The organism is Anaeromyxobacter sp. SG17, from assembly GCF_022690695.1.
GTDB classification, from domain to species: Bacteria; Myxococcota; Myxococcia; order Myxococcales; family Anaeromyxobacteraceae; genus Anaeromyxobacter; species Anaeromyxobacter soli.
In genome coordinates, this window is the sequence record NZ_JALCYX010000020.1 from 1 (window position 1) to 56,676 (window position 56,676).

53 protein-coding genes (1 of these 53 only partly in view) are annotated in these 56,676 nt (G+C 72.5%); 16 read left to right on the forward strand and 37 right to left on the reverse strand.

Features of this window, described 5'->3' with window-relative positions:
• The 16 genes from MNY60_RS09965 to MNY60_RS10040 form a co-directional block, all read right to left on the reverse strand.
• Positions 1–1,756 (reverse strand): lipopolysaccharide assembly protein LapB (locus MNY60_RS09965; protein ID WP_242360546.1); only part of this gene is annotated, 1,756 nt, incomplete at its 3' end.
• 207 nt (positions 1,757–1,963) lie between these two features.
• Positions 1,964–3,343 (reverse strand): acetyl-CoA carboxylase biotin carboxylase subunit, encoded by a 1,380-nt coding sequence (accC, locus tag MNY60_RS09970; protein ID WP_242360547.1) that lies wholly within the window; start codon positions 3,341–3,343, stop codon positions 1,964–1,966.
• Between the two features lie 21 nt (positions 3,344–3,364).
• A complete protein-coding gene (gene accB, locus MNY60_RS09975; RefSeq protein ID WP_242360548.1) occupies positions 3,365–3,919 on the reverse strand; it encodes an acetyl-CoA carboxylase biotin carboxyl carrier protein in 555 nt (184 codons plus the stop codon).
• Between the two features lie 36 nt (positions 3,920–3,955).
• Positions 3,956–4,528 carry an elongation factor P gene (gene efp / locus MNY60_RS09980; RefSeq protein ID WP_242340959.1) on the reverse strand — a complete coding sequence of 191 codons (573 nt, stop codon included), beginning with the start codon at positions 4,526–4,528 and terminating at the stop codon, positions 3,956–3,958.
• Between the two features lie 99 nt (positions 4,529–4,627).
• A complete protein-coding gene (locus MNY60_RS09985; RefSeq protein WP_242340961.1) occupies positions 4,628–4,990 on the reverse strand; it encodes a hypothetical protein in 363 nt (120 codons plus the stop codon).
• A gap of 117 nt (positions 4,991–5,107) precedes the next feature.
• Positions 5,108–5,719, reverse strand: a complete 612-nt coding sequence (locus tag MNY60_RS09990; RefSeq protein ID WP_242360549.1) for a hypothetical protein — start codon at positions 5,717–5,719, stop codon at positions 5,108–5,110.
• A gap of 8 nt (positions 5,720–5,727) precedes the next feature.
• A complete protein-coding gene (gene pilQ / locus MNY60_RS09995) occupies positions 5,728–8,430 on the reverse strand; it encodes a type IV pilus secretin PilQ (RefSeq protein ID WP_242360550.1) in 2,703 nt (900 codons plus the stop codon).
• 5 nt (positions 8,431–8,435) lie between these two features.
• Positions 8,436–8,972, reverse strand: a complete 537-nt coding sequence (locus tag MNY60_RS10000; protein ID WP_242360551.1) for a pilus assembly protein PilP — start codon at positions 8,970–8,972, stop codon at positions 8,436–8,438.
• Complete coding sequence (locus MNY60_RS10005) at positions 8,972–9,595, reverse strand: type 4a pilus biogenesis protein PilO (protein ID WP_242360552.1); 624 nt, start codon at positions 9,593–9,595, stop codon at positions 8,972–8,974. The genes MNY60_RS10000 and MNY60_RS10005 overlap by 1 nt, the downstream gene beginning before the upstream one ends.
• A gap of 7 nt (positions 9,596–9,602) precedes the next feature.
• On the reverse strand, positions 9,603–10,184 hold the full coding sequence (locus tag MNY60_RS10010; protein ID WP_242360553.1) for a PilN domain-containing protein: 582 nt from the start codon (positions 10,182–10,184) through the stop codon (positions 9,603–9,605).
• 2 nt (positions 10,185–10,186) lie between these two features.
• Positions 10,187–11,242 carry a type IV pilus assembly protein PilM gene (pilM, locus tag MNY60_RS10015; RefSeq protein ID WP_242360554.1) on the reverse strand — a complete coding sequence of 352 codons (1,056 nt, stop codon included), beginning with the start codon at positions 11,240–11,242 and terminating at the stop codon, positions 10,187–10,189.
• 55 nt (positions 11,243–11,297) lie between these two features.
• Positions 11,298–11,555, reverse strand: coding sequence for a helix-turn-helix transcriptional regulator (locus MNY60_RS10020; protein ID WP_242340970.1), 258 nt, complete (start codon positions 11,553–11,555; stop codon positions 11,298–11,300).
• Positions 11,556–11,781: 226 nt separating this feature from the next.
• Entirely contained in the window at positions 11,782–13,152 is a 1,371-nt protein-coding gene (locus tag MNY60_RS10025) for a sigma-54 dependent transcriptional regulator (protein WP_242360555.1), read from the reverse strand.
• A 48-nt stretch (positions 13,153–13,200) separates the two neighbouring features.
• A complete protein-coding gene (locus MNY60_RS10030) occupies positions 13,201–14,349 on the reverse strand; it encodes a sensor histidine kinase (RefSeq protein ID WP_242360556.1) in 1,149 nt (382 codons plus the stop codon).
• 2 nt (positions 14,350–14,351) lie between these two features.
• Complete coding sequence (locus MNY60_RS10035) at positions 14,352–15,230, reverse strand: A24 family peptidase (protein WP_242360557.1); 879 nt, start codon at positions 15,228–15,230, stop codon at positions 14,352–14,354.
• Positions 15,227–16,180, reverse strand: a complete 954-nt coding sequence (locus MNY60_RS10040) for an ABC transporter ATP-binding protein (RefSeq protein WP_242360558.1) — start codon at positions 16,178–16,180, stop codon at positions 15,227–15,229. Before MNY60_RS10040 ends, MNY60_RS10035 begins: the two co-directional genes overlap by 4 nt.
• Positions 16,181–16,486: 306 nt before the next feature.
• On the opposite strand from MNY60_RS10040, the gene MNY60_RS10045 reads away from it, so the two are divergent.
• The 3 genes from MNY60_RS10045 to MNY60_RS10055 all read left to right on the forward strand — a co-directional run bounded on the left by MNY60_RS10045 (position 16,487) and on the right by MNY60_RS10055 (position 18,828).
• Positions 16,487–17,071, forward strand: coding sequence for a type IV pilin protein (locus tag MNY60_RS10045; RefSeq protein ID WP_242360559.1), 585 nt, complete (start codon positions 16,487–16,489; stop codon positions 17,069–17,071).
• A gap of 90 nt (positions 17,072–17,161) precedes the next feature.
• Positions 17,162–18,073, forward strand: coding sequence for a lipopolysaccharide assembly protein LapB (locus MNY60_RS10050; protein WP_242360560.1), 912 nt, complete (start codon positions 17,162–17,164; stop codon positions 18,071–18,073).
• The gene (locus tag MNY60_RS10055; RefSeq protein ID WP_242360561.1) at positions 18,070–18,828 is read left to right on the forward strand and encodes an ABC transporter permease; all 759 of its coding nucleotides are present in this window, start codon (positions 18,070–18,072) and stop codon (positions 18,826–18,828) included. The genes MNY60_RS10050 and MNY60_RS10055 overlap by 4 nt, the downstream gene beginning before the upstream one ends.
• 39 nt (positions 18,829–18,867) lie before the next feature.
• On the opposite strand, the gene MNY60_RS10060 is transcribed toward MNY60_RS10055, so the two are convergent.
• The gene (locus MNY60_RS10060) at positions 18,868–20,499 is read right to left on the reverse strand and encodes a tetratricopeptide repeat protein (protein ID WP_242360562.1); all 1,632 of its coding nucleotides are present in this window, start codon (positions 20,497–20,499) and stop codon (positions 18,868–18,870) included.
• 355 nt (positions 20,500–20,854) lie between these two features.
• On the opposite strand from MNY60_RS10060, the gene MNY60_RS10065 reads away from it, so the two are divergent.
• From MNY60_RS10065 to MNY60_RS10085, 5 genes are read left to right on the forward strand one after another with little or no spacing between them, the layout of a single operon-like run.
• Positions 20,855–21,493, forward strand: coding sequence for a type II secretion system protein (locus tag MNY60_RS10065; RefSeq protein WP_242360563.1), 639 nt, complete (start codon positions 20,855–20,857; stop codon positions 21,491–21,493).
• 14 nt (positions 21,494–21,507) lie between these two features.
• Positions 21,508–22,098, forward strand: a complete 591-nt coding sequence (locus MNY60_RS10070) for a prepilin-type N-terminal cleavage/methylation domain-containing protein (RefSeq protein ID WP_242360564.1) — start codon at positions 21,508–21,510, stop codon at positions 22,096–22,098.
• Between the two features lie 5 nt (positions 22,099–22,103).
• Entirely contained in the window at positions 22,104–23,354 is a 1,251-nt protein-coding gene (locus MNY60_RS10075; RefSeq protein ID WP_242360565.1) for a PilW family protein, read from the forward strand.
• A 10-nt stretch (positions 23,355–23,364) separates the two neighbouring features.
• The gene (locus MNY60_RS10080; protein WP_242360566.1) at positions 23,365–23,868 is read left to right on the forward strand and encodes a pilus assembly PilX N-terminal domain-containing protein; all 504 of its coding nucleotides are present in this window, start codon (positions 23,365–23,367) and stop codon (positions 23,866–23,868) included.
• 15 nt (positions 23,869–23,883) lie between these two features.
• On the forward strand, positions 23,884–28,884 hold the full coding sequence (locus MNY60_RS10085; RefSeq protein WP_242360567.1) for a pilus assembly protein PilY: 5,001 nt from the start codon (positions 23,884–23,886) through the stop codon (positions 28,882–28,884).
• A 25-nt stretch (positions 28,885–28,909) separates the two neighbouring features.
• Here the strand turns inward: MNY60_RS10085 and MNY60_RS10090 are convergent, their stop codons facing one another.
• The 18 genes from MNY60_RS10090 to MNY60_RS10175 form a co-directional block, all read right to left on the reverse strand.
• Entirely contained in the window at positions 28,910–30,283 is a 1,374-nt protein-coding gene (locus MNY60_RS10090; RefSeq protein ID WP_242360568.1) for a sigma-54 dependent transcriptional regulator, read from the reverse strand.
• A gap of 8 nt (positions 30,284–30,291) precedes the next feature.
• Positions 30,292–31,941 (reverse strand): nitrogen regulation protein NR(II), encoded by a 1,650-nt coding sequence (locus tag MNY60_RS10095; RefSeq protein ID WP_242360569.1) that lies wholly within the window; start codon positions 31,939–31,941, stop codon positions 30,292–30,294.
• Positions 31,942–31,950: 9 nt separating this feature from the next.
• On the reverse strand, positions 31,951–33,210 hold the full coding sequence (locus MNY60_RS10100; protein WP_242360570.1) for a type II secretion system F family protein: 1,260 nt from the start codon (positions 33,208–33,210) through the stop codon (positions 31,951–31,953).
• Between the two features lie 61 nt (positions 33,211–33,271).
• Positions 33,272–34,369, reverse strand: a complete 1,098-nt coding sequence (locus tag MNY60_RS10105) for a type IV pilus twitching motility protein PilT (protein WP_242360571.1) — start codon at positions 34,367–34,369, stop codon at positions 33,272–33,274.
• 28 nt (positions 34,370–34,397) lie between these two features.
• Positions 34,398–36,104 carry a type IV-A pilus assembly ATPase PilB gene (pilB, locus tag MNY60_RS10110; protein ID WP_242360572.1) on the reverse strand — a complete coding sequence of 569 codons (1,707 nt, stop codon included), beginning with the start codon at positions 36,102–36,104 and terminating at the stop codon, positions 34,398–34,400.
• Between the two features lie 134 nt (positions 36,105–36,238).
• The gene (gene ribF, locus MNY60_RS10115) at positions 36,239–37,207 is read right to left on the reverse strand and encodes a riboflavin biosynthesis protein RibF (protein WP_242339456.1); all 969 of its coding nucleotides are present in this window, start codon (positions 37,205–37,207) and stop codon (positions 36,239–36,241) included.
• 110 nt (positions 37,208–37,317) lie between these two features.
• Positions 37,318–37,731 (reverse strand): cytidine deaminase, encoded by a 414-nt coding sequence (locus MNY60_RS10120; protein WP_242339458.1) that lies wholly within the window; start codon positions 37,729–37,731, stop codon positions 37,318–37,320.
• Positions 37,728–38,096, reverse strand: a complete 369-nt coding sequence (locus MNY60_RS10125; protein ID WP_242339460.1) for a PilZ domain-containing protein — start codon at positions 38,094–38,096, stop codon at positions 37,728–37,730. The genes MNY60_RS10120 and MNY60_RS10125 overlap by 4 nt, the downstream gene beginning before the upstream one ends.
• A 45-nt stretch (positions 38,097–38,141) precedes the next feature.
• Positions 38,142–38,990 (reverse strand): purine-nucleoside phosphorylase, encoded by an 849-nt coding sequence (locus MNY60_RS10130; RefSeq protein WP_242339462.1) that lies wholly within the window; start codon positions 38,988–38,990, stop codon positions 38,142–38,144.
• 72 nt (positions 38,991–39,062) lie between these two features.
• Positions 39,063–40,367 carry a thymidine phosphorylase gene (locus MNY60_RS10135; protein ID WP_242339473.1) on the reverse strand — a complete coding sequence of 435 codons (1,305 nt, stop codon included), beginning with the start codon at positions 40,365–40,367 and terminating at the stop codon, positions 39,063–39,065.
• A 103-nt stretch (positions 40,368–40,470) separates the two neighbouring features.
• On the reverse strand, positions 40,471–41,217 hold the full coding sequence (locus MNY60_RS10140) for a YebC/PmpR family DNA-binding transcriptional regulator (RefSeq protein ID WP_242355094.1): 747 nt from the start codon (positions 41,215–41,217) through the stop codon (positions 40,471–40,473).
• A 117-nt stretch (positions 41,218–41,334) separates the two neighbouring features.
• Positions 41,335–41,718 (reverse strand): PleD family two-component system response regulator, encoded by a 384-nt coding sequence (locus tag MNY60_RS10145; protein WP_242339466.1) that lies wholly within the window; start codon positions 41,716–41,718, stop codon positions 41,335–41,337.
• Between the two features lie 8 nt (positions 41,719–41,726).
• Positions 41,727–43,226 (reverse strand): CheR family methyltransferase, encoded by a 1,500-nt coding sequence (locus MNY60_RS10150; protein WP_242355096.1) that lies wholly within the window; start codon positions 43,224–43,226, stop codon positions 41,727–41,729.
• On the reverse strand, positions 43,223–44,245 hold the full coding sequence (cheB, locus tag MNY60_RS10155) for a chemotaxis-specific protein-glutamate methyltransferase CheB (protein WP_242339469.1): 1,023 nt from the start codon (positions 44,243–44,245) through the stop codon (positions 43,223–43,225). Before cheB ends, MNY60_RS10150 begins: the two co-directional genes overlap by 4 nt.
• Positions 44,242–46,542 carry a hybrid sensor histidine kinase/response regulator gene (locus MNY60_RS10160; protein ID WP_242355098.1) on the reverse strand — a complete coding sequence of 767 codons (2,301 nt, stop codon included), beginning with the start codon at positions 46,540–46,542 and terminating at the stop codon, positions 44,242–44,244. Before MNY60_RS10160 ends, cheB begins: the two co-directional genes overlap by 4 nt.
• A 38-nt stretch (positions 46,543–46,580) precedes the next feature.
• A complete protein-coding gene (locus MNY60_RS10165) occupies positions 46,581–47,852 on the reverse strand; it encodes a methyl-accepting chemotaxis protein (RefSeq protein WP_242341343.1) in 1,272 nt (423 codons plus the stop codon).
• Between the two features lie 19 nt (positions 47,853–47,871).
• Positions 47,872–48,264, reverse strand: coding sequence for a chemotaxis protein CheW (locus MNY60_RS10170; protein WP_242341344.1), 393 nt, complete (start codon positions 48,262–48,264; stop codon positions 47,872–47,874).
• Positions 48,261–48,770 (reverse strand): chemotaxis protein CheW, encoded by a 510-nt coding sequence (locus tag MNY60_RS10175; protein ID WP_242355100.1) that lies wholly within the window; start codon positions 48,768–48,770, stop codon positions 48,261–48,263. Before MNY60_RS10175 ends, MNY60_RS10170 begins: the two co-directional genes overlap by 4 nt.
• A gap of 76 nt (positions 48,771–48,846) precedes the next feature.
• On the opposite strand from MNY60_RS10175, the gene MNY60_RS10180 reads away from it, so the two are divergent.
• Positions 48,847–49,539 carry a response regulator gene (locus MNY60_RS10180; RefSeq protein WP_242355102.1) on the forward strand — a complete coding sequence of 231 codons (693 nt, stop codon included), beginning with the start codon at positions 48,847–48,849 and terminating at the stop codon, positions 49,537–49,539.
• A 19-nt stretch (positions 49,540–49,558) separates the two neighbouring features.
• Here MNY60_RS10180 and MNY60_RS10185 read toward each other — a convergent pair whose 3' ends face one another.
• Positions 49,559–50,494, reverse strand: coding sequence for a lamin tail domain-containing protein (locus MNY60_RS10185; protein WP_242355104.1), 936 nt, complete (start codon positions 50,492–50,494; stop codon positions 49,559–49,561).
• Positions 50,491–51,135, reverse strand: a complete 645-nt coding sequence (locus tag MNY60_RS10190) for a hypothetical protein (RefSeq protein ID WP_242360573.1) — start codon at positions 51,133–51,135, stop codon at positions 50,491–50,493. The genes MNY60_RS10185 and MNY60_RS10190 overlap by 4 nt, the downstream gene beginning before the upstream one ends.
• Before the next feature lie 411 nt (positions 51,136–51,546).
• Between MNY60_RS10190 and MNY60_RS10195 the strand changes: the two genes are divergently transcribed.
• The 7 genes in view from MNY60_RS10195 to MNY60_RS10225 are tightly spaced (at most 40 nt apart) and all read left to right on the forward strand, a layout consistent with a single transcriptional unit that may run on beyond the window.
• On the forward strand, positions 51,547–51,918 hold the full coding sequence (locus MNY60_RS10195) for a PleD family two-component system response regulator (protein ID WP_242341349.1): 372 nt from the start codon (positions 51,547–51,549) through the stop codon (positions 51,916–51,918).
• An 11-nt stretch (positions 51,919–51,929) separates the two neighbouring features.
• On the forward strand, positions 51,930–52,712 hold the full coding sequence (locus tag MNY60_RS10200; protein WP_242355107.1) for a GAF domain-containing protein: 783 nt from the start codon (positions 51,930–51,932) through the stop codon (positions 52,710–52,712).
• 13 nt (positions 52,713–52,725) lie between these two features.
• On the forward strand, positions 52,726–53,232 hold the full coding sequence (locus MNY60_RS10205; protein ID WP_308197058.1) for a chemotaxis protein CheD: 507 nt from the start codon (positions 52,726–52,728) through the stop codon (positions 53,230–53,232).
• Positions 53,233–53,246: 14 nt separating this feature from the next.
• Complete coding sequence (locus MNY60_RS10210; RefSeq protein WP_242360574.1) at positions 53,247–54,935, forward strand: chemotaxis protein CheA; 1,689 nt, start codon at positions 53,247–53,249, stop codon at positions 54,933–54,935.
• A gap of 40 nt (positions 54,936–54,975) precedes the next feature.
• Complete coding sequence (locus MNY60_RS10215; RefSeq protein WP_242353070.1) at positions 54,976–55,530, forward strand: chemotaxis protein CheW; 555 nt, start codon at positions 54,976–54,978, stop codon at positions 55,528–55,530.
• A gap of 6 nt (positions 55,531–55,536) precedes the next feature.
• On the forward strand, positions 55,537–56,448 hold the full coding sequence (locus MNY60_RS10220; protein WP_242353067.1) for a protein-glutamate O-methyltransferase CheR: 912 nt from the start codon (positions 55,537–55,539) through the stop codon (positions 56,446–56,448).
• On the forward strand, positions 56,448–56,676 hold the beginning of the coding sequence (locus MNY60_RS10225; RefSeq protein WP_277956944.1) for a chemotaxis response regulator protein-glutamate methylesterase. 836 nt of this gene lie beyond the right edge of the window; the window shows 229 of its 1,065 coding nt (coding positions 1–229); the start codon lies at positions 56,448–56,450; its stop codon lies off the right edge, out of view. Before MNY60_RS10220 ends, MNY60_RS10225 begins: the two co-directional genes overlap by 1 nt.

Sequence of the window (56,676 nt, forward strand, 5' to 3'; positions counted from 1 at the left end):
CGGACCTCCTCGCCACGGCCGGGCGCGGCGGCTCCGGCGGCGCTGCGCGCACCGGCGGCCGCGGCTCGTCGTCGACGACCTCGTCCGCCTCGGCGGAGGCGAGCGCCGCTGCCTCGGCGAGCGCGTCCCCGGCGGCGTCGAGGTCGCTCTCGGGCACCTCGATCTCGATGCCGACGTGCACCTCACGCGCGGGCGCGGGACCGACCGGCTCGTCCTCGACGATCTCCTCGCTCTCGTGGTCCGCCGCGGCGAGCGCGAGCGCGTCGTCCTCGGGCGAGGGGACGAACTCGTCGGGCTCGATCGGCTCGAGCTCCAGCTCCTCGCCGCCGCCCAGGACCGCGTCCAGCTCCTCGAGCTCCGGGAGCTCGGGCGCGAGCTCGCGCAGGCGCGCCACCGCCTCCTCTGCGCGGTCGTGCCGACCGCGCGCGAGGTGGGCGCGCGCGGCGCGGACGCCCGCGGCGGCCGCCTCGTCGCGCCGGTCCGCCGCGGCGTGGACGTCGCGGGCGCGCTCGTGCGCCTCGGGGCAGTCCGGGTCGAGCGCGAGCACCTTGCGCACGTGATCGAGCGCCTTGTCGTGCAGCCCGTACTTCACGTAAACGTCGGTCTCGGTGAGGAGCTTCGCGACCCCGCTCCCGGCCCCCCCCGGCGGCGGCACGGCCGCGGCGGGCGGAGGAGGCGGCGCGATGACCGACGGCGACGGCGCCGGGCTGCGCACCCCGGGCGGCGGTACGGCGAAGGACGGGGCGGGCGGCGGCGCGCGGCCCGGCACGGGCGGAGGCGTGAACGTCGGGCCGAAGGCGAGCGGCGTCGCCGCCGGGTGACCCTGCGCCGCCGGGCGCGCCGGGGCCGCTCGCGACGGCGCGCCGGCGCCGAGCGCCGCAGCCGCGTCCGGATCGCCCGGGGCGAGCTCCTGGACCTTGCGCCAGGCGGCGCGGGCCTCTCCCGCATGGCCGCGCTCCTCGTGGACGCGCGCGAGCTCCTTGTAGACCGAGATCGTCTTCGAGGTCTGACCGAGATCGCGAAACGCCTGGGCGAGGAGCTGCAGCGTCTCGACGTCCTTCGCGTCCACCTTGAAGCAGAGCTGGAGCTTGGCGAGGGCGCGCTTCGTGTCGCCCTTGCCGAGGTAGACGTGCGCGAGCTCGCGGATGAGCGCGTGATCGTCCGGCGTGAGCACCGCGATCCGCTCGGCGACCTTGAGGTACTCGTCGGCGCGGCCGTTCCGCTTCAGGTAGGCGGCGGCGCGGCGGAAGCACTCCAGGGCCGCCGCCGGCTGGCCCGCGCGCGCCTGCATCTCGCCGAGCTTGATCGACGAGGCGATGTTGTCCGGGTCGAGCTCCACCATGCGGCGGAGGACGTCGGTGAGCCGGGCGAGGTCGCCCGCCTTCTCGTGGGCGGCCGCGACGGTCTGGAGCTGGCCCATCGCGTCGCTCATGAGCCCGAGCTGCTGGTAGAGCGCGGCGAGCCGCTCGTTGGCCCGGACGTCGTCCGGGTCGAGCTTCACGATCTGCTTGTAGACGGCGACCGACTTGAGGAAGAAGCCCTGCTCGGCGTAGGTCTCGGCGACCTTCTGGAACGCGGCGGCGGCGGCCTTGTCGTCGCCCTTCTTCTGGTGGAGCTCGCCGACCTTGAGGAGGATGCGGACGTCCTTCGCGTCCTCCGCGAGGATCTTCTCGTAGCTCTTGATCGCCTTGTCGTACGCCCCCTTCTGAACGAGCTTCGTCGCCTCGGCGATGATCTTGTTCTTGTCGACAGCCATCGGGCCGAGGGATCTCGCTGCGCTGGGGGGGCCCCGGGCATGTGCGCACGGGCGCACCGGCGCCAGCGGAAGGGCCCAGGGGCGGCGTCGAGCGTAATGGAAGGTCCGGGGGCGGTCAAGGAGCCACCCCCGCGAACCTACATAGGAATTCGGGTGTTGGAGCGGCCGCGGAGGCGCCCTGCGCGGGCGCGCTCCGGAGCCGCGGGCCTACCCCGCCGCCGAGGTCTTCGGCGCCTCGACGGGCGCGGGCGGGTTCAGGATCTGATCGACGATGCGGGTGTCGTACTGACCGCCCGCGAAGCCGGCGTGCGCGAGGACGCGCTTGTGAAAGGGGATGTTCGTCTTGATCCCCTCGATCACGTACTCGTGCAGCGCCCGCGCCGCCCGCTGCAGGGCGATCTCGCGCGTCGCGCCGGTGATGACGAGCTTCGCGACGAGGGAGTCGTAGTAGGGCTGCACCTTGTACTGCTCGTACGCCATGGTGTCGACGCGCACGCCGTAGCCGCCGGGCTGGTGGTAGCCCGTGATCTTGCCGGGCGAGGGCGCGAAGGTGACCGGGTCCTCGGCGTTCACGCGGAACTCGATCGCGTGGGCGTGCGGAACGACCGACTCCTGGGTGCGCTCGAGCGGCTCGCCCGCGGCGAGGCGGATCTGCTCGCGCAGGAGGTCGAGCCCGTAGACCTGCTCCGTCACCGGGTGCTCGACCTGGATGCGCGTGTTCATCTCCATGAAGTAGTAGCGGCCCTTCTCGTCCATGAGGAACTCGATGGTCCCCACGTTGTTGTAGCCGATGCGCCGCATGGCCGAGAGCGCCACCTCGCCCATCTCGCGGCGGAGCGCGGGCGTGACGGCGGGCGACGGCGCCTCCTCGATCATCTTCTGGTGCCGCCGCTGGACCGAGCACTCGCGCTCGCCGAGGTGGATCACCTGGCCGTGCTCGTCGGCGACGATCTGGAGCTCGATGTGGCGCGGCTCCTCGACGTAGCGCTCGAGGTACATCGAGCCGTCGCCGAACGCGGCCAGCGCCTCGTTGCTCGCGGTGTCGAAGAGCTGGCGGATCTGGCCGCGGTCGCGGCAGATCTTCATCCCGCGCCCGCCGCCGCCGGCGGCCGCCTTGAGGATGACCGGGTAGCCGACCTCCTCGGCGATCCGCTCGGCCTCCTCGGAGTCCTTGAGCTTCCCGCGCGCGCCGGGCAGGAGCGGGAGCCCGGCCTGCTCGGCCGCCTCGCGCGCCGCCACCTTGTTGCCCATCAGCCGGATCATCTCCGGCCGCGGGCCGATGAACTTGAGGTTCATCCCGGTGACCATCTCCGCGAACTCGGCGTTCTCGGAGAGAAAGCCGTACCCGGGGTGAATGGCGTCGGCGCCCGTGACGTCGGCGGCCGACAGGAGCGCCCGGACGTTGAGGTAGCTGTCCCGGGACTGCGGCGGCCCGATGCAGATGGCCTCGTCGGCGAAGCGGACGTGGAGCGACTCGGCGTCGGCGGTCGAGTGGACCGCGACGGTGGCGACGCCGAGCTCGCGGCAGGCGCGGATCACCCGGAGGGCGATCTCGCCCCGGTTCGCGACGAGGACCTTCTTGAACATTCGGTGTGCTCCCGCGGGGGACTACCCCGGGACGATGCGGAAGAGCTGCTCGCCGAACTCCACCGGCGTGGCGTTCTGGACGAGGATCTCGGCGACGGTGCCGTCGATCTCGGCCTCGATCTCGTTCATGAGCTTCATCGCCTCGACGATGCAGAGCGTCTGGCCCTTCTTGACCTTCTGCCCCACGTCGACGAACGGCGGCGAGTCCGGCGACGGCGCGCGGTAGAACGTGCCGACGAACGGCGAGCTCACGATCGTGCCGGGCTTGTCGCTCTTCGCCTCCGCCTTGGCGGCAGGCGCGGGGGCGGCGGCAGGCGCCGGCACGGGGGCCGCCACGGGCGCAGCGTGGACGGCGGGCGCGGCGTGGAGCGCGACCGGCGCGGGCGCGGCGAGCGCGCCGCGGCGGATGACGACCTTCTCCGGCCCCCGCTGCCAGGCGATGTGCGTGACGTCGCTCTTCTCGACGAGCTGTACGAGCTTCTTCACGTCCTCCATGGAGAAGCCCTGCCCCGCGCCGTTCTCCGGGGTGCGCGCGGGCTCCTGCGAGGGCTGCTGCTTCAGCGGGCGGGTCGCCATCGAGTGGATCTCCTTCGGTTCGGGACGGTGGGGCGGCTAGCCGGCGACGCGGGTCAGGTACTCGCCGGTGCGGGTGTCGATGCGGAGGAGCTCGCCCTCGTTGATGAAGAGCGGCACGTTCACGACGTAGCCGGTCTCGAGGGTCGCGGGCTTCGTGGCGCCGGACACCGTGTCGCCGCGGATGCCCGGATCGCACTTCACCACCTTGAGGTCCATCGCGTTCGGCAGCGTGACGCCGATCGCCTTCCCGTTGAAGAACAGGATGTGCGTGGTGGTGTTGTCCTTGATGAAGTTCTTCGCCTCGCCCATCTGCTCCTCGGTGAGGAACGTCTGGTCGTAGGTCTTGTTGTCCATGAAGTTGAAGTGGTCGCCCTCCCGATAGAGGTACTGCATCTCCTTCTCCTCGATGTCGGGCTTGCCCACCACGTCACCGGACTTGAACGTCTTCTCGATCGTCCGCCCGGTGATGAGGTTCTTGATGCGCGTCCGCACGAACGCCGAGCCCTTCCCCGGCTTCACGTGCTGGAACTCGATGATCTCCCAGGGCTCGCGATCGATCTCGATCTTGAGGCCGCGGCGGAACGCCGAGGTGTCGAGCGTGTCGGCCATTGCTGTGTCGCTCCTTCGAAAGTCCGATGTGAAAGATGATCCGCCCCGCCGCGCTCCGGCAGCGGGGGCTGCCTGTTCCGACGGTCGGCCGCCCGTCCGCTAGAGCTCTTCCTCGAGCTTCGGCGCGGTCACGCGGAGCAGGTAGCGCGCCTTCCCGAGGTTCCCGCCGGGCGTGAGCGCCACGACCATGAAGTACTCCGGGGAGACCTGGCGGGCCACGGCGACGAGCCGGTCCGTCGAGATCGCCACCTCCGCGACGCCGCCCGCCTCGTGTGCCTCGGCCGCCTCCCGCGCGCTGCGGAGGACGCCCGAGTACTCGACGAGCAGCGACCGCACGTCAGCGACGTCGCCCAGGCCGGTGAGGTGCGTGTCGACCTCGATGCCGTCCATACCCATGAGCGAGCACGCGACGGCTCCGTCGACGCTCCGGCAGACCTGCTCGAGATGGGCGCGGAAGCTCATGTGCGAAGGCTCCGCCGGCCAAAAACCTCCGTCATTACGAGCACGGACACGCGGAGCGGGCTCGTACTTAGCCCGCCCGCGCGCTCAACGTCAAGCGTTCGGCCGGAACGCGGCGCGTCAAGGCGTGGTGGTGGTGGTCGGCGCCGAGCACTCGACGCCGAGCGGCACCTGCCCCACGGTGCCGCCGCAGGTGCCGACCACCGTCTCGCCCGTCGGGCACTGCGGCAGGCCGACGGGCCCCACGAGGATCGGGGTCTCGTACGCAGCGGTCTCGAAGGTCGACTGGTCCGCGAACCGCCCCTTGAGCTTCAGCTTCGCGACGAGCTGACCGGCCACGAGCGGCGGCTGGAGCAAGAGGCCCACGACGGTGCTGCCGCCCGCCGGGATCATCGCCTGGGTGTGTCCCGCCGAGGTCCCGCTCGCGGCGCCGTCGTACTCGACCTCGTACTCCGTCACGTAGGCGTCGTTCGTGTTGAGGCGGCCTGCGGACAGGTCCGCGTTGTCCGGCAGCTGGTTGTTGACCTGCATGTACACGGAGAGCGTCGCCGTGAGGCTCGGGTCGATGCGCAGCGGCCCGATGTGCACCATCGTGCAGGTCGACTCGAAGACGCAGTCGGCGCCGGAGGCGTCGGGCGGGGCGCAGATGGCGAACGGCTGGATCGACGCGGCGTTGTCGGCGCAGGCGAGCGCGAGCGACGCGAGGGCGAGGGCCGCGAGTCTCGTCTTCATGGCAGCTCCTAGTTCCCCGCGGCGACCGCGGTCGACCGGTTCAGGATGCGGGGGGTGATGAAGATGAGGAGCTCGGTGTGGTCGTCCTGCTCGCTCGTGTTGCGGAAGAAGTACCCCAGCAGCGGGAGCTTCCCGAGGAAGGGGACCTCGCTCGTGCGGTTCGCGGTCTGGCGGGTGTAGATGCCGCCGATGACGGTGGTCTCGCCGTCCTTCACGAGCACCTCCGTCTCCGCCTCGCGCTTCGAGATCGACGGCTGCCCGTTCGCGCCGGTGAGCTGGGGGTTCGGCTGGTTGTTGGTCGCCTTGATCTTGAGGAGGATCGAGCCGTCCGCGGAGACGTGCGGGGTCACCTTCAGCTCCAGCTTCGCCTCGATGAAGGTGGTGTTCACGCCCGAGGCGGACACCTGCGAGAACGGGATCGAGATGCCCTGCCCGATCGTCGCCTCCTTGTTGTCGATGGTGGCGATCTTCGGCGCGGAGATGGTCTTCACGACGCCGTTGTTCTCGAGCGCGGAGAGCCGCAGGTTCAGGTTGAAGGCGCCGCCCGCGGAGCCGAACACGAAGCCGAGCGCGCCGCCCTGGCCGTCGCCCACCGGCGCGGGGAGCGACACCGCGTAGTTCGGGTTCGCCGCGGTCCCGAAGCTGTTGCCCGGGCCGGCGCCCCCCGCGGCCGCGACGTTGTTCGGGAACGAGAGCCCCGTCGGGTTGCCGGTCACCTGCGTGAAGGAGGCGTTGCCGCCCCACTGCACGCCGAGCGCCTTGTTGAAGTTGGACGACGCCTCGACGATGCGGCTCTCGATGAGCACCTGCGGGATCTCGGTGTCGAGGTTCCGCACGAGCCCCTCGGCGCGCACGAGCGCCTCCGGGACGTCCTTCACGATGAGGACGTTGGTGCGCTCGTCGGTGGAGACCGAGCCGCGCTCGGTGAGCACGTCCTTCACGCGGCCGGAGACGTCGCCGGCGCGCGCGAAGTTGATCGGGATGATCCGGACCTTGAGCGGCATGAGCGGGATGCGGGCCTTCTCGGCCTCGACGCGCGCGAGCTGCTCCTTCGCGATGTCCTCGAACCTCGCGATGCGGATGACGTTGCCGAGCTCCTCCTTGCCGAGCCCCTTCGACTTGAGCACGAGGTCGAGCGCCTGGTCCCAGGGCACGTTGCGGAGGGCGACCGTCACCTTCCCCGTCACGTCGTCGGCGACGACGATGTTCTTCTTGGAGACGTCGGCGATGAGGCGCAGCAGGTTGCGGATGTCGATGTCGTGGAAGTCGAGGGTGATGCGGCGGCCGGTGTAGCCGCGCGACTGCGGCGCTCCGGAGAGCGCGTAAGCGGGGGCCTCGGCCGCGAAGCCCGCCGCCTGCGCCTCGCTGGCGCGCACCTCCGGGACCGGCGCGGGCCCTGCCGCGGACGACTCCTTGTCCGTGGAGGCGAACGTCCAGGCGAGGCCGCCCTTCGTCTCCACGATCTCGTCCTTCGCCGCGCCGCGCAGCGTGGCGACGACCTTCACCTGGCCGGTGGACGGCTGGTTGAAGGAGGAGACCATGAGGACCGGCCCCTGGAACGCGCTCGTGTCGAGCGAGCGCTCGAGCTTCTTGGGGATCTCCGCGTCCTCGAGCGACAGCACGATGGTGCGCGGGTCGGGGCGGGAGAGCGTGTAGCGCGCCTTGCCGCCGATCTCGATGCGGGCGGACTTGCCCTGCTGGCCGAAGCGGACGTCGGAGATGCGGGCGCGGGTGGCCGGGGCCTTCTTCGCAGTGGCGGGCGCGGTCGAGGTCGAGGTCGGGGTCGCGGTCGTCGCGGCCACCTGCGCCTGAGTCGGGGCCGGCGCCGCCTTCGCGGCGTGGGCCTCGGCTCCCGCGACGATCGCGACGCCGCCGGCGACGCGCTTCACCTCGTACGCCGGGAGCCCGCCGGCGGCGTCGAGCACCGCCCGGATCTTGCCGTCGTCCTTCCCGAAGCGGACCTGCGTGAACGCGCCCGAGAGCTTCACGGCGCCCTTCGGCGCGCGCGTCACGCCGTGCAGGTCCAGCACGAGGCGCGCGGGGTCGCGCAGCTCGAGGATCTCGATCCGGCCCAGCTCGCCGTCGGTGGCGAGCACGAGGCCGTCCTTGCCCGGGCGCACGGCGCGGAGCGTGCGGGCCGAGCCCGCGCCGCCCTCGTCCACGCGGCGGGAGACGACGTGGTCGTCGGATGAAGGGGTCGGGCTCTGGGCCGCAGTCCGGGTCGTCGTCTCGGTCGTTGCCGCGGCCGCGGCCGCAGTCGAGGTCGACGACGTCGGGATCGGGGTCGCAGCGGCAGTGGCCGCGGCGGCGGGCTTCGCGCCCTCCGCGAGCACCCGCACCACCACCGCGTCGCCGCGGGGCGTGACCTCGTACGGACGGGCGGCGTCGAGCGCGACGATGACGCGCCCGACCGCGTTCCGGTCATCCTGGTACTGCGCGGTCGTGATCTCCGCGACGCCGCCCTTGTTCACGGCGACGGGCGAGGCGAGCTTCGAGACGTCGGCGCCGGCGAGGTCCACCACCAGCCGCGGTGGATCCTGGAGCTTGAAGACCGTGTAGGACGGCGGGCGCGTCCCCTGGATCGCGACCTCGATCGCGCCGTCGCGCTCCGCGACGTCGAGCGCGTGGATCGCGTTCGGCTCCGCGGCGAGCGCTGGAACCGCGAGGGCGCCCGAGAGAACCACGGCGAGGCGCAGGTGGTGGACGTTCATGGGTGCTACTCCTCGAGGTTCATCGCCGCCTCGCGCGGGAGGCGGATGACGGTCTGGGTCCGGTCACGGGTCCCATCGGCGCGGATCGCCCACTCGGTGACGACCACCTCGCCCGAGCGGACGGCGGCGACGGTGCCCCCGTTCTTGCCGATGCACACGCCGCGGCGGAGCGTGTAGCCGACGCCGTTCGGCGCCTGCACCATGGCCACGGGGTTCTCGAGCCCGGTCACGACGGCGACGAGCTTCAGCTGCTCGATCTCGAACTTGCCGAGGGGGGTGGCGCAGCGGGTGGCGAGCTCACCGCCCTGCTTGGAGAGCTCCGTGAGGTAGCTGCGGAACGGATCGCGCTTGCCGACCGACGAGTACGACCACTCGGGCGCCTTCTCCGGCGCCTTGGGGGTAGCGGCGGCGGGCGCCGCCGGCTGGGGAGCCGCGGCAGCGGTGGCGCCCGGCGCGGGCGGCGGCCGCTGGGCCGGCTTGGGGGAGCTCCCGCAGGCCACCGCCAGGCCGAGCAGCACGAGGAGCGCGAGACGCGGGCTCATCACTTCGCTCCTCCGGCGGCGGCGCCCGGCGCTTGCGTCTCGACGAACATGAACGCCGTCGCGAGGAATTTGGCGCTCAGGACGACCTTGCCGTTCACGTCCTTCGGGGCGTCGAGCGAGATGTCGTTCACGTTCACGATCCGGCGCATCCGCCCGAGCGCGTCGAAGAACGTCGCGATCTCGTGGAAGTTGCCGGTGACCGTCATGGGGATGGGCAGGCGGGCGTAGAAGCGGTCGCGGACGGGCGCCTGGGGCTCGATCGTGCCGATCTCGAGCCCCGACTTCCGCGCGCGGTCCTGGAACAGGAGGAGGAGCTCGTCGACCTTCTTCTCCTCGGGGAGCTCCGCGAGCGCCTCGCGGAGCTGCTGCTCGAGGAGCTCCTTCTCGCGGCGGAACTGGTTCAGGTTGTTCGCGATGGCGGTCTTCTCGGTGAACTCACGGTCGAGCTGCGCCTGCTCGCGCCCGGCGCGCACGATCCGCTCGTTCAGCTCCGAGATGGACGGACCGAAGGTCATGGAGAGCACGAAGTAGTTGAGGACGGTGAGCAGGGAGACGACGAGGCCGACCACCGCCACCTTGGTGCGGACGGGCTCCTTCGCGATTCGCTCGATGAGCTGGTCCATGGCGCCTCTAGCCCCCCTGACGCGCGCCGGTGGCCGGCGCCGGACGGACGGCGTACGCGACGTTGGCGGTCATCGTGAAGTCCACGACGCGGAACCCGTTCTCCACCTTCGACGCCGTCTTCTTGAGCTCGATCTCGCGGAACTGCGTCGAGCCCTTGAGCGCCGCCATGAGCTCCGAGACGTCGTCGATCGTGGCGGCCGTGCCCTCCAGCGTCACCGCCCCGCCCTTCTCCTCCAGCCTCCACAGCCAGAGCCGCTTCGGCGTGAGCGTGGCGAGCTCGTCGAGCATCTTCACCGGGCCGGTGCGCGCGGTCTTCAGCTGCCCGAGGACGTCCAGCTTCTCCCGGAGCTCCGCCTGCTGCGCCTTGATGTCCTTCACCTCGCCGATGATGCGGTCGAGCTGCGCGATCTCGCCGCGCGTGCGGGCGATGGCGGCCTTCTTCGCGGCGAGCTCGCTCGCGCGCGAGGCCGCCCAGAGGTAGTTGAGGACGACGCCCAGCACGAGCACGAGCGCGAACAGGAGGAGCTGCTGCTTGCCCGCCTCCTTCTTCTTCGAGACGCGGGCGGGGAGGAGGTTGATGCGGACCATGGCTACTTGTCCCCCGCGCTGCGCAGGGCGAGCCCGACCCCGACCGCCGCCGACGGCGCCGCGGCGAGGAGCACGCCCGCGTCGAACTTCCGGTTGTCGACGTCCACGTTCTTGAACGGGTTCAGGAGCTCGACGTGCACGCCGGCCCGCGCCTCGAGCACCTTCTGGAGCGCCGGGATCCGGGCGGTGCCGCCCGAGACGAAGACCCGCCCGATGCGCGCGTCACCCGAGGTGGAGGCGAAGAAGTCGAGCGAGCGCTGGATCTCACCGCCCATCTGCTCGGCGACGGCCTGGATCACCCGCTCGACCTCCTGCGGGACCACGGCGTCGGTCTCACCCTGTCCGCCGACCTTGAGGGCCTCGGCCTCGTCGTAGGAGATGTTGAGCTGCTTCTGGATCTCCTCGGTGAAGGCGTTCCCGCCCATGGTGATGTCGCGGGTGAAGGTCGTCGCGCCGGCGGAGAGGATGTTGATGTTGGAGACGGCCGCGCCGACGTTGATGAGGACCACCGTCTGGCCGTCGAGGTCGTAGTTCGCCTCGAACGCGTTCTGCACCGCGAACGCGTCCACGTCGACGACGGTGGCCGTGAGCCCGGCCTCCGCGCAGACCGACGTGTAGTCGTTGATCATGTCCTTCTTCGCGGCGACCAGCAGGACGTCCATCTGCCCGGCGGCGTTCGCCTCGGGCGAGAGGATCTGGGTGTCGATGTTCACGTCCTTCACGTCGAAGGGGATGTACTGCTCCGCCTCCCACTGGATGGACTCGTCGAGCTCCTCCTGCGTCATCCGCGGCATCGAGATCTTCTTGATGATCACGGAGTGGCCGCCGATGCCGATGGCGACCTCCTTCGTCTTCACCTTGTGCTGCGCGACGAGCTCCTGGATCGCCGAGACGATCGCGCCCGAGTTCATGAGCGCGCCGTCCACGATCGCCTCGGGCGGCAGCGGCGCGGTCCCGAACGCCTGCAGCGCGTACCCGCCCTTCTTCTCCTTGAGCTGGACGAGCTTGACGCCGGACGAGCCGATGTCGAGGCCGACGGCGAGCTTTCTCTTCGCCATGGCGGTTCCCTTCAGGCGACGGCCGGGCGGCGCCCGGCGTCCAGTTGACGGTAGGTCACGCGCGCCCTCCGCGGCCGCGTGCGAAGACCTTGAAGCGATCGGAGGGCGTGAGGCCCAGGGCGAAGATGATCTTGCGCTGCGTGTCCATGCGGCAGTCGAGGCCGCTCTCGATGCGGGCGACCGTCAGCGGCGACACCCCGGCCTTGCGCGCGAGCTCCGCCTTCGTGAGGAGCTGCTCCTCGCGCAGCCGCCGGACGTTGTTCACGGCGCGCCGGTGCGCGTCGTTCCGCTGTCTGGACGGTCGGGCAGGCATGCGAGCGCACGCTAAGCCAAGGCCGATGAAGGGATCAAGAAAGCGACCTGTGCGCGAGTCGGCAGGTGTGGGGAAAGGATGCGTCGTCGAGATCGAGTGATATCTAATTGATAGTTTTCACTCTGGGTCGGTGGAGAGAGCTTGACGGGTGGAGGGAATGGAGGGCCGCACCCAGCGCGCGGGGGACCTCGATCTCGACCCCGCCCGCGACCCAGCGCGAGCGAGGCTACCCGAGCCCGTAGTCCTTGATCTTGTAGAGCAGCGCCCGGTACGAGAGCTCGAGCAGCTCGGCCGCGCGGGTCCGGTTCCCGCCGGTCCGCTCGAGCGCGGCGCGGATGCGCTGCCCCCCCCGGGCGGGGTTGGCCCGCTTCCCGTTGTGTGTGTCGTCCGGCCGCGCGGCCGGCCGCGCCGAGCCGGGCGGCCCGCGGACCGCGTCCGGCAGGTCCTCCTCGCCGATGATCGCCCCCTCGGCGAGCACCACCGCGCGCTCGACCACGTGCTCGAGCTCGCGGACGTTGCCGGGCCAGCGGTGGGACCGCAGCGCCGCCTCGGCCTCCGGGGAGAAGGACATCCCCACGAGCTCCGGCCGGAGCGGCGCGTAGCGCGCGAGGAAGTGCGCCGCGAGGGCCGGGACGTCCTCGGGGCGCTCCCGGAGCGGCGGCAGCCGGACGCCGACGACGTTGAGGCGCCAGTAGAGATCCTCGCGGAAGCGGCCCTCCGCGACTGCGCGGGCGAGGTCGCGCGCGGTCGCCGCGACGACCCGGACGTCCACCTTGCGCGCCCGCGTGTCGCCGACCGGGCGGACCTCCTCCTCCTGCAGGAAGCGGAGGAGCTTCACCTGGAGGTGCAGCGGTAGCTCGCCGATCTCGTCGAGGAAGAGCGTGCCGCCGTCAGCCTCGGCCGCGAGCCCCTTCTTGTTGCGGGTCGCGTCGGTGAACGCGCCCCGCACGTGCCCGAAGAGCTCCGACTCGAGGAGCTCGCCGGGGATGGCCCCGCAGTTCACGGCGACGAAGGGCAAGGCCGCGCGCGGCGAGCGCTCGTGCAGCGCCCGCGCCACGAGCTCCTTGCCCGTGCCGGACTCGCCCTCGAGCAGCACCGTCGTCTTCTGCGGCGCCACCTTCGCGACCTGGCGCAGCACGCCCTGCATCGCCTCGGACGCCCCGACGATCGCCTCGGGGCGGTACTCCGCCGCGAGCTCCGTCCGCAGCCGGCGGTTCTCGCGCGCGAGCCGCTCGCGCTCCTCCGCCTTTCCGAGGACGAGCAGCACCTCGTCCGGCTTGAAGGGCTTCGAGAGGAAGTCGTACGCGCCGGCCTTCATCGCCTCGAGCGCCGCGTCGTGCGAGCCGTAGGCGGACATGACGATGACGGTCAGCTCCGGCTCGCGCCGCTGGATCTCCCGGAGCAGCGCGAGCCCGTCCATGCCGGGCATCCGCACGTCGGTGAGGACGAGGTCGTACTCGCGGAGCTCGAGCTCGCGCAGCGCGTCGGCGGCGGTGGCGACGGCGCGCGCCTCCCGGCCGTGATCCGTCAGGATCACGGAGAGGAGGTGGCGCATGGAGGGCTCGTCGTCGACGACGAGGACGCTGCGGAACGTCACGGCGGGCACTCTAGCACGCGCCTCCGCTCCGCTCCGCGCGGCGCCCCGTCACCCGGCGGCGCCGTCCCGCGGCGCGCGCCGCAGGCGGAGGACCACGCGCGCGCCGCCGCCCGGCGCGTTCCCCGCGCGGATCTCGCCCCCGAGCGCCTCGACGATGCCGCGGCAGATGGCGAGCCCGAGCCCGGTCCCCTCCCCCGCCGGCTTCGTCGTGAAGAAGGGCTCGAAGACGCGCGCCAGATCCGCCGCGGCGAACCCGGGGCCGCCGTCCTCGACGGCGAGCTCGACGGTCGGGCCGTCCTCGCGCGCGCTCACCCGCACCGCGCCCGCGCCCCCCGTCACGTCGCCGGCGTTGAGGAGCAGGTTCAGGAGCACCTGCGCGAGCCGCTGCTCGTCCGCGAGCACGGCGGGGAGGTCCTCCGGGATCGCCTCGGTCACGTCCACGGCGCGGAAGCGCGCCTGCGCCCGCGCGAGCCGGAGCGCGGCGTCGAGCGGGCCGCGCACGTTCACGGGCCGCACCTCCGGCGCGCTCGGCCGCGCGAGGTCCAGGAGGTCCCGGACGAGCCGGTCGATCCGCGCCGTCTCGGCGGCGATCCGCTCGGCGAACTCCGCCGCCTGCGCGAGCGCCGCGGGACGGCCGTCCCGGAGCCGCGCGCGCGCGAGCTCCGCGTACCCGGAGATCGCGCCGAGGGGGTTGCCGACCTCGTGGGCGATGCCGGAGGCGAGCTGGCCGGCCGTCGCGAGCCGCTCGGCGCGCACGAGCGACTCCCGCGCGTCGACGAGGGCGGCGTTCGCGCGCTCGAGCTCGGCCACCTTCTCGGCGAGGCGGAGCCGCTCCTCGACGAGCGCTCCGGCGAGCCGCTCGAACGCGACCGCTGCCCCGGCGCCGCCGCGGCCGGCGGGCGCGGCGGGCTCGCCGGTGGGCGCGAGCAGCGGGAGCGCCTCCGCGTGCGCGCCCGCCCCGAGCCGCTCCGCCGCCTCCAGGAGCCGATCCACGGGGCGCGCGACGGCACGGAACAGGAGCGCCGCCCCGAGCGCGATGCCGGCGCAGGCGCCCGCGAGGACGACGAGCGCGAGCGCCCTCGGCGTGAGCGCGCCGCGGGCGGCGAGCGGGAGCCCCGCGGCGAGGACCACCGCGGCCACGGCCGCGCCCGCCGCGGCGAGATCGAGCAGGAGGACGGGGCGGACTCCCGGACGCATGCTCAGCGGAACGCGCCGAGGGCGGGGAACGCGCGCGCGAGGAGCTCCGCCCCGTAGAGCCACTCGATCGCCCCGAGCGCGAGGAAGGGGCCGAAGGGGACCGCGTTCTTCGGAGGGACCCAGTCCTCGTCGGCGGCGCCCTCGTCGCCCGCCGGGCGCGCTTCGTTTGCGCCGCGCTCTCCGGTCTGCGACTTGCCGAGCAGCACGAGCACGATCCCGACCACGCTCCCCTGGACGGAGGCGAGCAGCACGAGGGGCAGGAGCGCACCGAGCCCGAGCCACGCCCCGAGGCCTCCCAGGAGCCAGACGTCTCCGAACCCCAGCGCCTCCTTCCGGAGGATCTTCTCCCCGCCCCAGGACAGGAGCGCGAACGCGCCCCACCCCACGCCCGCGCCCCAGAGCGACGACGCGAGCGAGGGCGCCGCGCTCCAGCCGAGCGCGGAGGCGAGGACTCCGCCGCCGAGGAGCGGCCAGGTGATGACATGGGGGAGGAGCCACGTGTCGAGATCGATGAAGGCGAGCGCAACGAGGGTCAGGACGAGGGCGATCTCCGCGCCCGCCTCGGGGGAGAGGCCGTGACGGTTCCACGCGAGCCAGCCCACGACCGCGCCGAGGAGCTCGACGAGGGGGTAGCGGATGGAGATGGGGAGCCCGCACCTGCGGCAGCGCCCTCGCAGGAGGACCCAGGAGATCACCGGGACGTTGTCGTACCAGGCGATCTCCGAGAGGCAGCGGGGGCACCGGGAGCGCGGACGCACCACCGACAGGCCCGCGGGCACGCGGGCGATGACGACGTTCAGGAAGCTGCCAAGGACCGCGCCCACGAGCGCGGCCCACGCGCCCAGGACGGCGCGGGCGAGCGGTGCGTCGAGCGGGCTCACCCGGCCTTCTGCTGCGCCCCGTCCCCGCGATCGGGGACGCGCGTCTCGTCGAGCCGGCGCACGAAGAAGTCCTCGAGCGTCTCGCGGTGGCGCGTGAGCCCAACGACGCGGCCGCTCGCCATGACGAGCGCGCGCACCGCCGCGTCCGCGGCGCCCTCGTCGTCGAACGCGACGGTGAGCCGGTCGCCCTCCGCCGTGAGGAGCCTCCCGCGGGCGAGCGCCTCGCGCGCCACCCCCGGCGCCACAGCCGTCAGCTCGACCGAGCGGACGCGCGGGGAGAGCAGGTCCCCGATGCGGCCCACGTCCCTAAGCTCGCCCCCGAGGATGACGCCCACGCGGTCGCAGAGCGCCTCGACGTCCGGGAGGATGTGCGTCGAGAAGAAGACCGTCTTCCCGCGGCGCTTCAGCTCCAGGATGATGTCCCGCATCTCCTTGCGGCCGATGGGGTCGAGCCCGCTCATGGGCTCGTCGAGGACGACGAAAGCGGGATCGCCCACCAGCGCCTGAGCGATGCCGAGCCGCTGCTGCATGCCCTTCGAGTACTTGCGGAGCTGCCGGTCGGCCGCGCCGTCGAGGCCGACCATCCCGAGCAGCTCCTCGCACCGCTTCTTCCGGTCCCGTCGGGGCACGCCCGCGAGCGTGGCGAAGAATCGGAGGGCCCCGAGGCCGGTCAGGAACTCGTGGTACGAGGGGTTCTCCGGCAGATAGCCGATGCGCGCTTTCGAAGCCTCCGAGGGGATGGGCGCATCGAAGATGAAGGCGCGCCCGCGCGTGGGGAAGATGAGCCCCATCAGCATCTTGATGGTGGTGGTCTTGCCGGCGCCGTTCGGACCGACGAAGCCGAAGATCTCGCCCTCGTCGACGGAGAAGGTGAGGTCGTCGACCGCCGTGACGCGCTTGCCGGGTCGGAGCTCGAAGATCTTCGTGAGCCCCTCGGTTCGGAGGATCATGTCGAGCGCATGATCCGGGCGAGGCCGCACGGTGTCAAAGGCGCGGCGCCTCCCGAGGCCAGGGCACACTGGCCCGAGCCCCGCACGCTCCGCTGACGAAATCCGTCAGTCCGGAGCACCCGGCCGCCGAGGAACGTCAGGCGGGCGATCCGGCTGCGGTCCGCCATTCCGGCCGGTTAGCGGCTGCGGCCTGCTGGCATGCGTCCTGCTTCGTGGCGGCGGAAGAGAACGGACCAGGGCCAGCACGAGCCCGAAGACGGTGGCGCCAAGGTGGTCGCCCCGCCCACGCCACACCACGGAGGCAACATGAAGAAGACGTCCAAGGGCTTCACGCTCATCGAGCTCATGATCGTCGTCGCGATCATCGGCATCCTCGCCGCCATCGCCATCCCGAACTTCATGCGGTACCAGCTCCGCGCCAAGGTCAGCGAGCTGAACGAGAACGTCACCAGCATCTTCAAGTCCGAGGAGGCGATGCGGCAGAGCGAGCGCTCGAACCCGGCGGGCGCGATCGGGCAGTACTGGCAGTTCGCGGCGGTGCCGACGGGCTCCGTGGGCACGAGCAAGATCGCGTGGTCGGCCGCGAACGTCGTCACCGCCCGCTCGATCGACTGGTCGGTCGAGGGTGCCACGTACGGTCAGTACCAGACGCTCATCACGCAGCCCACCACCGGCACCGTCGTCGCCAACTCGGGCGTCGCGCTGACCGTCCAGGCGCAGTCGGACGTCGACGGCGACGGCGTCCTGCGCTGCGTCGCGCTCTTCAAGCCGCAGCTCGGCTCGACCGGAGCGGTCACCTCGACCCCGCAGAACGCGCCTTGCACGACGGCGCTGGCCTTCGACGCGGCGAAGACGTCCGCCCCGATCATCCAGGACGAGAGCGTCTTCTAGCGAATTAGAGGCTCAGGCAGAGTTGTGGCAATCTGGATGGCGTCCCCGAGCGACTCGGGGGCGCCATCCGCGCTTCTTCCCCGAGCGACCGTGAAACGCCGCACCCTCGCCCTGCTTCTCGCCGCCGCCGCCTTCGCGACCGCGAAGGTGGCGATCGGCCGCCGCCTCGACGCGCAGCGCGTCCTCGCCCCGTACGACATCGCGTACGTTCCTCGGACCAGCGCGGTGCGATGGGCGTCGCTCGGCCATCCCACGCTCGCCGCGAACCTCTACTGGCTGCGCGCCGTGCAATACATGGGGGAGCCGAGGGCGGGCGCGCGTGGATGGGACAAGCTCTTCCCGGTGCTCGATCTCGTCACCGACCTCGACCCGCACCACGGCTACGCGTACCAGGTCGGGGCCAACATCCTCGCGGGCGCGGGGCGCGTGGACGAGTCGAACCGGCTCCTCGAGAAGGGGACCACGAACGTCCCCGAGCGCTATATCCTCCCCTACCACCGCGGGGTGAACGCGTTCCTCTACGAGGGCGACTACGCCGCCGCGGCGTCCTGGTTCGAGCGCGCCGCCAAGGCGTCCGGCGCACCGCTCCACACCCGGGAAGCGGTCATGGCGATGTACGTGAAGGCCGACCAGGCGGACGCCGCGATCCGGTTCCTCACGCACATGATCGAGGCGAGCGAGGACCCGGAGTCGCGCAAGGCGCTCGAGGCCCAGCTCCAGCAGGCTCGCCTCGAGCAGGTCGCGCTCCGGCTCGACGCGGCGGTCCAGGCCTTTCGCGAGCGCTTCGTGCGGCTCCCCTTCGCGATCGAAGAGGTCCGGTTCGCGGGCCTCATCGACGCCGTCCCGCCCGATCCGTACGGCGGGTCGTGGATCCTCGACGAGGAGGGGCGGACGCACTCCTCCGTCCACGACCGCCGCGTCATGAAGCCGCTCACCCCCTCCGAACGGCGCGACTCGCTCCAGCGACTGCGCTCGACGCTGAAAGGCGCGATGCCACGATGAAGACCCTCGCCATCGCCACGGTCACCGTCCGGGAGACCCTGAACCGCAAGATACAGGTGACGCTGCTCATCTTCGCGGTGCTCCTCGTGGTCGCGACCTACGTCGCGACCCTGCTCACCGTCGGCGCGTCCCACCGCATGGTTGCCGATTTGGGGCTGTCGGGGATGGAGCTCGTCTCGGTCCTCCTCGCCACCTTCCTCGGCGCCGACCTCGTCGCGGGCGACGTGCAGCGGCGGGTCATCTACCCGGTGGTGGCGAAGCCGGTCTCCCGGACGCAGTACCTGCTCGGCCGCTACCTCGGGCTCTCCGCGACGCTGGCGCTGAACCTGCTCGCGATGGCCGTGATGCTCTCGGCGCTGTTCGTCTACGACGCGCGCTCCTTCTCGCCACTCAGCCCCACGCTCGCGGGGGCGATCGCGTTGCTCCTGCTCAAGGTCCTGACGGTGGCCGCGATCGCGACCCTGTTCTCGTCGTTCACCAACACCACGCTCGCCTCGATCTTCACGCTCAGCCTTACCATCGCCGGCTACCTCACGAGCGAGGTGCGCTCCATCTGGCAGGGTGATCACGCTTGGATCTCGGCGCTCGTCTGGTACGCCCTGCCCGACCTGGGCACGCTCACGGGGAACGAAGCCGTCGTCTACCGCACGGCGCTCCCGGCCTCAGCCGCGCTCGGCGGGCTGCACGCGCTCGCCTACGCGGCGGCCATGCTGGCACTGGCGGCGGCGGTGCTGGAGCGCCGGGACTTCAGGTAACGACTCGCCGGACGCGGCGACGCCTCTTCTGCGGAGCTCCTAGCGCAGCCAGCGCTCGGCCAGGCGTCGCGCCTCGCCGTAGCTGGTCGGCGCCACCTCGAGGAACCGCTTCAGCACCGGCTTAGCCGCCTCGTCTCGACCGGTCCGAAGAAGGACGACTCCGAGGTTGAAGAGGGCCTCTGCGTCGTTGGGCGCGAGGCGGACGGCTTCCCGCAGCTCCGCCTCCGCGTCGACGGCTCGACCCAGAGCGACGAGCGCGGCTCCGAGCTGGGCGTGAGCATAGGACGATCCGGGATCGAGCTCCGCCGCCCGCCGCAACTCGCGCGCCGCCTCGTCGAGGCGACCCGCCACCGCGAGCGACGTGCCGAGGTTCAGGTGCGGCCTGGCCTTGAGCGGAGACTTCTCGGCCGCGTCCGACCAGATCGAGATCTCGCTCGCCCAGACCCGGTTGCGACGGAAGGTCGCGACCCCGAGCGCCGCGGACAGCACCACGGCCACGATCACGAGCGTCCGGATCGCGTCGCGCGGACGCACCCGCTGCAGGACCAGGGCCATCAAGACGGCCGCGCCGCAGAAGATCCCGACCGACGGGAGGTAGACCCGATGCTCGTAGATGACGTCGACGATGGGGATGAGCGTCGACTCCACCGCGAGCGCCAGGAAGAACCACGCGATCCCGAACCCGACGAGGCGCGCGCCCGGATCGAGCGCCCGCCGCGGGCGGCCGGGCGTCGTCCAGCGGTACAGGAGAACGGCCACGCTCCCGAGCGCGACGAGCGCCAGGATCGATCCGAGCACCCGGGGCTCGAGCATCCCCCGCGCGACCGGGAAGTCGTGATCGAGGTTCTGTCCCGTGGGCCAGACGAGCAGTCGCAAGTACTTCATCAGCACCGGCGCCTGGGTCAGGAGGTAGTCGAGCCTGGAGACCGTGGTCTGGACGCGCGTCGCCTGGGCCACCGCCGCGACGTGCAGGGGGACACCGCTCAGGACCCCGAGGGGAATGACCAGCATCGTCGCCGCGAGCGGCGCCAGGAACAGCCGCCTGCGCCACGCGAGCGGCTCGAAGAAGGACGCCTCGCACAGCATCACCGCGAGCGGGGCGGTGAAGGCGATCTCCTTCGTCTTCATCCCCGCCACCGCGCTGGCGAGCATCGCCGCATAGAGCATGGCGCGCTCCGTCCGGCTCGCCTCCGCTCCTTCTCCACGGAGCCGCCACCGGAGGAACAGCACCACCGTGAGCAGGTAGAAGAGGGTGGCGAGCGAGGTGAAGCGCTGGACGATGTAGGTGACGGCTTGCGTCTGGAGGGGATGCGTCGCGAAGAGCGCCGCCGCGAAGAACGCGACGGCCTGGGAAGAACGGGCCAGCCCGGAGCCTCGCAGGCGCGGCGTCCTGAAGCAGAGGAGCACGAGCGCGTAGACCAGGCCGGCGTTCGCCGCGTGGATGACGAAATTGACGAGGTGGAAGTCGACGACGCTCAGCCGTCCGAGCGCGTAGTTGGCGGCGAAGGTGAGGTTACCTACGAAGCGATTGGGGAGCGCCTGGTAGCCGCTCCAGCTCGCCATCGCGCCCAGATCGCGGATGAGGGGGTTGTCCCGGACGTGCTGGAGGTCGTCGAAGACGAACGCGCCCGTGAACGAGTCGGAGTAGGCCAGGAACGCCAGGAGACCCACAACTGCCAGCGGATAGCGATGCGCCCAGGCGCCATCCTCCGCGCCCGACGACGTGCCGCCGGCATCGCGTCGATCCCGACGCGCGGCGGTGCTCGGCCGCAGGTCTTCCGATTCGCGACGCGCCGCGTCGCCTCGCCCGATGTCGAACACGATTCGTCATGGTCGCAGAGCCCCTGGCCGCGCGCAAACGTTCCCCCGGCTCGCGGCCCCAGGACTCCCACATGCAAACTGTAGCGACGCCTGCAACGAGTAGCGTCCCTTCGCGCCGCGAGGCTCGCCGCGTAGCGCCAAGCCCGCGACGTGCCTAGGCGCTCGTCACGCCCGCGCAGGCCTGCGGCTTGCTTCGTGCGACCACATGCGCCGCAACCAGGGCTTCACGCTCCTCGAGCTGATGACGGTCCTCGCCATCGTCGGCGTCCTGGCGGGCATCGCGGTGGGCGTCTCCCAGATGGCGAAGCGCAACGCGAACCTCTCCAGCGCCACGTTCGAGCTCGCCCTGAAGCTCTCCGGCCTCAAGGCGAAAGCGATCTCAGATCAGGCCGACTACCTCGTCGTGCTCGTCGACGGCGCGAACCCAGGCGCGTGCGGCGTCTTCGCTCCGTCGGACTGCACCCGGTACTTCATCCTCCGGAATCCGACCCCCTCCTGGACGCTCGGCGGCTTCGACCCAGCGAGCGCGGCGACGAACGCGGAGTACGTCGACGACGTCGCGCTGCCGAAGGACGTGGCCCTGGACGGCGGCGCCACCGCGGCGCCACCCGTGCCGTTCGACGCGATCCCCCTGTTCGACTCCACCCTGACCACGACCGTCTCAGGCAAGCGGCGGTTCGCCTTCCGGTTCGCTCGAGACGGGAGCGTGTCTGCCGAGGGGGCCACCGGCAAGCCCGGGTACGCGTTCGCGCTCACCACCGACGTCGAGTCCGCCGCGCGGGATCGCAGGGGCGTGGTCGTGGCGTTCCCGGCCGGCATCGTCCGCACGTTCGCCGCGCAATAGGAGCTGCCATGTGGATGCCCGCACCCGAGCGCCATCGCCTGCGTCCATTCGATCGGCGCGGCTTCACGCTCCTCGAGGTGATGATCGCGCTCGCGATCCTGAGCGTCGGCCTGCTCGGGATGATGCAGCTGCAGATCATGGGGATCACCTCGAACTCGGGCGCGCGGGCGCAGACGATCGCGTCGCAGCTCGCGACAGAGCTCGCCGGCGCGCTGGAGGCCTTGCCGTTCGACGACGCGCAGGGCCGGCTCTCGGGACCCGCCGCGACCGCGACCCCTCCGGCGGGGTTCGGACGGCGGCTCGGCGCCGGCACCACCGGAACGTTGGTCCACACCTGGAGCGACGCGATGGCGGTCCCGGGTGCGCGCCTCGACAGCTCCCTCGAGGCTGACCCGCTGGAGGCCGGCAAGCCGCTCTACCGCCGGGCCTGGACGGTCTGGAACTACTCGGCCGAAGGCACCGCGAGCGGAGCCTCCGCGAGCAAGGTGATCGCCGTGTCGGTCATCTACCACGAGCGCTGGAACGGCTCTCCGCGCGAGGTGGTGGTCCTCTCGCAGCGCTCGAACGCGGGGCTCGCCCTCTCCTACGCGGCGGCGTACCGGTGACCTCCATGCGCTCTCGCCCCTCCCCACGCGGCGTCACGCTGGTCGAGCTCCTCGTCGCAATGACGGTGTCCGCCGTCGTGCTCGTGGGGATCGTGGCGGTCGTGCAGGCGCAGCAGCAGGCGTACACGGACGGGCACCGCGTCCGAGCGGCGCAGTCGTCGGCTCGTAACGCGCTGCTCTTCCTCGAGCAGAAGCTTCCACTCGCCGGCTACGGCATGGCGCCCTCGCTCGCCATCGACCTCGACCGCTACGGCTCCGGCCCGTGCCCGGCCCTGCTGCAGGCCTCCGGCGCCTGCAAGCGGGACCGGACCGACGACTCGGACGAGCTCGTCTTCTATGCGCGAAATCCCTCCTACTGGATCCCGCCCACCGGGGCGGGGACGCCTACGGGACACGCCTGGACGCTCACGACCGCGGGCGTGACGACCGCGGTGGCGAACATCCAGGCTCGCGACGGCGACGTCTTCCGCAAGGGCCGGATCCTGCAGGCAGTCTGCGAAGGGGCGAGCCAGTATGCTTACTTCACGGTGAGCACGACCACGCCTGCGCCCGCCGGCGGCGGCGCCGTCGCGGTCCCGCTCGAGGCGGCGGTCAGCGGCGATCCCTTCAAGCGCCAGGACGCGACCACGGACGTCTGCTTCCAGACCGGCACGGCGCGGGTCTTCGAGATCGACCGCTACCGCCTGCACGTGCGTCCGGTCACGGTCGGTACGCAGACCGATCCGTTCCTGGTCCTCGATCGCGGCGTGGACTCGGCCGGGAGCAACGCCGTGGACCAGGCGGACGAGGAGTTCGTCGCGGAGGGCATCGAGTCGATCCAGATCGCTTACGTGCTCGCGAACGGCTCCGTCGTCGGCGCGACCTCGGGCACGGCGATCACGCTCACCGCAGGCGCGCCCGGGTCGGCGTCCAGCTCGGACGCGCTCACGACCCTGCAGTTCCCCGGGGCGGCGCCGGCGCCCGACGAGAGCCTCTACTCACCGACGAGCTGGTACCGGTACCTCATGAACCCGCCGGATCCCGAGCGCCTGACGGACCATCAGGCCAACATCCGCGCGGTGCGCATCGCGATCGTCGCGCGCTCGCCGGAGCCCGATCCGAACGACAGGGGCACGCCGCCCATCCTGCGGCTCAACCAGTCCGCGGTGCCGAGCTGGGCGGGCGCCGCCGGCGTGCGAGACGGCTACGAGCGCGTCGCCTTCGAGGCCACCATCGCCCTCCCCAACATGCTCTCGCAGGGCATGGTGTTCTTCTAGGAACGCCTCCATGAGACCTCGCGCGGCACCCCGCGGCAGCACCCTCCTCATCGCGCTCATCATGCTCGCGGTGCTCTCCGTCATCGGCGCCGCCGCCGTCCTCCTGTCCTCGCAGGAGCGCCAGAACGCCTCGGCCATGTCCCGCGTGGACCAGCTGACGGCCTGCGCGCAGGCGGCCCGGGCGAAGATCTGGGCCGAGATCGCGCGCTACGGCCCCCGCTACCTCTCGAGCGACGGTTTGCTCACCACGCCCCTCGAGATCTCGGGGATCGGCAAGCTCCAGGCGCCCGCGCACTACGGGTCCACCGAGGCCATGAAGGTGAACGAGGTGGTGCTCGCCGTCGAGAAGGCGGTCAGCGACGGCGCACCCACGCCCGTCGTGGACCTCACGAACCGCACCGCGTCGCCCGACGCGCTCACCTCCGGCCGCGCCTACCGCGTCGTGGCGCGGTGCACCGACGCGCAGAACCGCGAGCTCGAGGTCGAGTTCGCGATGCGGTTCGCCCTGTTCTAGCTCGAGGCTCCGCGCATGCTCTCCTCACGACGAAACGCGCTCCGATTCGCCGCCGCCGCGGCGGCGGCCGCCCTCCTGCTCCCCGCCGCGGACGCTCCGGCCGAGACCTGCTTCACCCCCGCGGCCGCTCGTGGGCTCGTCGCGACGAGCTACACGGACACGCTCCTCAACGGCGCCGACCCGGAGGACGCGACCTTCTTCACGAGCGCGGGCGGGGTCCCGAACATCTTCATCCTGCTCGGCAACCCGACCTCGATGCGCCGCCTGCCGCCGAACGGCCCCTCGTCGTACCCCGGGACGCGTCCGCCTCTCCAGAACCCGCTCGACGCGATCCCGACGATGAGGCCGTTCGACGCGGACTGCGACCTGATGGCGGGCTGCCCGGTGATGGGGTGCGGGGACGATCCCGTGTCCGCGGCTTACCTGGGCGACGGCTCTCTCCTCCAGTGGCTGCGAGAGCGCTCGTTCCAGTCCCCCTGCGGCCAGGTCGCCACCGCGGGTGCCGCCGGCACCTACAGCGCGTCCATCGACTACGCCGCCGAGGGGAAGGCGTGCCCCTACTATTCCCAGGGAGTCAACGCCACCGTCCCCGCCTTCGACACGAGCCATCCGGGCGGCTACGACCCCGACTTCTACTGCGGGAGCAACGGCGACACGGTCGCGTGCGGGGCCCGGACGAACTTCTTCGACAAGGACCTCGTCTACCACGACACCGTCGTCGAGACGCCGGCCGGGCTGCCGGTCAACGCGAGCGACGGCTGGACCGCCCAGAGCGTCAACCCGGCGGCGCGCAAGAGCGGCACCATCCTCGCCGTCGACAACTTCTGCAGCAACACCTACGGCAACGCGGATCAGGGCGCGGTGTCCAAGGCGAGCATCTGCGCGTCGTGCCTGCGAACGCGCGGCTTCTTCCTGGACGGGAGGCAGTTCCGGACCACGGTGGACGGCGTCGCGAACGTCACCTATCCGTCGATCTATTTCCTGGGGAACTGGCTCAACTTCTACCCGCCCAAGTTCGTCGTGGCGCGCAAGATCATCAAGGACGTGGTGAAGGACAAGGCGAACGTGCGCATGGGCCTCGCGCACTTCGGCGACACCGGCGCGGACCACACCTCCGGCGAGTGGATGTCGCTCGCGCCGACCTGCGATCAGCCGGACTCGAACTGGACGGCCTCGCGCAGCACCTACATCAACGAGATCAACTCGTTCCACTTCAACAAGGGCGCCCCGCTCGCGCGCGCGCTGCTCGACATCGGGCAGTACTACCACACGCCCGAGCTGCCCTGGTTCGACCTCGGCACCACCTGGAACGCCAACACCGGCACCACCGGGAGCGGCGCGTCCACGAACCAGCAGTCGATCTGCTACGCGTGCCAGGCGAGCTCCGTCATCGTCATGCTGGACCGCGCGCCCGCCTCGACCGAGGGCAACGCGCTGCCCGCGGGGAGCGTCGACGCGACCGCAGCCGAGACCCAGTACGCCGGCGCGACGACGACGGGCGTCGTCCCGGACACCACCGACGCGACCGGGATCCCCACCTCGCTCTGTACCGACTGCGCCAAGTTCCCCGCCGAGAAGGACTGGCTCAACAACCCGATCCGCGTCGCGTGGTACCTGCACAACTTCGATCTCCGGCGGAACAACGAGAGCACCGAGGACTGCGCCGCCATGGGCGGCAAGCAGGTCCTCGACGTGTACACGCTCGGGCTCGGCGCCATCGACGACGGCGCGACCATGCTCCAGTCCGTCGCGCGGATGGGCGGCGGCGCCTACGAGGTGGCGAACGACGCCCCGACGCTCAAGCAGGCGCTCGAGAACATGTTCCTCACCATCAGCGAGCGCTCCACGTCGTTCAGCGTGGCGACGGTCTCCACCCTGCAGACGACCTCTGGCCAGTCGGTGATCGTGCCGCGCTTCGAGCCCGGCGCGCCCAGCGATCGGCTCTGGCAGGGCCATCTCCTCCGCTACGAGCTCTACAGCGAGTTCATCAACGCCTGCCAGGAGACGGCGGACGGGACCGGCGCGGGCGACCTCGACTGCGACGGCAAGTGCCTGAGCGTCTTCCTCAAGGACAAGGACGGCGACTTCATCCAGGAGGACGGAACGGGCGCCTTCCGCAAGAACGACCCGCCGGACGCGGCGCCCTGCTACCAGGCCTCGGCGTGCATTGCGAAGGGCGGAACCTGCGCCGTCGCGGGCACGGGCGCCGCCGCCGAGTACTGGGACGCGCAGAAGGCGATGCGGGCGCCGAGCTGGCTGACGGACCGCCGCGTCTACACCGTCGTGGACGACGCCGGCCCGAGCGGCGCCACGCCCGACGGCAAGATCGACGCCTACGACACGGTGTTCCGCCTCGAGCCCAACGACATCGTCGCGACGAAGCTCCTTCCCTACCTCGCCCTCGAGAGCGGCGTGTGCACCCAGCTCGCCTTGAAGCTCGGCGCGGCCGGCGACGCCCTCACCGCGAACGCCGTCTCCGCGACGCGCCTCTTCTGCGCGAAGACCCTCATCCGCTACGTGCTGGGTGCGGACGTCTTCAACGAGAACGAGGCGAAGCCCGACCAGGGGCTCTGGCCGAAGGCCGCCGACGACGCGGGGCAGGACACGCTGCCGAATCGCTTCCTCATGCTCGGCGACATCTTCCACTCCGCGCCGGTGGTGGTCGACCCGCCCCTCCCGCCCGACGGCATCCTGTGCCCGAACGGCCTCCACAACCAGTGCCTCACCTCGCTCTGGGGAACGCCCGTCCCGGATCTCTCCAGCACGGAGGACGCGTACGCCGGGTACGCGAAGAGCGACACGTACAAGAACCGCCGGAAGGTCGTGGTGGTGGGCGCGAACGACGGGCTCTTGCACGCGTTCGACGGCGGTGCCTGGGTCGCGGATGCGGACGATCCCACGACGACCGGGATCGACGAGAGGAAGCCTCCCTTCAACGGCTACTACACGCGCGGCACCGGGGCGGAGCTGTGGGCGCTCCTCCCGCCGGACCTGCTGCCGAAGGTCGGGCTCCTGCTCCAGGGGCACCAGCTGTTCGTGGACGGCTCGCCCATGGTGCGCGACGTCTGGGTGGACGGCACGGAGAACGCCCTCGGCTCCGCCTCGGCCCTCAAGGACGGCAAGAAGGGCAAGGCGGAGTTCCACACGGTCGCCGTGGTCGCCGAGCGGCGCGGCGGGACGCACTACTTCGGCCTCGACCTGACGGACGCGACCAAGCTGCCGTCGGAGACCGGCCACCAGGCGCCCAGGTTCCTCTGGATCTACCCCCAGCCCACCGACAAGGAGTCGCTCTCGTTCGGCGCGACCTACGCGGACTTCCTGCCCGTCGGGCCGCCCATCGGCCCCGTACGCATCAAGTCCGACTCGACCTCGAACGGACTGTTCGGGAACCTCCCGCAGTCGACGCTGACCATGTCCGTCCCGGGCGCGATGACGGGCACCACCACCGCCGTGCCGTATCACGAGCGCTGGGTCGCGCTCCTCTCCGGTGGCTTCGATCCGCAGTTCGTCCGCGGCCGCGGCGTGCACATGGTGGACGTCTGGACGGGCGACGAGCTCTTCGACTTCAGCCTTCCCACCCAGCAGGAGAGCCCCGCCCCCGCGACGGACGATCCGCGCTGGAAGCTCCGCGCGCCGGTGCCGGCCACTGCCGCCATGGTCGTGTGGGGCAAGAGCGCCCGCCGGCTGGAGTCCTCGCCCAACGACGGCTACTTCGACACGGCCACCTTCGGAGACGCCGCCGGCCAGCTGTGGGTGCTCCGCTTCAGCGATCCGGGCGAGCTCGACGCGGGCACCAAGAAGGTGACGAACTGGTACGGCGCGCGCGCGTTCGAGCTGGAGGGTTGCGCGGGCCAGCCGTTCTTCTACATCACCGCGAACGCCGCCATCCCCGGGGGCATCCTGCGCACGTTCGCTGGCACGGGCGATCGCTACAACCTGCTCGACCGGTTCGGCGGCACCTGCGGCCCGGACAACGTCCGGGCCTGCGTGCAGCGCGGCTGCACCGTCACGATCGCGGACGCCACGAACTCCATCTGGTCGACCGGGCTCGGCAAGGAGTCCGGAGCCGCGACCCTGAACGCGTGCACGGCCACGGGCGCCCTCTCCTCCACGCGCAGCCAGACCGAGCCGAGCGCCACGGCGTGCACGCTCTCCGCCCAGGCGAAGGTCTCGATCGACTGCACGGGCGCGAACGACACCGAGAAGAACGTCACCGTCGCCTGCTCCGACTCGTCGGCCGGGCTCTCGTGCACCCGCTCCGGCACGAACGGCCTCTTGCTCAACCTGGGCGACTCCACCTCCCCGATCCAGCGGGACAACTGGTTCATCTCCGCGCGCGTCTTCGGGGATGACAACCTGCGCCCGGTGTTCCGCACCGCCGCCGAGGCGAAGACCTACGACACGAACCGGATCAAGCTGACGGGCTCGGGCGACACCGCGACGCCGCTCGTGCTGATCGACGGGAACGACACCGCCGGCCCCTTCGCCTCCGCCACCGACGCGGGCTGGGCGCTCCACTACAACCACGACGGCACGATGACCGCCGACGACCACACCTACCCCGTCTCCCGGTACGACGAGCGCACCTCGTCGACGACTGCCCTGTTCCGCTGGCTCTCCTGGAACACGATCCAGACCGCGTCGCAGGCCGGCGTGACGCGCAAGTCCGGGTCGAGCTGTCAGGTCGCGCAGTGCACCGCGGTGAACCGGCGCGTCGCCTACCACTACATCGTCGATCCGGTGAGGGGGAGCCCGGTCCTCGACGAGGGCGGCACCGCCGTGTTCGCCCGGGCGCAGAACACGCTCGTGCCGACGATGGGCGATCAGGCGACGGTGTTCGTGAACCAGAAGGGACAGGTGCAGGTCGGGCTCACGGCGGTGAACCCCGAGAAGGGGGCGTCCAACGTCTCGACCGCGGTGAGCCGCGATCCGGTCCCGAGCTACGGGGTCATCCAGGTCTCGAAGCAGCTGCACGACTGCCGCCACAACCCGAGCGCGCCGAACACCTGCAAGTGAGCCGCGGCGAGTCGGGGCGGCGCCATCAGTCGCGGCCGATCCCGAACTTCGCGAGCCGGTAGCGCAGCGAGCGGAAGGTGAGGCTGAGGAGGCGCGCCGCCTCGGTCTTCACGCCGCCGGTGCGCGCGAGCGCCTGCTCCAGCAGGTGACGCTCGATCGCGTCGAGGTGCGCCTGGAGGTCCATGCCGGCGTCGGGGAGCTGCGCCTGCGCGTCGGGCAGCGCCGCCGCGCGACCGCGGAGCGCGGGCGGCAGCACGGAGGGGTCGATGGTCTCCGCCTCCCCGGCGAGCGTCACCGCGCGCTCGACCACGTTCGCGAGCTCGCGCACGTTGCCGGGCCAGTCGTGCGCGAGGAGCGCGCCCTCGGCCTCGGGCGAGAGGCGCGGCACCGGGCGTCCCGCCTCGGCGGCGAAGCGCGCGAGGAAGTGCTCGAGGAAGAGCGGCACGTCCTCCTTGCGCTCGCGCAGCGCTGGGACGCGGATCTGGATGACGTTGAGCCGGTAGAAGAGGTCCTCCCGGAACCGCCCGCGCTGCACGTCCTCGGCGAGCTCGCGATTCGTCGCGGCGACGATGCGCGCGCCCACCGCGAGATCGCTCTGCCCGCCCACGCGCCGCACGCGGCGCTCCTGCAGCGCGCGGAGGAGCTTCACCTGGAGCTGGGGCGGCAGCTCGCCGACCTCGTCGAGGAAGAGCGTGCCCGTCCCGGCGACCTCGAACAGGCCCGCCTTGGCCTCCGTCGCGCCGGTGAAGCTCCCCTTCTCGTGGCCGAAGAGCTCGCTCTCGAGGAGCCCCTCGGGGATGGCGCCGCAGTTGATGGCCACGAACGGCCGGTCGGGGCCGGCGCCGCGGTGGATCGCCCGCGCGACCACCTCCTTGCCGGTGCCGCTCTCGCCCATCACGAGGATGGTCGAGCGGGAGCGGGCGACCCGCTCCACGAGCGAGCGGACCTCCTCGATGCCGGCGGAGCGGCCGAGCAGCTCGGGCTCGGCGAAGGTCGCGCCGGCGCGGTGGCGGAGCGCGCGGTTCTCCGCGACGAGCGCGCGCCGCTCGAGCGCCTTCGCGACCACGAGCTTCAGCTCGTCGAGCTTGAACGGCTTCAGGACGTAGTCGTACGCCCCGAGCTTCATCGCCTGGATGGCGTTCTCGGCCGTCGCGAACGCCGTGACGATGACCACCTCGGTCGCGGGCGAGTGCGTCTTCACGGCCGCGAGGACGTCCATCCCGGTGCCGGCGCCGAGCCGGAGATCGGTCACGACGAGGTCGAGGTCGCCCTGGGCGGCGCGCGCCACGGCTCCCGGCGCGTCAGCCGCGAGGTGCACCTCGTGACCCTGCTTGCGGAGCAGGATCTCGAGCATGTCGCGCATGGACGACTCGTCGTCGACGACCAGGATCGAGGCCACGGCGCATCCTAACCCGGGACTCCTACGCCGCCCCCGTCCGCGCCCTCACGCGGGAGCAGGACCACGAAGCGCGTCCCACGCCCAGGAGACGAGTCCACCGTCACGCTGCCGCGGTGCGCGTCGACGACGCGCTGGACGGTGGGGAGCCCGAGGCCGGTGCCGTTCCGCTTGGTGGTGAAGAACGGGAGGAAGATGCGGGGCAGGTCGGCGGCGGGGATCCCCGGCCCATCGTCCTCGACCACGAGGCGCGCGCCCTTCACGTCGGGCCCGCAGGCGACGCGCACGCGCCCGGCCCCGCCCTCGCGCGCGGCGGCCGCCTGGGCGGCGTTCACGAGGAGGTTCCAGAACACCTGGCGCGTCTGGTCCGGGTCGCAGGCGACCGTCACGGGCGAGAGGTCCTGCTCGACGGTCACGCGCGCGGCGGTCGGATCGTTCGCGAACACCCGCAGCGCCTCGTCGAGGACGACGGAGAGGTCGGTCCGGACGCGTCGGAGCGGCGCCGGGCGGGTGTACTCGAGCAGATCGTTCACGAGCCCGTCGAGCCGCGCCGCCTCCCGGAGCACGATGTCCATGAGCCGGCGCTCGTCGGGCGGGAGCGCCGCGTTCGTCTGCAGGAGCTCGAGGGAGCCGCTCATCGCGGCGAGGGGGTTGCGGAGCTCGTGGGCGAGCCCGGCCGCCACCCGGCCCAGGTCCGCGAGCCGGCGGCTGCGCTGGACGGCGTTCTCCATCTCCCGGAGGGCGGTGAGGTCCTGGAAGATCACCGCGCTGCCGATCGCGGCGGCCGCCGGGCCGCGCAGCGGGAACGCCGAGTACCCGAGCCGGAGAGGCCGCCCGGAGGGGCCCGTCCACTCGACCTCGCCGCGCGGCGTCGCCGCGCGGAAGGCGCCGAACCGCTCGGTCGCGGGCCGCCCGCGCACCTCCTCCAGGCGGAGGCCCGTGAGCAGCTCCCCGGCCGGATTCAGGTAGGTGACCTTGCCGGCGAGGTCGAGCGTCATGAGCCCGCTCGTGAGCGACGCCACGATGGACTCGTGGAGCGCGGTGATCTCGGCGAGGGCCCCCTCCTGCGCGACGATGCGCTCGCCCGCCGAGCGGAGCTGCTCGGCGAGGTAGGAGGAGAGGATCGCGACCGCCACGAACGAGGCGGCGTGGACGAGGAGCGTGGTGCGCGAGACGTCCGCGCCGTGCGGGTCGACCCGGAGCGCCACGGCGAGGTAGGCGGGGACCGCCAGCGCGGCCGCGAAGAGCGCGCCGCGCCGGAAGAGCAGGATCGCGCCGTTCACGACGCCGATCGAGAAGATCACGACGAAGACCGACGCGGAGTACCCGGTCACCGCGACGACCGCGGTCGCGACGAGCACGTCTAGGACCACCTGCGCGTAGGCGAGCGAGGTCAGGCCCCGGCCGGCCCGGAGCGCGAGCGCGGTGGCGAGCGCGACGAGGTACGTCGCCGCCACGACCGCGTAGAGCGGCAGGAGGTCCCGCTCGATGACGGGGCCGAGCTCGAGGTTCACGACGATGGTGCCGGCGAGGAGCACCGTCACCGTGACGACGCGGAACAGCGTCAGCCAGCCGAGCTTCCGGCGAAGCCCGTCGCGAGGCGCGGCGGCCGGCGGCTCCGCCGCGGGCTCCGTGGCGAGGGCGGCGGCGGTCGGCTCCACGGCGCCCCGCTACTTGATGTTGCCGGCGATGCTGAAGATGGGGAGGTACATGGCGACGAGGAACCCGCCGACCATCCCGCCCAGGAACACCATCATGACCGGCTCGATCATGGCGGTGAGGCCGGCGACGGCGACGTCGACCTCGTCGTCGTAGAAGTCGGCGATCTTGTTCAGCATGGCGTCCATGGCGCCCGTCGCCTCGCCGACGCCGATCATCTGCACGACCATCGGCGGGAAGACCTTGGTCTCGGCGAGCGGGCCGGCGATGTTCTTGCCCTCCGAGATCTTCGCGCGGACGTACATGATGCCCTTCTCGATGATCTTGTTGCCGGCGGAGCGGGCGACGATCTGGAGGGCGTCGAGGATGGGCACGCCGGACGAGAGCATCGTCCCGAGCGTGCGGGTGAACCGGGCGACCGCCACCTTGCGCACGAGCGACCCGAACAGCGGCATCTTGAGCACGAACGCGTGCCACTTCTCGACGCCGCGCGGGTTGCTCGTGAACACCTTGAAGGCGATCACGATCGCGATGGGGACCGCGAGGTACCAGTACCAGTTGTCGCGCAGGCCATGCGACAGGTCGATGAGGAACTGCGTCGGCGCCGGCATCGCGCCGCCGAAGTCCTTGAACATCTTCTCGAAGGTCGGGGTGACGAAGGCGAGCAGCACGACCGTCACGCCCACGCCGACGGTGAGGACGATGGACGGGTAGACCATCGCGCCCTTCACGCGCCGCTTCAGCTTCTCGTTCTTCTCGATGTACGCGCCGAGCCGCTGGAGGATGGTGTCGAGGATGCCGCCGATCTCGCCGGCGCGCACGAGCTGGACGAAGAGCTCGTCGAAGGCCTTGGGGTGCTCGGCGAGCGCGTCGGCGAAGGTGGAGCCGGACTCCACGCGGACCTTGACCGCCGTGAGGACCTTCCTGAACGCCGGGTTGTCCGCCTGGGTGGCGAGGATGTCGAGGGCCTGCACGAGCGGGAGGCCCGCGTCGATCATCACCGAGAACTGCCGGGTGAAGACGAGGATGTCCTTCGTCCCGACGCTCGGGCCGAAGCCCGGGATGAAGAGGTCCTTCGGCTTCCTGCGGACCCGCGTCGGCTCGAGGCCCATCTGGCGGAGGCGCGCCTCGACCGCCGACGCGTCGCCTGCCTCCATCTCGCCGGACCTCACCTCGCCCTGCTTGGTCTTCGCCGACCACTTCCAGACCGGCACCTGCTTGGGCGCAGGCGCGGCCTTCGTCTTCGCGTTCGCGGCTGCGGCCTGTGCCATGAGCTCCTCGCGGGGTGCGGGCCGATCCTAGCCGAGGGTCGCCCGCGGGTCGAAATCGTGGTCAGCGCGCCGGCGCCGGGGGCGGGCGCATCCCGGCGCCGCTCGCGAGGAGGTTCTTCAGCTCCTCGGGATCCGAGGACCGGCCCATCGCCTCCTCGAGCGTGATGAGCCGCCTCGCGTACGCCAGCGCGAGGCTCTGGTTGAAGGTCTGCATGCCGAACTTGGTCTGGCCGACCTGCATCTGCGAGTACACCTGGTGGATCTTGTCCTCGCGGATGAGGTTCCGGATGGCGGGGTTCGGGACCATCACCTCGATGATGAGCGCGCGCCCCGGGCCGCCCGCGCGGGGCAGGAGGTTCTGCGTGAGCACGCCCTCGAGCACGAACGAGAGCTGCGCGCGGACCTGCGGCTGCTGGTAGGGCGGGAAGACGTCCAGGATGCGGTTGATCGTCTGGACCGCGCTGTTCGTGTGCAGGGTCGCGAACGCGAGGTGGCCGGTCTCGGAGATGACGAGCGCCGCCTCGATGGTCTCGAGGTCGCGCATCTCGCCGACGAGCACCACGTCCGGATCCTGGCGCAGGATGTACTTGAGGGCCTTCTTGAACGACTGGGTGTCCGCCCCGACCTCGCGCTGGTTCACCACGCAGTTCTTGTGCGGGTGGAGGTACTCGATCGGATCCTCGATGGTGATGATGTGCTCGTGCCGGTCGGTGTTGATCTTGTCGATGATCGACGCGAGCGTCGTCGACTTGCCGGAGCCGGTCGGGCCGGTCACGAGCACGAGCCCGCGCGGCTTCTTCGCGAGCTCGGCGACGATGGGCGGCAGGCCGAGGTCCTGGAAGGTGAGGATCTTGAACGGGATCGTGCGGAACGCGCCCGCGACCGCGCCGCGCTGCATGAAGACGTTCGCGCGGAAGCGCGACAGCCCCTTGACGCCGAACGACAGGTCGAGCTCGCTCTCCTCCTCGAACTTGTGCTTCTGGGCGTCGGTGAGGATCGAGTAGCAGAGCTGCTTCGTCTCGACGGGCGTGAGCGGCGGCGTCTTGAGCGGCACGAGCTTGCCGTCGATCCGGAGCTGCGGCGGCGAGGCGGTCGTGATGTGGAGGTCGGAGGCCCCCTTCTCGACCATCGCCTTGAGGAGCTGGTGCAGGTTGGCCAAGTCTTCGTTCGCCTTCGTGCCTTCGGGGCTAGAACTTGTCCGGCGCGGTGTTGCCCACCGCCTCGGCGAGGGTGGTGACGCCGAGCTTCACCTTGTTGAGCGCGCTCATTCGCAGCGTCCGGAAGCCGAGCCGGATCGCCTCCTGCTTCAGCTCCGCGGTCGAGCAGCCCTGGATGACGAGCTCCTTGAGGCCGTCCCAGAGCGGCATCACCTCGTACACCGCGACGCGGCCCTTGTAGCCGCGGTCGTTGCAGGTCCTGCACCCGACGGGCTCGAACGGCTGGAAGGTGCCGATCTCCTCGTGCGCGAACCCGGCGTCGAGGAGCGCCTGGTCGTCCACCTGCGCGGGCCGCTTGCACTCGGCGCAGAGCCGGCGGCAGAGCCGCTGCGCCACGATCGCGTTCAGCGAGGCCGTCACGAGGAAGGGCTCGATGCCCATGTTGAGGAGGCGCGAGACCGTGCCCGGCGCGTCGTTCGTGTGGAGCGTCGAGAGCACGAGGTGGCCCGTGAGCGCGGCCTTCACCCCGATCTCCGCGGTCTCGAAGTCCCGGATCTCGCCGACCATGATGATGTCGGGGTCCTGGCGGAGGAAGCTGCGCAGCGCGGCCGCGAAGTTGAGGCCGATGTCCTCGTGCATCTGGACCTGGTTGATCCCGAAGAAGTTGAACTCGACCGGGTCCTCGGCGGTCGAGATGTTCCAGGCGACCTCGTTCAGCTTGGAGAGCGCGGAGTAGAGCGTCGTCGTCTTGCCCGAGCCGGTCGGGCCGGTGACGAGGACCATCCCGTACGGGCGGTCGATCGCCTCCATGAAGTCCTTGAGCTGCTGCTCCTCGAAGCCCAGCTTCGTCATGTCGAGCTGGAGGTTCGACTTGTCGAGGAGGCGCATCACCACCTTCTCGCCGAACAGCGTCGGGCAGACGGAGACGCGGAAGTCCATCTCCTTGCCCTTGCCGAGCTTCAGCTTGATGCGGCCGTCCTGCGGGAGCCGCCGCTCGCTGATGTCGAGCTCGGACATGATCTTGAGGCGGGAGATGATGGCGCTCTTCAGCTTCATCGGCGGCTTCATCACCTCGTACAGCGAGCCGTCGATGCGGAAGCGGACGCGGAAGTCCTTCTCGTAGGGCTCGATGTGGATGTCGGAGGCGCCCTTCTTGATGGCGTCGAGCAGGATGAGGTTCACCAGCTTGACGACCGGCGCCTCCTCCGCGCTCTTCTCGAGGTCGACGGCGTTGATGTCGTCGCCCTCGGCCTCGACCACCGAGATGTCGCCGTCGTCGAACCCCGCCATCACCTCCTCGAGGTTCGGCCCCTTCTCCATGTAGTGCTTGTCGATGGCCTCCTTGATCGCCTGCTCGGAGGCGACCACGACCTCGACGTTGTAGCCGGTGAGGAACTTGATGTCGTCGATGGCGAAGATGTTCGACGGATCGCTCATCGCGACGATGAGCGAGGCGCCGGCGCGGTTCACCGGCACGACCTGGTGCTTCTCGGCGGTCGACCTGGGGATGAGCTTCAGGACCTCCTCGTCGATGTCGAAGTCCTTGAGCGAGATCGCCGGGACCCCGTACTGCTTCGAGAGGAAGCTCGTGAGGTCGTGCTCGGCGATGGCGCCGCTGCGCACGAGGAGCGATCCGATGCGGCCGCCCGTCTTGCGTTGCTCGTCCTGGGCCTTCTGCAGCTGCTGCAGGGAGATGAGGTTCTCCCGGACCAGGAGTTCGCCGAGCCGTCCAGACATGCGTGAAGATCCCTCGGGGTGGAGCGCGCGAGAAGGCCGTGAAGCTCCGCGAACTTAGCAGGCAGCTCGGCGAGGGGTCAAGGAAGCGGCTACCGTAAGTACGCGATTCGAGAGGGTAAATCACGGAGCCCGGCCTACATGGGCGCCTTGTCCAGGACCTCTCTCGCGCGCTCCGCGTCCTCGGCGATCTGGGCCCGGAGCGCCTCCACGGACGGGAAACGCCGCTCGTCCCGCAGCCGCGCGACGAAGGCGAGGCGGATCCGCTCCCCGTAGAGGTCCCGGCCGACGAAGTCGAACAGGTGGGCCTCCGCGGTCACCGCCGCGCTCGCCTCGACGGTAGGCTTCACGCCCACGTTGCACACGCCCGCGTGGACCACCGCGCCCTCGAGCCCGCGCGGCCCCGGCTGCCCGCCCACCCAGGCGCGGACGGCGTACACGCCGTTCGCGGGGAGGAGCCCGGCCGTCTCGACGTTGGCGGTCGCGAAGCCGAAGCCGCGCCCCCGGCCCGCCCCGCGCACCACGACGCCGTCCACGTCGTGCGGACGGGTGAGGAGCAGGGCGGCCGCCTCGACGTTCCCCTCGAGGAGGAACTCGCGGACCTTGGTCGACGAGACGACGAGGCCGTCCACCGTGACCGGCTCGACGACGTGCAGCCGGATGCCGTGCGGGGCGAGCAGCGCGCGCAGGGTCTCCACCCGCGCGCGCTCGTGTCCCGCCGTGAAGTCGTAGCCGACGACCACGTCCGCGCAGCCGAGCGCGCCCGCCAGGTCCCGGGAGACGAACGCCTCCGCCGACGTCGCGGCGTAGGCGAGATCGAACGGCTGGAGGATCGTGGCGTCCGCGCCGGCGGCGGCGAGCAGCTCGAGCTTGCGCGGCAGCTGCACGAGGAGCGGCGGCGCGAGCTTCGGCCGGAGCACGCGGACGGGGTGGGGCTCGAAGGTGAGGACCGCCGCGGCGGCGCCGCGGCCGCGGGCGAGCTCGCCGGCGAGCGCGAGGAGCCGCTGGTGCCCGAGGTGGACGCCGTCGAAGTTGCCGACCGCGACGGCGGAGCCGCGGAGGCGCCCCGCGGCGCGGGCCTCGTCGAGCGAGCGGTACACGTCCATCGCGCCCGTTCATAGGGCGCGGGCCGGCCGCCGTCAAACGCACGGCGCGGTTGCGCGCCGGGGGACGCCCTGGCTGCGGTGCGCGACGTCGGCTCGAGCGAGCAGCGCCCTCAGAGGAAGCGCTTCGTGAACGCGCGCGGAAGGAGCTCGCCGAGCGTCGTGTCGACCGCCCCGCCGCGCGCCCCGACGAGCCTGACGGGCAGCTCGGGCCCGGCGAACTCCGCGAGCGTCTGCAGGCACATCCCGCAGGGCGGCGTCGGCTCGTCCGTCCCGCTCGCCACGGCGATGGCGTCGATCCGGCGCGCGCCCGCGGCCACCGCGGTGGCGACCGCCACCCGCTCCGCGCACAGCGTGAGGCCGTAGCTCGCGTTCTCGACGTTGCACCCGGCGTGAACCGCGTCGCCGGCGCGCACCGCCGCCCCCACCCGGAAGCTCGAGTACGGCGCGTAGGCGCGCTTGCGCGCGGCGCGGGCGGCGCGGGCGAGCGCGGCCGCGCCGCCGCTCTTTCCGGAGCGCGCGCTCACTCTTCCTGCAGGAGGCGCGCGATGGCGAGCTCGGCCGCGAGCGGCATGTCCACGAACTTCACGTGCGCGCCGAAGCGCGGCCCCTCACGCGACACCCGCAGCACCTCGCCGGACGCCTCGATCTCCTGCCGCGTCCCGGGGATGAGGAACCGGAGCTGGACGCGGTTCCCCGCGGGTGGGTGGAGCCCGCCGAAGTACACGCCGCCGAGGGCGAGGTTGCCCTCGTACGGCTCGAACGACCCGCCGAGCGCCGCGTCGCGCACCAGCAGGTGGATCGGGATGCGCCCGCTCTCGCGCCGGTCCGCCTCGGCCTCTTTATCGGTCGGGTCGGCGGCGTCGCTCTTCGGTGGCAGACGATCGTCCATGCTCGCCCCTCCGGAAGGGACGCTAGCAGCCTGGGGCCACCCTTTTCAACGAACCGCTCTGGGGAGGAACCCTTCCACGACCGCGGCCAGCCGGTCCTTGACGCGGCCGGCGGTCTCCGCGACCTCCTCGTGCGAGAGCGGCTGCCGCGAGAGCCCCGCGGCGGGGTTCGTCACCACCGAGATCCCGACGACCGGCACGCCCATGTGCCGCGCCGCGATGACCTCGGGCACCGTGGACATCCCGACGAGGTCCGCGCCGAGCAGGCGCAGCATCCTGATCTCCGCCGGCGTCTCGTAGGACGGGCCCGGCATGCAGGCGTAGACGCCGCGGCGGAGCGGAACGCCGCGCTCGGCGGCGGCCTCGTCGAGCAGCGCCCCGAGGCGCGCGTCGTACGCCTCCGACAGATCGGGGAAGCGCGGACCGAGCCGCTCGTCGTTCTCGCCCACGAGCGGGTTCATGCCGGAGAGGTTCAGGTGATCGACCATCCGGACGAGCTCGCCCGGGGCGTACGCGGGGTTCACGCCGCCCGCCGCGTTCGTCACGAGGAGCAGCTTCACCGGCATCGCGCAGAGCACCCGCGCCCCGAAGGCGACGTCCGCCGCGCTCCAGCCTTCGTAGCCGTGCACCCGCCCCTGCATCGCGGCGACGGCGACCCGCCCTCCCGGCGCGGCGAGCTCGCCGACGACCAGGCGCCCCGCGTGCCCCGGGACGCGCGAGACCGGGAACGACGGGATCTCCTCGTAGGGGATCGACACCGCCCGCTCGAGCCGGTCGACGAAGTCCCCGAGGCCCGAGCCGAGCACGAGCCCGGCCGCGGGCGCGAGGTCCGTCTTCCCCCGGATCCAGGCGAGGGCGTAGGAGAGGCGCGTGGAGAGATCGGCGCGGTGGGTCATGGCTCGCCCCTGTTCGCGCGCCCCGGCGGGCCCGCTTCGCTCGTTGGCTGCTCTCGGGTCATGGTCGGCCGCCTACAATCGCTCGAGGACGATCGGCCGCGCCGCGGGCGCGGCGGGGCCGATCCGGTAGGCGCCCGCGATGCGCCTCGCGATCCGCTCGCGGGCCTCGCTGCGCTCGCCCGCGTGCACCGTGCAGAGCGGCTCGCCCCGCTCGACGCGATCGCCGAGCTTCTTCGCGACCACGATCCCGACCGCCGGGTCCACCCGGTCCTCGACGCGCGCGCGGCCCGCCCCGAGCGCCACCGCGGCGAGGCCGAGCGCCTCCGCGTCGATCTCCGTGACGAAGCCGGCCTCGGGCGCGGCGACGTCGTAGCGCGCCGGCGCGCGCGGCAGCCGGCCGGGATCGCGGAGCACCGCCGCGTCGCCCCCCTGGGCGCGGACGATCTGCTCGAGCTTCGCGAGGCCGCTCCCGTCGGCGATGGCCGCCTCGACCCGCGCCCGCGCGGCGGCGAGGCCGGGCGCGGCGTCGCCGAGGACCAGCATCTCCGCGGTGAGCTCGACGGTGACCTCGCGCAGGTCCGGCGGCCCTCCGCCCGACAGGAGCGCCAGCGTCTCCTCGACCTCGAGCGCGTTCCCGATCGCCCGGCCGAGCGGCTCGTCCATGCGCGTGAGGAGCGCCGAGACGCGCTTGCCCATGCCGCGGCCGATCCCGGCGAGGGTCCGCGCGAGCGCGCGCGCGTCCTCGGGCCGCTTCATGAAGGCGCCCGAGCCGACCTTCACGTCGAGGACGAGCGCGTCGATCCCCTCGGCGAGCTTCTTCGACATGATGGACGCGGCGATGAGCGGGATCGACTCGACCGTCGCGGTGACGTCGCGGAGCGCGTAGAGCTTCCGGTCCGCCGGCGCGAGCCGCTCGGTCTGGCCGACGAGGCAGGCGCCGACGTCGCGGACCAGCGCGCGGAACGTCTCGACCGGCAGGTCCACCCGGAAGCCCGGGATCGCCTCGAGCTTGTCGAGCGTGCCGCCGGTGTGGCCGAGGCCGCGCCCGGAGATCATCGGCACCTTGACGCCGCAGGCGGCGGCGAGCGGCGCGAGGGCGAGGGAGACCTTGTCCCCCACCCCTCCCGTGGAGTGCTTGTCGACCTTCGCGCCCGGCACGTCGGAGAGGTCGAGCACGTCGCCGGAACGGAGCATCGCCTCGGTGAGCGCGCGGACCTCGCCCTCGTCCATGCCGCGGAAGAACACCGCCATGCAGAAGGCGGCCATCTGGTAGTCGGGGATCTCGCCGCGCGTGAAGCCGTCGACGAGCGCGGCGATCGCGTCCGGCGGGATGGCCCCTCCGTCGCGCTTGCGGTGGATGATCTCGTACGCGCGCACGCAGCCCTCCCGGAGCCTCACGCCGCCTCGGCCCGCCCGCGCCCACCCCGCGGGTGCGGACCGCCGGCCCGTTCGCCGCCCCTCGACGCCGTCCGCTGCCGCCTCAGGCGAGCCGCTCCATCAGCTCGTCGTCGATCTCGAAGTTGGCGTGGACGTTCTGGACGTCCTCGAGGTCCTCCAGCATGTCCACGAGCTTCAGCATGGAGCGCGCCTTGTCCGGGTCCGTGATCCGCAGCGTCTCCCGGGGGACGAAGGTGAGCCGCCTCGCGCCGAGCGGGAGCTTCTTCTCGAGCGCCGCGGCGACGCCGTGCAGGTCGTTCGGGAGCGTGCGCACCTCGAACCCCTCCGCGCCGAGGCTCACGACGTCCTCGGCCCCCGCCTCGATCGCCGCCTCCGTGACCTCGTCCTCGGTCGGGCCGGGCTTCACCTCGACGACCCCGCGCCGGTCGAAGTTCCACGCCACCGCGCCCTCGGCGGCGAGGTTCCCGCCGCCCTTCGCGAGGGAGGAGCGGACGTCACCGGCGGTCCGGTTGCGGTTGTCGGTGAGGCACTCGACGATCATCGCCACCCCGCCCGGCCCGTACCCCTCGTAGACGACCTCCTCGTAGGAGACGCCCTCGAGCTCGCCCGTGCCCTTCTTCACCGCGCGGGTGACGTTCTCCTGCGGCATGTTCGCCTCCTTGGCCGCGTCGATCGCGGCGCGGAGGCGCGGGTTGCCGGCGGGGTCCCCGCCGCCCATTCGCGCGGCGACGGTGATCTCCTTGATGACCTTCGAGAAGAGCTTGCCCTTGGCCGCCCCTTGCGCCTCCTTGTGGCGCTTGATCTTGGACCATCGGTTGTGGCCGGACATGGCGGCGTTCCTCTCGGCGGCCGCGACCCCGGGCGGCCCCTCGTCCCGAGGTAGCACGCGCTCCCCCGGATCTTCAAGCAATCGTGGGGAGTTCTAAGGCGCCGCGGGCAACCGCGCCTACCACAGGATCGAGTCCACCATCTCGTCGACCATGTCGCCGAGCCGGTCGATGCCGTGCGACTTGGAGAGGAACCCGTCGGCGCCCACCTGCTCGGAGATCTCCGCGAGCTCGTCGTCGCCCTTCGAGCTGAAGAGGATGATGGGGATCTTCTCGGTGTGGAAGTCCTGCTTCAGGACGCGGACGATGTCCTTGCCGGAGATGTCCGGCATCATGAGATCGGTGAGGATGATCTCCGGCTGGAAGCCGTCGAGCTGCGCCTGGAACTCGAGCAGGTTCGAGGCGATCGCGACCTTGTAGCCGCGGTCCTCGAGCACGGCCTTCTCCATCTCGAGCGTGATCGTCGAGTCGTCGAGGAGCAGGATCCGCTTCTTCTCGGCCATCGTTCTCCTCACAGCGCGGCGAGGGCGTAGTGCGCGGCCCGGACGAAGGCGGCGCCGTCCTCGGGGACGTCCGGATAGTAGCCCAGGAAGGCCTGACGCTTCCCATCCGGCCGGCGGGCGTGCGCGGCGAGCGCGTTCCGGTAGGCGAGCCGCGCGCGGTCGGGATCGCGCTGCGCCTCGCGGCAGCGCCCGAGCCAGTAATGCGCGAGCGCGAGGTCGGGGTCGAGGAACAGCGCCCGCGAGAGCTCGAGGGCGGCGCCGTCGGTCTCGCCCTCCTCGAGCAGGTGGATCCCGAAGAAGAGGTGCGCCTCGGCGCTGAGCGGCTCGAGCTGGAGCGCGGCCACGTAGCACTCGCGCGCCCGGTCGGTCTGCCGGAGGATGCCGTACAGGTTCGCCAGCGTGAGCCGCACCGCGAGGTCCTCGCCGCCCTTCTCGAGGAGCCGCTCGAGCAGCTCGCGCGCGGCGCCGAAGCGGCCGTCGGCGAACAGCGCCACCGCGGCGTCGAGGTACTCCTGGGGCGCGAGCGGCGGCTGCGGCGCCGGGATGGGCGCCGGGGTGGGGAGGCGCGGGGGCGCCGCCGGGGGCAGCGACACGTGGCGCACGAGCGGCGGCGCGGACGGCACCGGGACGACGGGGCGAACCGGGCGCGGGGCCGGGAGCGGCGTCGTGCGCGGCGTCTCCGGGCGCCGGTAGAGGAACGCCCCGGCGACCTCCGTGAGCTCGAAGCCCTCGAAGATGCGGAAGAGCGACTCGGAGTAGCCGAGGAACAGGTAGCCGCCCGGCGTGAGCGCGTGGAGGAACTGCGTGAGCACGTGCTGCGTCGTGGGCGTGTCGAAGTAGATGATGACGTTGCGGCAGAAGATGACGTCCCACCCGCCCTCGGGCCGCGGCATGGTGCCCGAGACCAGGTTGTGCGGACGGATCGCGGTGATGAACCGCCTGAGGCTCGCGCGCACGTGGTGGCGATCCCCGTCGGCGTCGAAGTGGCGCTCGCGGAGCGGCTGGGGGATCTCGCGCGCGCGCCGGGCGTCGTACGCGCCGCGCGCGGCCTGCGCGACCGCCTCCGGGTTCACGTCGGTGGCGAGGAGCTCGAGGTGCTCGGGCTCCGCCCCGGCGCCCTCCGCGGTCATCGCGATCGAGTACGGCTCCTCCCCGGTGGCGCAGCCGGCCGACCAGATCGCGACGCGCCGGCCGCCGCCGCGCGCGCGCGCGACGAGGCCGGGGAGCAGCGCCTCGAGCGCGCGGAACTGGCGCTCGTCGCGGAAGAAGCTCGTCTTGCCGACCGTGACGAGCGGGAGCAGCCGCCGGAGCTCCTCGTCGCCGCCGTCCTGCGAGCGCAGGAGGCCGACGTACGCGCGCCCGTCCGGTGCGTTGGGCCCGAGCTCCTCCAGCCGGGCGCCGAGGGCGAGGCGCAGCGCCGAGTGACCGTCCGGGCGCACGTGCAGGCCCACCCGCTCCTTGAGGAGCGCGGCGAGCTGCGTCAGGTCGTCCGGCGTGATCGGCCTCACCGGGTCAGCTCCTGGAGCGCGCGGGGGATCGCCTCGATCGGGAGCACGCGATCGACGGCCCCGAGCTCGATGGCCGCGCGCGGCATCCCGAACACCGCGCTCGTCGCCTCGTCCTGCGCGATCGTCGGCCCGCCGGCCGCGCGGATGGCGCGCAGCCCCTCGGCGCCGTCGCGGCCCATGCCGGTGAGGATCACGCCGCAGGCGCGCGCGCCGTGCTGCCGCGCCGCCGAGAGGAAGAGCGGCGTCACCGACGGCTTGAAGGTCTCGACCGGCGGCGAGTCCGAGAGCCGCACCGCGCCGTCGGCGACGACGAGGTGACGGCCGGAGGGGGCGAGGACGATCCGGCCCGGCGCGAGGACGTCGCCGTCCCGCGCCTCCCGCACGTCGAGCCGGGTCTCCGCGGCGAGCCAGGCCGCGAGCCCCTCGGTGAACCCGTCGGCGATGTGCTGCACGATCGCGACCGGGGCCGGGAAGACCGGCGCGAGCCCGCGCAGGAGGGACACGAGCGCGCGCGGGCCGCCGAGCGAGGCGCCGATGACGACGAGCTCCACGCCCGCGCTCCGCCGGGGCGGCGGCTCGCCCTCGGTGCGCAGCCCGCGCAGGTGGCGGATCACCTTCACGCCGGCGAGGAGCCTGAGGCGCGAGCGGAGCTGCCGCCCGTACGTCTCGAGGTCGGTCGTCGCGTGCGGCTTCTCGAGGATGTCGAGCGCGCCGAGCGAGAGCGCGCGGAACCCGACCGCCTCGGCGGGGTTGCCGGTGAGGACCAGGATCGGGGTGGGCGTCTCGGCCATGATCCGCGCGATGCCCGCGTAGCCGTCGGCCTCGGGCATGTTGAGGTCCATGGTGATGACGTCGGGCCGGTGCTGCCGCGCGAGCGCGGCGGCGGCGTGTCCGTCGGCCGCGACGGCGACCACCTCGAACCCCGGGCCGTCCGCGACCACCCCGGCGAGGAGCTCGCGGAACAGGGCGGAGTCGTCCGCGACGAGGACGCGGACCTGCCGCGCCTGTGGAGGCGTCACGCGCCGACCCCGCAGAGCCGCTCGAGCGTGGCGGCGAGGCTCTCGGCCTCGAGCTCGCCCTTGACGATGTACGCGTCGGCGCCGGCGTCCACGCCGCGGCGGCGCTCCTCGGGCGCGGAGAGCGAGGACATGATGACGATGGGCAGCTTCACGAACCGCGGCGTCGCCTTCACGCGGCGGGTGAGGTCGATGCCGTCGAGCACCGGCATCTGCACGTCGGTGACGAGGAGCTGGTAGCTGCCGGTCTGCAGCTTCCGCCAGCCGTCCTCTCCGTCCACCGCCTCGTCCACCTCGTGCCCGAGCGAGCGGAGCAGGGCCGCCTCCGCCTCTCGCGCGATCGCGCTGTCGTCCACGAGGAGCACCCGCAGGCGCCGCCGGTCGCGGCCGCGCGCCAGGGCCGGCGAGGCGAGCCGGCGGGCCGCGGCCACGATGTCCGGGGTCGAGAGGAGCAGCGCGACGCGCCCGTCCTCCAGCGCGGCGGCGCCGGTGACGAAGCGCATGCCCTTGAGGAACGCCCCGGGCGCCTTCACCGCCACCTCGCGCTCGCCGTGCAGCCCGTCCACCACCACCGCCGCGCCCTCGCTGCCGTGGTCGACGTACGCCACGAGCGGCCGCTTCGAGCGCGGGCCGCCGTTGAGCGAGAGGAGGGGCCCGAGCGCGACTACCGGCATGAGCCGCCCGCGGTAGCGCACGGCCCGGATGCCCGCGACCTCCGTCGCCTCCTTGGGGTCGAGCCGCCCGACGCTGTCCACGTCCACGGCCGGGATCCCGTAGACGTCCTCGTCGATGCGGACGAGGAGGACCTTCATGAGCGACAGCGACTGCGGCATGCGCAGCGTGAACCGCGTGCGCTTGCCCACCTCGGACTCGACCGTGACCGACCCGCCGAGCGCCGTGACGCGCTTGCGCACCACGTCGAGCCCCACCCCGCGGCCGCTCGTCTCGCCCGCCTGCTCGCGCGTCGAGAACCCCGCCATGAAGATGAGGTCGAGCGCGTTCCGCGCCGACAGGCTCGCCGCCTGCTGCTCGCCGATGATCCCCTTGCGCAGCGCGGAGGCGCGGACCTTCTGCGGGCTGATCCCGCGCCCGTCGTCCTCCACGGTCACGGCGAGCAGGTCGCCGTCCACCCGCGCGGAGATGACGATCTTCCCCGCGCGCGGCTTGCCCGCCTGCACTCGCTCGGCAGGCGTCTCGAGCCCGTGATCGACGCAGTTGCGGACGAGGTGGACGAGCGGGTCGTTGAGCGAGAGCAGGATGGCCTTGTCGACCCCGGTCTCGCCGCCGCGCACGACGCACTCGACCTCCTTGCCCTGCTCGCGCGCCATGTCGCGGGCGGCGAGGGGGAAGCCCGCGAGCACGCCGGAGAGCGGGATGAGCCGCGCCTCCCCGATCCGCTCGGCGAGCATCCCGAACTGCGCCTGGGAGGAGGAGGCGGCCTCGGTCTGCGCGCGGGCGAAGCGGAACGTGTCCGAGCGGAGGAGGTGGACGTCTCCCTCGATCTGCTCGACGAGCCGGGCGGTGCGCGCGTCGCGGAGCCGCTCGGCGAGCGCGATCACCCGGTCCGACAGCCGGCCCCACCGCGCGAACAGCGCGTTGAGGTCGCGGGAGCGGCGGATGGCCCGCTCTCCCTCGACGAGCACGTCGCCGGCGAGCGCGGCGATCTCGTCCAGCCGGTCGACGTCCACGCGGATCGAGGCGGCCGGCTTGTCCCCGCGAAGCTCGAGCCGGGCCTCGGGCGACGGCGCCGCGGGCCGCGCCGGCGCGGGCGCCGGGGCGGCCGGGGCCGCGCGCTCGCTCGTGGTCGAGGTCGTGGTCGAGGTCGTCGCGGTCGCGCTCGAGCTCGCGTGCGAAGGCGACGGCCCGGGCGCGGGCGACGCCGCCACCGTCGAGACCTCCGCAGCGCCCTCCGGCGCGCCCCGCGGTCCGGCGATGAGCGCGCGCAGGGACTCCGCGAGCTTCCCGGCCGCGTCCCCGCCCTCCGCGGGCGCGTCGAGCATCGGCACGATGGCGCCGCACGCCCGGAGGAGCGCGTCGAGCCGCTCGCCGGGGCTGTCCTTGGGGAGCGCCTTGAGCAGGTCCTCCGCCGCGTGCACCACGCTGGAGATGCCGACGAAGCCCATCATGCGGGCCTCGCCCTTCAGCGTGTGCAGCTCGCGCGCGAGCTCGTCGAGCGCCTCCGGCGTCCCGGCGCCGCGCTCGAGCTCGAGCAGCGCGCCCGAGATCTTCTCCACCCGGTCCGCGGTGGTCTCGCGGAAGCGGGGGAGGAGCTTCTTGCGGATCTCTTCGGAGACGCCCATGCGCGGCTCGCGGCGTGCCTTTCCCTGAGCGGCCCGGGCTACTCCACCTTGAAGCGCTTCACGAGCTCTGCGAGGCGCTCGGCGAGCTTCGTGAGCTCGGAGGCCGCGCCGGTCGCCTGCTTCGACCCGGCCTGCGCCTGGCGAGTGACCTCCTCGATCTCCGACATCGACTGCACGACCTGCTCGGTCGCCGTGCGCTGCTGCTGCGTCGCGAGGTGGATCACGCGGGCGGCGTCGCTCGTCTCCTGGATGCCGGAGAGGATGCCCGAGACGCTCGCCATGGCGTTGCCGCCGAGCTTCTCGCCCTCGGAGGCCTCGCGCTTGTTCCCGTCGGACGCCTCCTTGGCGGCGTGCGTCGCCTCGCGGATCTCCGTGATGAGGTTCTTGATCTCCTTCGTCGACTCGAGGACGTTCTCGGCGAGGCGGCGCATCTCGGCGGCCACGATGGAGAACCCGCGACCCGCCTCGCCCGCCTTGGCCCCCTCGAGGGCGGCGTTCAGGGCGAGGAGGTCCGAGCGGTCCGCGATCTCGTCGATGACCTCGACGACCGTGCCGATGCGCTCGACCCGCTTGGAGAGCTTCGCGATCGCGTCGTCCACCTCGACGGCGTTGTGGCGGACCTTCTCCATCGAGCCCATGAACGCCTTGATGGCGCCCTCGCCCTGCTTCGCGCCGGAGAGGGTCTGCTCGGCGATCGCGGCCACCATCTGCGCGTTCTCGGCGATCTGGTGCGAGGCGCCCTTCAGCTCCTCCATCGTCGCGGTCGTCTCGTGGATGGCCGACGCCTGCGCGCTCGTCGAGGACTCGTTCTGCGTCGCCGCCGCGAGCACCTCCGCGGAGCTGGTCGACAGCTGCATCGCCGCCTCGCGCGTCTCGGTGACGAACTTCTTCAGCGTCTCCATCACCTGGCCGATGCCGGCGATGAGCGGCGTGAGCGCGGAGTCGGTCGAGCCGGCGCGGAGCGAGCCTGAGAGGTCGCCCTGGATGACGAGGCGGATCATCGCCTCGATGGCCTCGTCGATGCCGGCCGTCACGATCTGCACGCGCTGGTGCGCCTGGCGAAGGTCCTCGACGACCGCGCTCGCGGCCCCGTTCACCGCCTCGGCGATGGCGCGCAGGCCGGGATCGTCGATCGCCCCGGCGTCCACGCGGCCGTCGTAGTTCCCCTCGGCGAAGCCGCGGAGGACCACGGCGATGCGGGCGGCGTCGGCGCCGACGACGGTGTTCCGCCTCTTCGCCGCCGCCGCGCGCGGCGCGGCCGCGCGGGCCTTCGGCTTCTGCTGGACGTCGAACGGATCGCGGGTGCTCATGGCTGCTCCGGGGGAGGCGTCACACGGGCGCGGCGGAGGTGGCGTGCTCGCGGACGAGGGTGGGGAGGTCGACGAGGAGGACGGGGTCGCCGTCGAGGAGCACGAAGCCCGTGACGGCGCCGGAGGTGAGGCAGGCGGCGGCGAAGGCGGGGAGCGGCTGCACCTGCACCTCCGGCACGCTCCGGGTGCCGATCACCTGATCGACCACCAGGGTCCGCTCCACGGCCTCGTCGTGGCTCGCGACGACGATGCCGCGCGTGCAGGCGCGCGGCGCGCCGAGCGCCGTCTCGAGGACGAGGTCCTCCGCGGGCACGTCCCGCACGCTGCCGATGCGGATGGCGTCGTGCACGACCGCCGCGAAGGTGCGCGGGCCGACCTGGAACAGGACGAGCTCGCTCGTCGGGCCGGTCACGCCGCGGCGCTCCCCGCTGGCACGGCGCGCGCCCGGGCGGTCTCGACGAGGCGCGGCAGATCGAGGATCGCGATGGCGCCCGCGCGGTCGCGGCCGACGGCGGAGAGGAACTCGGCGACGCCGCTCGACTCGGCCGGCGGCGGCTCGAGCTGGCGGCGCGGGATCGCGACGAGCCCCTCGACCGAGTCGCTCACCACCGCCACCTTCCACGGGCCGCAATGGACGATCGCGGCGCGCGTGCTCGGGCGGAGCGACACCGACCCCTGGCCGACGAGCTGGGCGATGTCGAGCACCGGCAGGACCTCGCCGCGGTGGGTGAACACGCCGGGGAGGAAGGCCGGCGCGGCCGGGAGCCGCGTGAGCGGACCGAGGCGGACCACCTCGGTGACGAGCGGGGCCTCGAACGCGTAGCGGCCGCCGAGGAGCCTCAGGCAGAAGAACCATGCCTCCGGCGCGGACGCCTGGGCGCCGGACTCGGGTTGCTGCGCTTCCTTCGGCTCGGCCATCGGGCGCGGATTATCCGCGAGCCCGGGACGACCGGGCAAGATCGGTGCTATTTTGATTCACCGGGAGAGGGGCGACGTGAAGGTCCTCATCTGCTGCGAGAGCGAGATCGTCCTACATGTGACCGGCATGGCCCTCGAGGCCGCCGGGCACCAGGTGGTGCTCGAGCGCGAGCCGCACGCGCTCGTCGCCGAGGCGGGAAACGCCGCGGCGCTGCTCGTCGACGCGGTGCGCGCGAAGCAGGCGCCGCCGCTCCTGCGCGACCGGGGCTTCCGCGGGCGCGCCCTGCTCGTCGGCGACGGGACGCCGGAGGAGCTCGCGCAGAAGGCCGCGGAGCTGAAGCTCGACGGCGCCGTCCCGTCCTCCCCGCCGGAGGACCTGCCGCGCCGCTTCACCGCCGCGCTCGAGGCGCGCCGCCGCGTGCTCATCGTGGACGACTCCGAGATCGTCGCGCGTCTGCTGAAGGAGGAGCTCGAGGCCAAGGGCTTCGAGATCCAGTACGCGCCGGACGCCGAGAAGGCGACCTCGATCATCCTGAAGCGCCAGACCCGGCCCGACCTCATCCTCCTCGACATCAACATGCCGAAGGTGGACGGCGCGCAGTTCTGCCGCTTCGTGAAGAAGAACGAGATGTTCCGCTCGATCAAGGTCGTCTTCTGCTCGGGCGAGGACAAGCAGAAGGTCGAGAAGCTCGTGACCGAGTGCGGCGCCGACGGCTACCTCCTGAAGGACGAGCTCCTCGGGAAGTGGATCGTCGACAACGCCCGCTGACCCGGGCCCCGGCTCCGGCTCACTCGCCGGGCGTCCCCTCCCCCTCGGCGCAGGCCAGGTTCTCCGCGACGTCCGGCCCGTCCACGTCGACGCGGACCGCCGCCGCGGGGCAGAGCGGCGCCGCCCCGCCCGCGCCGAACGTGGAGGCGACCGCGCCGGAGGGATCGAGGAGCAGGAGCTCCGGCGGCCGCTCGTTGGCGATCCCGCCGAGGAGCGCGGTCGCTCCGCAGGCGAGCACGGGCGTCCCGGGGGGCAGCGCGTACCGCCCGTCGTACGCGCCACCCGCGACGAGCGCGATCGCGCCCGGCGGGAGCGCGTCCTCGAGCCGCGCGCTCACCACGCACGAGGACAGCGCCCCGGTCGCCGAGCGCTTCGCGAGGCGCCAGCCGAGGAGATCGAGCACGCCCTCCCCGCGGTTCGCGATCTCCACGTACTCGCCGCCCGCCTCGGGCGTCGCCGCGTCCGCCCTCACCTCGGTGACGACCGGCCGCGGCGGCGGACCGGCCGCGCGCGCCGTCTCGAAGGCCCCCACGGACGGCCGGCGGCGGCCCTCGACGTCCAGCACCGGCCGTCCGTCCGCGGCGTGCACGCGCGACGACAGCACGAGCACGTAAGGGGCGAGCGCGCGCAGCGGCGCGCCGGGCGTGAGCATCGCCCGACGCCCTCCGTCGGCGAGCGCGACCGCCGCCGGGACGCGCGAGGCGAGCGCCGCGGCGCCCGCGTCCGACTCGACGGCCTCGAGCGCCTCGCGCAGGTCGGCTGCGGGGACGAGCGCGAGCCGTTCGCCGTCGAGGATGCCCTCGGGCGCGATGGGCGCGGTGAAGCGGATCTCCGCCACGACCGCCTCCGGGGCGACGCCCGGGCCCTCGGGCGCGACGCTCTCCACGCGCACGAACGGGGCGGGCTCGGGGAGGCCGCAGGCGGCGGCGAGCAGCAGGATGGCGGCGCGCCTCACGGCCGCCCCCGCACGCCGCGGGCGCCGGCGATCGCCGCGAGCTCGGCGCCGAGGCGATCGATCTCGAGCTCGGCCTGCGCGCGCGCGAGCGCGCTGCCGGGCGGGTCGAGGAGCAGCGAGAGCCGGAGGCGCTGCCGCTCGTAGTAGAGGGTGGTGGCGCGCTTCACCGCCTCCGCCCGGGCGCGGGCGCGGGCCGTCGCCTCCGCGGCAGCGGCGACCTCGCCCGTCGCGGCGACGAGGCCGCCCAGGTCCCACGTCGCGCGGAGCGTGACGGCGAAGCCCGGCGCGAGCCGCAGGTAGTCCACCTCGCCCGAGCCCTGCAGGCCGACGACGCGGTGACTGCGCTCGTCGCGCTGGTACTCGGCGGTCAGGCGCGGCAGCAGCGCGGCGAGGCGTGCACGCCGGGCGAAGCCCACGGCGCCGGGCGCCTCGGAGTCCGCCGCCTGCGCGGCGGCGGCCTGCACCTCCGCGATGGCGGGCTCTCCCGAGGAGAGGACCGCGAGCGCCCGGAGCGCCTCGGCGTCGGCCGCGGCCCCAGCGTCGGCGGGGCCCGCGCGCGCGGGCGCGGGATCGAGGGTGGAGGGGGCACGCGGGGTTGCCGCGACGAGCGCGGCGGCGACGGCGAGGGAGATCGGGGTCATGCGGTGCGCCCGAGCAGGGTCCGCGCCGGGGCATCTCAGCGTGATCCTGGGCTGTTTGCGTCCGCAGCACGTCCGCGCTCCGTCCGACGGTCTCCCGCGCGCCCGCCGCCCCCCATGCCGCGGCGGAGCGCCCCGGGCTCCCCCTACCCGGGGCTCGGGACACCCCGAGCCCGGGTCCTCCGGCTGTCGCACGTGGGCGAGACGTCGCGCCCCGTTCACGGTACGTCGATATCGTGCGCTCGGCTCGGCGGCGCGCGCGCAGGCGGGCGCGGATCCTCGGGAAAAGGGCTGGCCAGCGCGGCGGGCCCTGGGCGGCGCCGGTGGCGAGCGCGTACGCGTCGCACCCACCCTGCGCAGTGGTGCCGCGCTTGCACCTCGGCGGGTGCTCGCAGCTCCGAGGAGGCCGCCGTGATGGACCGGAAGAAGATCCTGCTCGTCGACGACTCGTCCACGGTGCTCCTCATGGAGCGGATGATCCTGTCGAAGGACGCCTACGACGTCGTCACCGCCAAGGACGGCGCGGAGGGCGTGGAGAAGGCGATCTCGGAGCGCCCGGACCTCATCCTGATGGACGTGGTGATGCCGCGCATGGACGGCTTCGAGGCCTGCCGGAAGCTGCGCCAGCAGCCCGACACGCGCGAGATCCCGGTCATCATGGTCACGACGCGCGGCGAGCTCGCGAGCGTCGAGTCCGGCTACGCGAGCGGCTGCAACGACTACGTCACGAAGCCCATCAACGGCCTCGAGCTGCTCGCCAAGGTGCGCAGCTGCCTCGGGCAGTAGCGAGCGACGCCATGGCCGATCCGCGCGACCGGACCCCTCCCCCGCCGCCCGCCGCCGCGGGCCAGGACCTCCAGAAGATGAGCGAGCGCCTGCGCGAGGTGATCACCTCGCTCCGCTCCGAGCAGCAGCGGCTCGCCTCCGAGGCGACGACGCCCGTGCCCGGTCGGGGTGCGCCCTCCGACCCGGGCGAGCACGAGCGGCGGCGGCTCACGAGCGAGCTCGCGCTGGCGCACGAGGCCATCGCGCACGCGAACGCGGAGCGCGACCGGCTCCGCGCACGGGTGGAGGAGCTCGAGGCCGAGCAGCGGAGGCTCTCCGACGACTACGTCGCCGCGCAGGAGCGCACCACCGAGCTCGCGCAGCTCTTCGTCGCGCTGGAGCGGCTGCACGGCGGCCGCTCGCGCGCGGACGTCGTCGCCGCGGTGCAGGAGATCGTCATCAACGTGGTGGGGTCGGAGGAGCTCGCGCTCTTCGAGCGGCGCGGCGACTCGCTCGATCTGCTGAAGGCGTTCGGGGTGGACCCCGGGCCGATCCACACCGTCGCGGTCGGCGAGGGGATCATCGGCCGGGCCGCTTCGTCCGGCGCCACGTGGATCGCGGGCCGCGATCCCGCCCCCGAGCCCTGCGATCCGGAGCTCTCCGCCTGCATCCCGCTGCGCGCCGGGGACGCGACCGTCGGCGCGCTCGCCATCTGGCGGCTCCTCGGCCACAAGCCGATCCTCGACGAGCAGGACCACGCCGTGTTCGACCTCCTCTCCACGCACGCCGGGCTCGCGCTCGCGCTGCGCGCCTGAGGCCGCGAGGCGCGTGACCGCTCGCACCGCCACCCTCCCCGAGCGGCCGAACGCCGCCGCGCCCGACCTCGCCGGCCGCGCCCAGGTCTACCTGCACGCCGGCCAGCTCGCGACCGCCGCCACGCGCACGGCCATCACCACCGTGCTCGGCTCGTGCGTGGCGGTGTGCCTGCACGATCCCGCGAGCGGGGTCGGCGGCATGAACCACTTCCTCCTGCCGCACCCGGTGGGGCGCGAGCGCTCGGTCCGCTTCGGCAACGTCGCTGTGCCCGAGCTCGTGGACGCGGTCGTCCGGGCCGGGGCGGCGCGCGCCGCGCTCGTCGCGAAGGTGTTCGGCGGCGCGAGCGTCATCGGCGCGTTCCGCGGCTCCCGCAACCTCGGCGAGGAGAACGTCGAGCTCGCCCTGCGCCTCCTCGGGGAGGCCCGCATCCCGGTGCTCGACCAGGACGTCGGCGGCGCGCGGGGTCGCAAGCTGATCTTCTTCGCGGACGAGGGCACCGCCTGGGTGCGGCAGCTGTGAACGGCGGAGGCGACATGGACGAACTCGGCATCGATCGCGAGCTGCTCGTGCAGACGTTCCTCGCGGAGGCGGAGGAGACGTTCGGGCGCATGGAGCAGGCGCTCGTCGCCCTCGAGGCACGGCCCGGCGACGAGGCCATCCTGCACGCGCTCTTCCGGGACGCGCACACCGTGAAGGGCGGGGCCGCGCTCGTCGGCTTCGACGGCGTCCGCGAGCTCGCGCACGACCTCGAGGACGTGCTCGAGCGGCTCCGAGGGCGGAGCCTCGGCGTCACCGACGCGCTCGTCACGCTCCTCCTCCGCTCCGTCGACGTGCTCCGCGGGTCGGTCGCGGCGGCCGCCGCGGGCGCGCGGGAGGAGCCCGCCGCCGCGCTCGCGTTCCGGCGCCGACTCGCCGCCGCCGCGCAGGCCGCCGGGTCCGCCCCCGGCGCGGGCGAGCCCGGGGCGTCCTCCTCGCCGGCCGGAGGCCACGCCGGCCCCGGCGACGCGTACGAGCCCGCCGGGCCTGCCCACGCGAGCGCGCGCACGCTGCGCGTGGACGTGACGAAGCTCGACCGCATGCTCGACCTGTCGGGCGAGATCGCCATCGCCCGCGGCAGGCTCACGGATCTCCTCGAGCAGCGCGCCGGCGCCGGGGCCGAGCAGCTCCTCGAGGCGCACCGCGAGGCGGACCGGCTGTACCAGGACCTGCAGGAGCTCATCACGAAGGCCCGGATGGTGCCGATCGGGCCGACCTTCCACCCGCACGCCCGGACCGTCCGCGACGCCGCGGCCGCCCTCGGGAAGCGCGCGCGCCTCGTCGTCGAGGGTGAGGACGTCGAGGTGGACACCGCGGTCATCGAGCACATCCGCGACCCGCTCACGCACATGGTCCGCAACGCCCTCGACCACGGCATCGAGCCGCCCGACGTCCGGCGCGCGCGCGGCAAGGCTCCCATCGGGACCGTGGTGCTGCGCGCCTTCCACGAGGCGGGGAGCATGGTGATCCAGGTCTCGGACGACGGGGCCGGCCTCGACCGCGCGCGCATCGCGGCGCGGGCGGTCGCGCAGGGGCTCGCGCCGGACGCGGCGCGCGTCACGGACGAGGAGGCGGGACGGCTCGTGTTCGAGCCGGGCTTCTCCACCGCCGACGCGGTCACCGAGCTCTCGGGCCGCGGGGTCGGCATGGACGTCGTGCGCAGGAACGTCGAGGCGCTGCGAGGCTCGGTCGCGATCCGGAGCGTCCCGGGCGCTGGCACGGAGATCACGATCCGCGTCCCGCTCACGCTCGCCATCATCCAGGGCTTCAAGGTGGGCGTCGCCGCGGAGACCTTCATCCTGCCGCTCGACGCGGTCGTGGAGTGCCTCGAGCTGCCCACGGAGGAGTGCGCGGCGTCCGCGCCCTGCGGGATCCTGAACGTGCGGGGCGCCCCGCTGCCGTACCTGCGCCTGCGGGACCACTTCGGCCTCGGCGGCGCGCGCCCCGGGCGCGAGAACGTGGTGGTGGTCCGGCATGGGGCGCACACGGCCGGCGTCACCGTGGACGCGCTGCACGGTGAGTCCTCCACGGTGGTGAAGCCGCTCGGCCGGATGTTCGGCGGAGTGCCCGGCATCTCGGGCTCGTCCATCCTCGGCAACGGCCGGGTGGCGCTCATCCTCGACGTCGGCGGGCTCCTGCGGGAGACCCTGCGGCGCGCGGCCACGGCAGAGGCGAATGCGGCGTGAAAGGACGGGGGCGCAACCTCGTCATGACTGGGAGCCCGATATGACACAGGCGACGGAAGCGGACGATCGCGCGCAGTACCTCTCCTTCTCCCTCGCGGGCGGCGAGTACGGCGTCGGCATCCTCAAGGTGAAGGAGATCCTCCAGTACGAGACGGTCACGCGCGTGCCGTCCACCCCGCGCTCCGTGCGCGGCGTCATCAACCTGCGCGGCCAGGTCGTCGCGGTCGTCGATCTCGCCGCCAAGTTCGGGCTGCCGGAGACGGAGGTCTCCCGCCTCACCTGCATCCTCATCGTCGAGGCGCGGCTCGACGGCCAGGACACGGTCGTGGGCGTCATGGCGGACGCGGTGCAGGAGGTCATCGAGCTCGGGCCCGCGGACGTCGAGCCGGCCCCGCCCTTCGGCACGGCGGTGAAGGTCGACTTCCTCCTCGGCATGGGGAAGGTCGGCAAGCGCTTCGTGCTGCTGCTCGACCTCGACCGCGTCATCTCGGCCGACGAGAAGGAGTTCGCGCGCGACGCCGCCACCGGCGCGCTCGAGGCCGCGCTCGAGGCCGCTCCGGAGGCTCCGGCCGGCGACGCGGTCGAGGCCGCGTAGGCGCGCGTGACGGTGCACGCGGAGCGGCGGGCGCGACAGGTGGCCGGCGCGGGGAGCGTCCCCGCCGTCGTGGCGCCGGCCGTGAGCGCCGTGACGGACGGCGAGTTCGAGCTGTTCCAGCGCCTCATCCACGCCGAGGCCGGGATCTGGCTCGCGCCGGTGAAGAAGGCCCTCCTCGTGGGCCGGCTCGCCCGGCGGCTGCGGGAGCTCGGCCTCACGAGCTACCACGCCTACTACGAGCGCGTCCGCGGGGACGCGGCCGAGAAGGTGCGGATGCTCGACGCGATCTGCACGAACGAGACGCACTTCTTCCGCGAGCCCCGCCACTTCGAGTTCCTGCGAGAACAGGTGTTCCCCGCGCTGCGCGAGGAGGCCGAGGCGGGCCGGCGCGCGCGGCGGATCCGGGTGTGGAGCGCGGCGTGCTCGAGCGGCGAGGAGCCCTACTCGCTCGCGATGTCGCTCCTCGACGCGTTCCCCTCCGGCTGGGAGCTCGAGATCCTCGCGACCGACCTCTCCACCCGGATCCTCGACCGCGCCCGCGCCGCGGTGTGGCCGATCGACAAGGCGAGCGAGATCCCCGAGGCCTACCTCAAGGCCTACATGCTCCGCGGGGTCGGCAGCCAGGAGGGGCTCATGAAGGCGGGGCCCGAGATCCGCGCGCGGGTGCGCTTCGACCGGGTGAACCTGAACGGCGACGCCTGGCCCGACGCGCGCTTCGACCTCGTGTTCTGCCGGAACGTCCTCATCTACTTCGAGCGCAAGGCGAAGGAGCGCGTGGTCGAGCGGCTCATCGACCGGCTCGAGCCGGGCGGGCACCTCTTCCTCGGGCACGCGGAGAGCCTCGGCGGGCTCACCACCCGCGCGCGGGCCGCCATGCCCACCGTGTACACGCTGCCGCCTCCGGCGCGGAGCGCCTGATGCCCGCCCGCGTCCTCGTGGTCGACGACTCCGCCGTGGTGCGGCTGGCGCTCACGCAGATCCTCGGCCGCGCGGGGCTCACGGTCGCCACGGCGCACGACCCGCTCATCGCCATGGAGAAGATGCGCCGGGAGCGCCCGGACGCGATCGTCCTCGACATCGAGATGCCGCGGATGGACGGGCTCACCTTCCTGCGCAAGGTGATGGCCGAGGATCCCGTCCCGGTGG

Bases quoted from the DNA above. Each gene is read 5' to 3' on its own strand.
- accC (WP_242360547.1), bottom strand. From the start codon at position 3,343: ATGTTCAAGAAGGTCCTCGTCGCGAACCGGGGCGAGATCGCCCTCCGG.
- accB (WP_242360548.1), bottom strand. From the start codon at position 3,919: ATGGCGACCCGCCCGCTGAAGCAGCAGCCCTCGCAGGAGCCCGCGCGC.
- efp (WP_242340959.1), bottom strand. From the start codon at position 4,528: ATGGCCGACACGCTCGACACCTCGGCGTTCCGCCGCGGCCTCAAGATC.
- MNY60_RS09985 (WP_242340961.1), bottom strand. From the start codon at position 4,990: ATGAGCTTCCGCGCCCATCTCGAGCAGGTCTGCCGGAGCGTCGACGGA.
- MNY60_RS09990 (WP_242360549.1), bottom strand. From the start codon at position 5,719: ATGAAGACGAGACTCGCGGCCCTCGCCCTCGCGTCGCTCGCGCTCGCC.
- pilQ (WP_242360550.1), bottom strand. From the start codon at position 8,430: ATGAACGTCCACCACCTGCGCCTCGCCGTGGTTCTCTCGGGCGCCCTC.
- MNY60_RS10000 (WP_242360551.1), bottom strand. From the start codon at position 8,972: ATGAGCCCGCGTCTCGCGCTCCTCGTGCTGCTCGGCCTGGCGGTGGCC.
- MNY60_RS10005 (WP_242360552.1), bottom strand. From the start codon at position 9,595: ATGGACCAGCTCATCGAGCGAATCGCGAAGGAGCCCGTCCGCACCAAG.
- MNY60_RS10010 (WP_242360553.1), bottom strand. From the start codon at position 10,184: ATGGTCCGCATCAACCTCCTCCCCGCCCGCGTCTCGAAGAAGAAGGAG.
- pilM (WP_242360554.1), bottom strand. From the start codon at position 11,242: ATGGCGAAGAGAAAGCTCGCCGTCGGCCTCGACATCGGCTCGTCCGGC.
- MNY60_RS10020 (WP_242340970.1), bottom strand. From the start codon at position 11,555: ATGCCTGCCCGACCGTCCAGACAGCGGAACGACGCGCACCGGCGCGCC.
- MNY60_RS10030 (WP_242360556.1), bottom strand. From the start codon at position 14,349: ATGCGTCCGGGAGTCCGCCCCGTCCTCCTGCTCGATCTCGCCGCGGCG.
- MNY60_RS10040 (WP_242360558.1), bottom strand. From the start codon at position 16,180: ATGATCCTCCGAACCGAGGGGCTCACGAAGATCTTCGAGCTCCGACCC.
- MNY60_RS10045 (WP_242360559.1), top strand. From the start codon at position 16,487: ATGAAGAAGACGTCCAAGGGCTTCACGCTCATCGAGCTCATGATCGTC.
- MNY60_RS10055 (WP_242360561.1), top strand. From the start codon at position 18,070: ATGAAGACCCTCGCCATCGCCACGGTCACCGTCCGGGAGACCCTGAAC.
- MNY60_RS10065 (WP_242360563.1), top strand. From the start codon at position 20,855: ATGCGCCGCAACCAGGGCTTCACGCTCCTCGAGCTGATGACGGTCCTC.
- MNY60_RS10070 (WP_242360564.1), top strand. From the start codon at position 21,508: ATGCCCGCACCCGAGCGCCATCGCCTGCGTCCATTCGATCGGCGCGGC.
- MNY60_RS10075 (WP_242360565.1), top strand. From the start codon at position 22,104: ATGCGCTCTCGCCCCTCCCCACGCGGCGTCACGCTGGTCGAGCTCCTC.
- MNY60_RS10080 (WP_242360566.1), top strand. From the start codon at position 23,365: ATGAGACCTCGCGCGGCACCCCGCGGCAGCACCCTCCTCATCGCGCTC.
- MNY60_RS10085 (WP_242360567.1), top strand. From the start codon at position 23,884: ATGCTCTCCTCACGACGAAACGCGCTCCGATTCGCCGCCGCCGCGGCG.
- MNY60_RS10100 (WP_242360570.1), bottom strand. From the start codon at position 33,210: ATGGCACAGGCCGCAGCCGCGAACGCGAAGACGAAGGCCGCGCCTGCG.
- pilB (WP_242360572.1), bottom strand. From the start codon at position 36,104: ATGTCTGGACGGCTCGGCGAACTCCTGGTCCGGGAGAACCTCATCTCC.
- ribF (WP_242339456.1), bottom strand. From the start codon at position 37,207: ATGGACGTGTACCGCTCGCTCGACGAGGCCCGCGCCGCGGGGCGCCTC.
- MNY60_RS10125 (WP_242339460.1), bottom strand. From the start codon at position 38,096: ATGGACGATCGTCTGCCACCGAAGAGCGACGCCGCCGACCCGACCGAT.
- MNY60_RS10130 (WP_242339462.1), bottom strand. From the start codon at position 38,990: ATGACCCACCGCGCCGATCTCTCCACGCGCCTCTCCTACGCCCTCGCC.
- MNY60_RS10140 (WP_242355094.1), bottom strand. From the start codon at position 41,217: ATGTCCGGCCACAACCGATGGTCCAAGATCAAGCGCCACAAGGAGGCG.
- MNY60_RS10145 (WP_242339466.1), bottom strand. From the start codon at position 41,718: ATGGCCGAGAAGAAGCGGATCCTGCTCCTCGACGACTCGACGATCACG.
- MNY60_RS10160 (WP_242355098.1), bottom strand. From the start codon at position 46,542: ATGGGCGTCTCCGAAGAGATCCGCAAGAAGCTCCTCCCCCGCTTCCGC.
- MNY60_RS10165 (WP_242341343.1), bottom strand. From the start codon at position 47,852: ATGAGCACCCGCGATCCGTTCGACGTCCAGCAGAAGCCGAAGGCCCGC.
- MNY60_RS10175 (WP_242355100.1), bottom strand. From the start codon at position 48,770: ATGGCCGAGCCGAAGGAAGCGCAGCAACCCGAGTCCGGCGCCCAGGCG.
- MNY60_RS10190 (WP_242360573.1), bottom strand. From the start codon at position 51,135: ATGACCCCGATCTCCCTCGCCGTCGCCGCCGCGCTCGTCGCGGCAACC.
- MNY60_RS10195 (WP_242341349.1), top strand. From the start codon at position 51,547: ATGGACCGGAAGAAGATCCTGCTCGTCGACGACTCGTCCACGGTGCTC.
- MNY60_RS10200 (WP_242355107.1), top strand. From the start codon at position 51,930: ATGGCCGATCCGCGCGACCGGACCCCTCCCCCGCCGCCCGCCGCCGCG.
- MNY60_RS10210 (WP_242360574.1), top strand. From the start codon at position 53,247: ATGGACGAACTCGGCATCGATCGCGAGCTGCTCGTGCAGACGTTCCTC.
- MNY60_RS10215 (WP_242353070.1), top strand. From the start codon at position 54,976: ATGACACAGGCGACGGAAGCGGACGATCGCGCGCAGTACCTCTCCTTC.